This window comes from Parasphingorhabdus flavimaris, assembly GCF_013371215.1.
Classification (GTDB): domain Bacteria; phylum Pseudomonadota; class Alphaproteobacteria; order Sphingomonadales; family Sphingomonadaceae; genus Parasphingorhabdus; species Parasphingorhabdus flavimaris.
Window position 1 is genome coordinate 57,672 of sequence record NZ_JABWMH010000003.1, and the last position, 57,055, is coordinate 114,726.

General features: G+C 59.6%; 53 protein-coding genes (2 of these 53 only partly in view). 26 read left to right on the top strand and 27 right to left on the bottom strand.

Annotation, left to right across the window (positions count from 1 at the left end):
* From HUO14_RS09170 to HUO14_RS09180, 3 genes are all read right to left on the bottom strand, one after another.
* Positions 1-719, bottom strand: the 5' portion of a protein-coding gene (locus tag HUO14_RS09170; protein ID WP_176279612.1) for an acyl-CoA dehydrogenase family protein. 436 nt of this gene lie to the left of the window's left edge; only the first 719 of its 1,155 coding nucleotides appear in the window; it begins with the start codon at positions 717-719; its stop codon lies beyond the left edge, outside the window.
* 105 nt (positions 720-824) lie between these two features.
* Positions 825-2,786: an alkyl/aryl-sulfatase gene (locus HUO14_RS09175; RefSeq protein WP_176279613.1), complete on the bottom strand. Its 1,962-nt coding sequence runs from the start codon at positions 2,784-2,786 to the stop codon at positions 825-827.
* Between the two features lie 90 nt (positions 2,787-2,876).
* Entirely contained in the window at positions 2,877-3,674 is a 798-nt protein-coding gene (locus HUO14_RS09180) for an enoyl-CoA hydratase-related protein (protein ID WP_176279614.1), read from the bottom strand.
* A 102-nt stretch (positions 3,675-3,776) separates the two neighbouring features.
* Here HUO14_RS09180 and gspH point away from each other — a divergent pair, with 102 nt between their 5' ends.
* Entirely contained in the window at positions 3,777-4,256 is a 480-nt protein-coding gene (gspH, locus tag HUO14_RS09185; protein WP_176279615.1) for a type II secretion system minor pseudopilin GspH, read from the top strand.
* Positions 4,253-4,654, top strand: a complete 402-nt coding sequence (gene gspI, locus HUO14_RS09190; RefSeq protein ID WP_176279616.1) for a type II secretion system minor pseudopilin GspI — start codon at positions 4,253-4,255, stop codon at positions 4,652-4,654. The genes gspH and gspI overlap by 4 nt, the downstream gene beginning before the upstream one ends.
* 15 nt (positions 4,655-4,669) lie before the next feature.
* On the opposite strand, the gene purU is transcribed toward gspI, so the two are convergent.
* Positions 4,670-5,530 carry a formyltetrahydrofolate deformylase gene (purU, locus tag HUO14_RS09195; protein ID WP_176279617.1) on the bottom strand — a complete coding sequence of 287 codons (861 nt, stop codon included), beginning with the start codon at positions 5,528-5,530 and terminating at the stop codon, positions 4,670-4,672.
* A gap of 126 nt (positions 5,531-5,656) precedes the next feature.
* Here purU and HUO14_RS09200 point away from each other — a divergent pair, with 126 nt between their 5' ends.
* The 9 genes from HUO14_RS09200 to HUO14_RS09240 all read left to right on the top strand — a co-directional run bounded on the left by HUO14_RS09200 (position 5,657) and on the right by HUO14_RS09240 (position 15,682).
* A complete protein-coding gene (locus HUO14_RS09200; RefSeq protein WP_343046083.1) occupies positions 5,657-6,406 on the top strand; it encodes a 6-phosphogluconolactonase in 750 nt (249 codons plus the stop codon).
* Positions 6,407-6,534: 128 nt separating this feature from the next.
* The gene (locus HUO14_RS09205) at positions 6,535-8,064 is read left to right on the top strand and encodes an acyl-CoA synthetase (RefSeq protein WP_176279618.1); all 1,530 of its coding nucleotides are present in this window, start codon (positions 6,535-6,537) and stop codon (positions 8,062-8,064) included.
* 4 nt (positions 8,065-8,068) lie between these two features.
* Complete coding sequence (locus HUO14_RS09210) at positions 8,069-9,367, top strand: cytochrome P450 (protein WP_176279619.1); 1,299 nt, start codon at positions 8,069-8,071, stop codon at positions 9,365-9,367.
* A gap of 74 nt (positions 9,368-9,441) precedes the next feature.
* A complete protein-coding gene (locus tag HUO14_RS09215; RefSeq protein ID WP_176279620.1) occupies positions 9,442-10,872 on the top strand; it encodes an aldehyde dehydrogenase family protein in 1,431 nt (476 codons plus the stop codon).
* 136 nt (positions 10,873-11,008) lie between these two features.
* Positions 11,009-12,181, top strand: coding sequence for an acetyl-CoA C-acetyltransferase (locus HUO14_RS09220; protein WP_176279621.1), 1,173 nt, complete (start codon positions 11,009-11,011; stop codon positions 12,179-12,181).
* 114 nt (positions 12,182-12,295) lie between these two features.
* Complete coding sequence (locus tag HUO14_RS09225; RefSeq protein ID WP_176279622.1) at positions 12,296-13,078, top strand: SDR family NAD(P)-dependent oxidoreductase; 783 nt, start codon at positions 12,296-12,298, stop codon at positions 13,076-13,078.
* A 63-nt stretch (positions 13,079-13,141) separates the two neighbouring features.
* Positions 13,142-14,014: a crotonase/enoyl-CoA hydratase family protein gene (locus HUO14_RS09230; RefSeq protein WP_343046084.1), complete on the top strand. Its 873-nt coding sequence runs from the start codon at positions 13,142-13,144 to the stop codon at positions 14,012-14,014.
* 34 nt (positions 14,015-14,048) lie between these two features.
* Positions 14,049-14,678, top strand: coding sequence for a TetR-type transcription factor C-terminal domain-containing protein (locus tag HUO14_RS09235; RefSeq protein WP_176279624.1), 630 nt, complete (start codon positions 14,049-14,051; stop codon positions 14,676-14,678).
* Positions 14,679-14,704: 26 nt separating this feature from the next.
* The gene (locus HUO14_RS09240) at positions 14,705-15,682 is read left to right on the top strand and encodes an MBL fold metallo-hydrolase (protein ID WP_176279625.1); all 978 of its coding nucleotides are present in this window, start codon (positions 14,705-14,707) and stop codon (positions 15,680-15,682) included.
* 9 nt (positions 15,683-15,691) lie between these two features.
* Here HUO14_RS09240 and yghU read toward each other — a convergent pair whose 3' ends face one another.
* The 5 genes from yghU to HUO14_RS09265 all read right to left on the bottom strand — a co-directional run bounded on the left by yghU (position 15,692) and on the right by HUO14_RS09265 (position 20,695).
* Positions 15,692-16,582 (bottom strand): glutathione-dependent disulfide-bond oxidoreductase, encoded by an 891-nt coding sequence (gene yghU, locus HUO14_RS09245; RefSeq protein ID WP_176279626.1) that lies wholly within the window; start codon positions 16,580-16,582, stop codon positions 15,692-15,694.
* Between the two features lie 115 nt (positions 16,583-16,697).
* Entirely contained in the window at positions 16,698-17,012 is a 315-nt protein-coding gene (locus HUO14_RS09250; RefSeq protein ID WP_176279627.1) for a DUF1330 domain-containing protein, read from the bottom strand.
* 11 nt (positions 17,013-17,023) lie between these two features.
* Complete coding sequence (locus HUO14_RS09255) at positions 17,024-18,220, bottom strand: acyl-CoA dehydrogenase family protein (RefSeq protein ID WP_176279628.1); 1,197 nt, start codon at positions 18,218-18,220, stop codon at positions 17,024-17,026.
* A gap of 121 nt (positions 18,221-18,341) precedes the next feature.
* The gene (locus HUO14_RS09260; protein ID WP_176279629.1) at positions 18,342-19,454 is read right to left on the bottom strand and encodes an acyl-CoA dehydrogenase family protein; all 1,113 of its coding nucleotides are present in this window, start codon (positions 19,452-19,454) and stop codon (positions 18,342-18,344) included.
* Positions 19,455-19,483: 29 nt separating this feature from the next.
* On the bottom strand, positions 19,484-20,695 hold the full coding sequence (locus tag HUO14_RS09265) for a CaiB/BaiF CoA transferase family protein (RefSeq protein ID WP_176279630.1): 1,212 nt from the start codon (positions 20,693-20,695) through the stop codon (positions 19,484-19,486).
* Positions 20,696-20,787: 92 nt separating this feature from the next.
* On the opposite strand from HUO14_RS09265, the gene HUO14_RS09270 reads away from it, so the two are divergent.
* Positions 20,788-22,299 (top strand): hypothetical protein, encoded by a 1,512-nt coding sequence (locus HUO14_RS09270; protein ID WP_176279631.1) that lies wholly within the window; start codon positions 20,788-20,790, stop codon positions 22,297-22,299.
* Here HUO14_RS09270 and HUO14_RS09275 read toward each other — a convergent pair.
* Positions 22,289-23,326, bottom strand: a complete 1,038-nt coding sequence (locus tag HUO14_RS09275) for a PLP-dependent cysteine synthase family protein (RefSeq protein ID WP_176279632.1) — start codon at positions 23,324-23,326, stop codon at positions 22,289-22,291. The genes HUO14_RS09270 and HUO14_RS09275 overlap by 11 nt on opposite strands.
* 103 nt (positions 23,327-23,429) lie before the next feature.
* On the opposite strand from HUO14_RS09275, the gene HUO14_RS09280 reads away from it, so the two are divergent.
* Positions 23,430-23,900 carry an Lrp/AsnC family transcriptional regulator gene (locus tag HUO14_RS09280; protein WP_176279633.1) on the top strand — a complete coding sequence of 157 codons (471 nt, stop codon included), beginning with the start codon at positions 23,430-23,432 and terminating at the stop codon, positions 23,898-23,900.
* 31 nt (positions 23,901-23,931) lie between these two features.
* Here HUO14_RS09280 and HUO14_RS09285 read toward each other — a convergent pair whose 3' ends face one another.
* Both HUO14_RS09285 and HUO14_RS09290 read right to left on the bottom strand, forming a co-directional pair.
* The gene (locus tag HUO14_RS09285) at positions 23,932-24,642 is read right to left on the bottom strand and encodes a CPBP family intramembrane glutamic endopeptidase (protein WP_176279634.1); all 711 of its coding nucleotides are present in this window, start codon (positions 24,640-24,642) and stop codon (positions 23,932-23,934) included.
* 99 nt (positions 24,643-24,741) lie between these two features.
* Positions 24,742-25,173 (bottom strand): DUF6640 family protein, encoded by a 432-nt coding sequence (locus HUO14_RS09290; RefSeq protein WP_176279635.1) that lies wholly within the window; start codon positions 25,171-25,173, stop codon positions 24,742-24,744.
* A 145-nt stretch (positions 25,174-25,318) separates the two neighbouring features.
* On the opposite strand from HUO14_RS09290, the gene HUO14_RS09295 reads away from it, so the two are divergent.
* From HUO14_RS09295 to HUO14_RS09305, 3 genes are all read left to right on the top strand, one after another.
* Entirely contained in the window at positions 25,319-25,924 is a 606-nt protein-coding gene (locus HUO14_RS09295) for a TetR/AcrR family transcriptional regulator (RefSeq protein ID WP_176279636.1), read from the top strand.
* 10 nt (positions 25,925-25,934) lie between these two features.
* Complete coding sequence (locus tag HUO14_RS09300; protein ID WP_217907986.1) at positions 25,935-26,075, top strand: hypothetical protein; 141 nt, start codon at positions 25,935-25,937, stop codon at positions 26,073-26,075.
* A 178-nt stretch (positions 26,076-26,253) separates the two neighbouring features.
* Complete coding sequence (locus tag HUO14_RS09305) at positions 26,254-26,709, top strand: hypothetical protein (protein WP_176279637.1); 456 nt, start codon at positions 26,254-26,256, stop codon at positions 26,707-26,709.
* Positions 26,710-26,758: 49 nt separating this feature from the next.
* Here HUO14_RS09305 and HUO14_RS09310 read toward each other — a convergent pair whose 3' ends face one another.
* The 3 genes from HUO14_RS09310 to hppD form a co-directional block, all read right to left on the bottom strand.
* Positions 26,759-27,769: a fumarylacetoacetate hydrolase family protein gene (locus HUO14_RS09310; protein WP_176279638.1), complete on the bottom strand. Its 1,011-nt coding sequence runs from the start codon at positions 27,767-27,769 to the stop codon at positions 26,759-26,761.
* Positions 27,770-27,909: 140 nt separating this feature from the next.
* Positions 27,910-28,458 carry a VOC family protein gene (locus tag HUO14_RS09315; protein WP_176279639.1) on the bottom strand — a complete coding sequence of 183 codons (549 nt, stop codon included), beginning with the start codon at positions 28,456-28,458 and terminating at the stop codon, positions 27,910-27,912.
* A complete protein-coding gene (gene hppD, locus HUO14_RS09320) occupies positions 28,458-29,558 on the bottom strand; it encodes a 4-hydroxyphenylpyruvate dioxygenase (protein WP_176279640.1) in 1,101 nt (366 codons plus the stop codon). The genes HUO14_RS09315 and hppD overlap by 1 nt, the downstream gene beginning before the upstream one ends.
* 226 nt (positions 29,559-29,784) lie before the next feature.
* Between hppD and HUO14_RS09325 the strand changes: the two genes are divergently transcribed.
* Complete coding sequence (locus HUO14_RS09325) at positions 29,785-31,701, top strand: putative bifunctional diguanylate cyclase/phosphodiesterase (protein WP_176279641.1); 1,917 nt, start codon at positions 29,785-29,787, stop codon at positions 31,699-31,701.
* 43 nt (positions 31,702-31,744) lie between these two features.
* On the opposite strand, the gene dnaE is transcribed toward HUO14_RS09325, so the two are convergent.
* From dnaE to HUO14_RS09340, 3 genes are all read right to left on the bottom strand, one after another.
* A complete protein-coding gene (gene dnaE, locus HUO14_RS09330; protein WP_176279642.1) occupies positions 31,745-35,467 on the bottom strand; it encodes a DNA polymerase III subunit alpha in 3,723 nt (1,240 codons plus the stop codon).
* A gap of 142 nt (positions 35,468-35,609) precedes the next feature.
* Entirely contained in the window at positions 35,610-37,157 is a 1,548-nt protein-coding gene (locus HUO14_RS09335) for a DinB/UmuC family translesion DNA polymerase (protein WP_176279643.1), read from the bottom strand.
* Positions 37,054-37,962 carry an ImuA family protein gene (locus HUO14_RS09340; RefSeq protein ID WP_176279644.1) on the bottom strand — a complete coding sequence of 303 codons (909 nt, stop codon included), beginning with the start codon at positions 37,960-37,962 and terminating at the stop codon, positions 37,054-37,056. Before HUO14_RS09340 ends, HUO14_RS09335 begins: the two co-directional genes overlap by 104 nt.
* Before the next feature lie 138 nt (positions 37,963-38,100).
* Here HUO14_RS09340 and HUO14_RS09345 point away from each other — a divergent pair, with 138 nt between their 5' ends.
* Positions 38,101-38,901, top strand: coding sequence for a class I SAM-dependent methyltransferase (locus HUO14_RS09345; protein WP_176279645.1), 801 nt, complete (start codon positions 38,101-38,103; stop codon positions 38,899-38,901).
* Positions 38,902-38,976: 75 nt separating this feature from the next.
* Here HUO14_RS09345 and HUO14_RS16420 read toward each other — a convergent pair whose 3' ends face one another.
* Positions 38,977-39,099 carry a hypothetical protein gene (locus tag HUO14_RS16420; protein WP_281365393.1) on the bottom strand — a complete coding sequence of 41 codons (123 nt, stop codon included), beginning with the start codon at positions 39,097-39,099 and terminating at the stop codon, positions 38,977-38,979.
* 33 nt (positions 39,100-39,132) lie between these two features.
* On the bottom strand, positions 39,133-39,627 hold the full coding sequence (locus tag HUO14_RS09350) for a Dps family protein (RefSeq protein WP_176279646.1): 495 nt from the start codon (positions 39,625-39,627) through the stop codon (positions 39,133-39,135).
* Positions 39,628-39,813: 186 nt separating this feature from the next.
* On the opposite strand from HUO14_RS09350, the gene HUO14_RS09355 reads away from it, so the two are divergent.
* Both HUO14_RS09355 and HUO14_RS09360 read left to right on the top strand, forming a co-directional pair.
* A complete protein-coding gene (locus HUO14_RS09355) occupies positions 39,814-40,380 on the top strand; it encodes a type 1 glutamine amidotransferase domain-containing protein (protein ID WP_176279647.1) in 567 nt (188 codons plus the stop codon).
* Positions 40,381-40,605: 225 nt separating this feature from the next.
* Positions 40,606-41,124 carry a hypothetical protein gene (locus tag HUO14_RS09360; protein WP_176279648.1) on the top strand — a complete coding sequence of 173 codons (519 nt, stop codon included), beginning with the start codon at positions 40,606-40,608 and terminating at the stop codon, positions 41,122-41,124.
* Positions 41,125-41,177: 53 nt separating this feature from the next.
* On the opposite strand, the gene ribH is transcribed toward HUO14_RS09360, so the two are convergent.
* Together ribH and ribB are read right to left on the bottom strand one after the other, a co-directional pair.
* On the bottom strand, positions 41,178-41,600 hold the full coding sequence (gene ribH, locus HUO14_RS09365; RefSeq protein ID WP_176279649.1) for a 6,7-dimethyl-8-ribityllumazine synthase: 423 nt from the start codon (positions 41,598-41,600) through the stop codon (positions 41,178-41,180).
* Positions 41,601-41,691: 91 nt separating this feature from the next.
* Positions 41,692-43,008 carry a 3,4-dihydroxy-2-butanone-4-phosphate synthase gene (ribB, locus tag HUO14_RS09370; protein ID WP_176279650.1) on the bottom strand — a complete coding sequence of 439 codons (1,317 nt, stop codon included), beginning with the start codon at positions 43,006-43,008 and terminating at the stop codon, positions 41,692-41,694.
* 341 nt (positions 43,009-43,349) lie between these two features.
* Here ribB and HUO14_RS09375 point away from each other — a divergent pair, with 341 nt between their 5' ends.
* On the top strand, positions 43,350-44,351 hold the full coding sequence (locus tag HUO14_RS09375; RefSeq protein WP_176280158.1) for a ligase-associated DNA damage response exonuclease: 1,002 nt from the start codon (positions 43,350-43,352) through the stop codon (positions 44,349-44,351).
* Positions 44,351-45,922, top strand: a complete 1,572-nt coding sequence (locus HUO14_RS09380; RefSeq protein ID WP_176279651.1) for a cisplatin damage response ATP-dependent DNA ligase — start codon at positions 44,351-44,353, stop codon at positions 45,920-45,922. Before HUO14_RS09375 ends, HUO14_RS09380 begins: the two co-directional genes overlap by 1 nt.
* Before the next feature lie 632 nt (positions 45,923-46,554).
* Here HUO14_RS09380 and HUO14_RS09385 read toward each other — a convergent pair.
* Both HUO14_RS09385 and HUO14_RS09390 read right to left on the bottom strand, forming a co-directional pair.
* Positions 46,555-47,427, bottom strand: coding sequence for an alpha/beta fold hydrolase (locus HUO14_RS09385; protein WP_176279652.1), 873 nt, complete (start codon positions 47,425-47,427; stop codon positions 46,555-46,557).
* A gap of 122 nt (positions 47,428-47,549) precedes the next feature.
* Positions 47,550-48,452: an ATP-grasp fold amidoligase family protein gene (locus HUO14_RS09390; RefSeq protein ID WP_246255469.1), complete on the bottom strand. Its 903-nt coding sequence runs from the start codon at positions 48,450-48,452 to the stop codon at positions 47,550-47,552.
* 216 nt (positions 48,453-48,668) lie between these two features.
* Here HUO14_RS09390 and HUO14_RS09395 point away from each other — a divergent pair, with 216 nt between their 5' ends.
* From HUO14_RS09395 to HUO14_RS09405, 3 genes are all read left to right on the top strand, one after another.
* Positions 48,669-49,451 carry a nuclear transport factor 2 family protein gene (locus HUO14_RS09395; protein WP_176279653.1) on the top strand — a complete coding sequence of 261 codons (783 nt, stop codon included), beginning with the start codon at positions 48,669-48,671 and terminating at the stop codon, positions 49,449-49,451.
* 70 nt (positions 49,452-49,521) lie between these two features.
* Positions 49,522-49,932 carry a hypothetical protein gene (locus tag HUO14_RS09400; RefSeq protein ID WP_176279654.1) on the top strand — a complete coding sequence of 137 codons (411 nt, stop codon included), beginning with the start codon at positions 49,522-49,524 and terminating at the stop codon, positions 49,930-49,932.
* Positions 49,933-49,935: 3 nt separating this feature from the next.
* Positions 49,936-50,802 carry a FecR domain-containing protein gene (locus HUO14_RS09405; RefSeq protein ID WP_176279655.1) on the top strand — a complete coding sequence of 289 codons (867 nt, stop codon included), beginning with the start codon at positions 49,936-49,938 and terminating at the stop codon, positions 50,800-50,802.
* A gap of 22 nt (positions 50,803-50,824) precedes the next feature.
* On the opposite strand, the gene HUO14_RS09410 is transcribed toward HUO14_RS09405, so the two are convergent.
* Both HUO14_RS09410 and HUO14_RS09415 read right to left on the bottom strand, forming a co-directional pair.
* Positions 50,825-53,071 (bottom strand): CHASE2 domain-containing protein, encoded by a 2,247-nt coding sequence (locus tag HUO14_RS09410; protein WP_176279656.1) that lies wholly within the window; start codon positions 53,069-53,071, stop codon positions 50,825-50,827.
* Positions 53,072-53,230: 159 nt separating this feature from the next.
* Complete coding sequence (locus HUO14_RS09415; protein ID WP_176279657.1) at positions 53,231-55,558, bottom strand: CHASE domain-containing protein; 2,328 nt, start codon at positions 55,556-55,558, stop codon at positions 53,231-53,233.
* Between the two features lie 368 nt (positions 55,559-55,926).
* On the opposite strand from HUO14_RS09415, the gene HUO14_RS09420 reads away from it, so the two are divergent.
* Positions 55,927-56,433: a GAF domain-containing protein gene (locus HUO14_RS09420; RefSeq protein ID WP_176279658.1), complete on the top strand. Its 507-nt coding sequence runs from the start codon at positions 55,927-55,929 to the stop codon at positions 56,431-56,433.
* A 94-nt stretch (positions 56,434-56,527) separates the two neighbouring features.
* On the opposite strand, the gene HUO14_RS09425 is transcribed toward HUO14_RS09420, so the two are convergent.
* A protein-coding gene (locus HUO14_RS09425; protein WP_176279659.1) for a TauD/TfdA dioxygenase family protein crosses the window boundary here: on the bottom strand, positions 56,528-57,055 show its 3' portion. The gene runs 297 nt beyond the window's last position; the window shows 528 of its 825 coding nt (coding positions 298-825); its start codon lies off the right edge, out of view; the stop codon is at positions 56,528-56,530.

Genomic DNA, 57,055 nt, shown 5'->3' on the forward strand with positions numbered 1-57,055 from the left:
CCGCCGCCTTCCTCGCCGAGCAGGCAGTCGTCGGGGACGATCACATCCTCGAAATAGACTTCGTTGAAATGGGCGTCGCCCGACAGGTCGACAATCGGCTTGATGGTGACGCCGGGCAGGCTGAGGTCGATCATGATCTGCGACAGGCCGACATGGCGGTTGCGGCCATCGGCGGGCGAGGTACGCAGCAGGGCTACCATATAATGGCACATATGCGCGCCGGAGGACCAGATTTTCTGGCCGTTGATCTTCCAGCCTTCGGGCACTTTCTCGGCTTTGGTTTTGACATTGGCGAGATCGGAGCCCGCGCCCGGTTCGCTGAGACCGATGGCAAAATAACATTCGCCGGCGGCGATGCGCGGCAGGATATCGAGCTTCTGCTCTTCGGTGCCATGGGCGATCAGCATCGGTGCGTGCTGGCGGTCGGCGATCCAGTGGGCGGCGACGGGCGCGCCCGAACGAAGGGTCTCCTCGGTGACAATATAGCGTTCCAGCGCGCTTTTGTCGTGGCCGCCATATTGGCTCGACCAGGTCAGGCCGATCCAGCCGCGCTTGCCCATCTTCCTCGAAAATTCCGGATCGGCGGAGGCCATCCAGCATTCCGGTTCGGGCCGGAAATTGCCCGCCTCGCGCTCTTGCCTGAGAAAGGCCTGCAATTCGCTGCGCAAATCTTCGAGCGCCGGATCGGGCTGGACGACGGGGAAGTTAAATCTTTGCATGGATAATCCTTATTACAGCAGACCCGTTCGTGCTGAGCCTGTCGAAGCACCTTGGCAAGCGTCCTTCGACAGGCTCAGGACGAACGGTGCTTGGCGTAGACCCGGTCACGGCGTCACAATATCAAATTGCGGATTTACCTCATCCAGCGCGCCGAACATAGCTGCCATTAAGGCCGCATTGCCACTGATCAGCATTTCCTTGTTCTCGATCAGCGCCTGCGGGTTGGCCTGGCGCATCAGCAATTTGGTGAACAGGGCGCGGCTGATCGTGATCTGCGTGTCCGATCCGTCGGCGGTGACGGCATAATCCTCGCCGCGCGGGAACATCACGCTCTTGCCGAGATCGATGCTGACTGCCTCTTTGCGGTCCGGGAACCAGAAGCGGATGATGCCGCCATCGCCCTGCATCTTGGTCGGGTTGAATCGGGTCGCCATGGCGTCGAACAGATCGACAGCGGGAATGCCACTCAAGACTTTCTCATTGGCGGTGCTGATCGAGTCCTTGACATTGTTGCCCTCGCGCAGCTCTTTCGCGCCGACCAGATAGATATTGCGCCAGGTCCCGGCCTCGGTCTGGAAGCCGAGCTGTTCATAGGTCGAGGCCAGCCAGTTCTTGGCAGTCTGGTCGGCGGGATCGGCGAAGACCAGATGGTTGAAAACGGTTGCCGCCCAGCGATAGTCGCCAGCGGCAAAGGCTTTTTCACCGACCGCCAGCGCCTTGTCGGCGCCGCCCATCGCAGCGACATATTTTTGCGAGGCTTCGACCGGTGGCAGTTGGTGATAATGGGCGGGAACCGCGTCCCACCAGCCGAAATAGCGCTGGTAGACCGCCTTGCTGTTGTGATTGAGCGTGCCGTAATAGTCGCGCACGCCAAAGTCGCTCTGGGCGAAATCCGGCTCGCCGATATTTTCGGCAATTTCGTGCATCGTCGCGCCCTGATTGGCCTGTCTCATGGTCTGGTCATGGACATAGCGATAGATGCCGCGCTGGTTTTTCAGCGCCGCCTGGACATTGTCGCTGCCCCAGGTCGGCCAGTGATGCGAAGCCAGCATCAGCTCCGATTTTGCGCCATAGCGGGCGAGCATCTCGTCGATCACCTTGCTCCATTTCAGCGTGTCGCGGACCAGCGCGCCGCGCGGCGTCAGCACATTGTGGAAGGTGCGGGTCACAACCTCGGCGGTGTGCAGTGCCTTATATTGCGGCAGGTAGAAGACCAGCTCGGCCGGTGCCTCGGTCTCGCCGGCGTCCATGAAGTCGAAGCTGATCCCGTCGACCATCAGCGTCTCGCCATTCTTGCTGATCGACCGGGTCGGTGGCACCAGAGCGACATCGCCACTCGACAGTTTCTGGCCGAGGCCGCCGCCGACATGGCCGGTCTTGCCGACGGGCAGGGCGGTGCCGAACTGGAATTGCACCCGCCGGTTCATCGCGGTGCCGGCGATCACGCTCTCGCCGATCGACTCCGCCAGCCAGCCATGCGGGGCGATGACTTCGATCTTGCCGGACCGGATATCCTCTGGCGAAGCCACACCGGCGACACCGCCAAAATGGTCGCCATGGCTATGGGTGAAAATCACCGCGACGACCGGCCGGTCACCGAGCGTCTTGTTGGCCAGCGCCAGCCCGGCCTTTGCCGGCGCCGGAGTGGTCAGCGGATCGATGACGATCCAGCCGGTCTTGCCGGCGATCAAGGTCATCTGCGCCAGATCATAGCCGCGTATCTGGTAGATTCCGGGCACGACCTCGAACAGGCCGTGGATGCTGTTGAGCTTGCCCTGCCGCCAGAGCGAGGGATTGACGGTGTCGGGCGCGTCGCCCTGCAGAAATTCGAACTGGCGTGAATCCCATGCGACCGATCCGTCGGCGTTGAGGATCTGGTCCTCTTCGATACGGGCGAGAAAACCGCGATTGGCATTTTCAAAATCTGTCTGGTCGGCAATCGGCAGGCTGGCCGCGACTTTGGCATTGGCGGCCCTGGTGGCTTCGGTGGCGACGCCTTGCGGAGGAACGGCCTGAACCGGGACCGCCATCATCAGGGCAATCAGTGAAACAGCGGTCTTGTTCATTCTCTCTCTCCTTCAGATGCCCCTGTATATCAGAGGTCTATCTCCCGAAATTCCCGTCATGCGCCATGGGAAGAAGTATCTCCCGATCAATCACGCCCCCTTGAACACCGGTTTGCGTTTTTCCAAGATCGCGTCAATCGCCTCGCGGTGGTCATCGAGCTGCTGCAAGACACCCTGGAACAAGGCCGCCTGATCGAGATTTTCCTTCAGCGTCACGCTCTGCGCGGTGCGGACCAGTTCCTTGGTCTTGCGGATCGCCAGAGGTGGCAGGCCGACAACCATTTCGGCCAGTTCATAGGCGCGCTCGAGCAGCTTGTCGTTCGTCACCACTTCCGACACCAGACCATAATCCAGCGCCTTTGCGGCGTCGATAAATTCGCCGGTGAACAGCATCTGGTTGGCCCGCGCCTGCCCGATGATCCGCGGCAGCAACCACGCGCCGCCGTCTCCGGGAATGATTCCCACGCGCAGGAAGCTCTCGGCGAAGATCGCGTCTTCGCCGGCAATCCGGATGTCGCACATGGTGCTCAGGTCATTGCCCGCGCCGATCGCATGGCCGTTGACTGCAGCGATTACCGGAACGGAAATTTGCGAGAAGGCGAGCGGAATGCGTTGGATGCCGGTCTTGTACCAGTTCTCGATTTCCAGCGGCGTCATATTCTGCTCGGCGGTCATCGCCTTGATCTCGTGGAGGTTGCCGCCCGAGGAAAAGCTCTTGCCGTTGGCGGCGAGTACGACGCAGCTGACCCCGGCATCGGCATCGGCCTTGTTGATTGCGTCGACCAGCGCCTCGCACAGGTCCTTCGACAGGGCGTTGCGCGTTTCCGGCTTGTTCAATGTAATTGTAACGATGCGGTCATTTTTCTCGTAGAGAACGACGTCAGCCATCAAGATTTCCTTTTCCCAGCGTTTCTTTTCTATGCCTCCGTCATTGCAGGGGCCAAAGGATTCTGCAAGACTCGCTCCGATCAATTCGTTAAATGGACAATAATGATCCTGCAGAATGACCCTGACCCTAGCGATAATGTTGCGGGCTTCACCCTTGTGGAACTGATGGTCGTGCTGCTGATCATCGGCCTGATGGCATCGATCGTCGTCTTTTCCTTTCCGTCCGGCAACAGCAATCTGGAAGAGGATGCCCAGCGTTTTGCCGCGCGCGCCGCGGCGCTGCGCGACAATGCGATCCTGCAATCGCGGCCGATGGCGGTGCAGGTCACTCCCTCCGGCTACAGTTTTCTCGAACGGCGCAAGGGCAGCTGGTCGGCGATCGAGGACAAGCCGTTCGTGTCGACCGACTGGTCCAGCGGCGTCCGCGCGGCCACTGCTGAAAGCGGGTCGATGATGATCAGTTTCGAAAGCACCGGGCTGCCCAGCGATCAGGCGGAACTGGTGCTGCAGGGCGACGGGCAAAGCCGCAGCGTCCTGATTGCGCCGATGGGCGACGTGACGCTGGCCGGGGTGAGGCCATGAAGTGTTCCGGCGAGCGCGGCTTTACCCTGATCGAGATGCTGGTCGCGCTGTCGGTGTTCAGCCTCGCCGCGCTGGCGCTGATCCGGCTGCAGGCTTTTACAACAAATAATGCCGCCGAGCTGGAATTGCGCGTCGTCGCGCAATCGGTGGTCCGCAACCGGGCGGTCGAGCTGCTGACCGATCCGCGCCCGCCCAGCCTCGGTGATAGCAGCGGCGAGGAGCAGAATGGTGGTCTCGACTGGACCTGGACGCAAAGCGCGCGGCTGACCGACGAGGGGCAATTTGTGCAGGTCGATATCATCGCCCGGGAAAAGCTGAGCGGCGCGCCTGCGTCGCTGACCATATTGAGGCCGGCGGGGATGTTGCTCGAAGCCAACGCCCCATTGCCCGCGAACTAATATCCGCAAACGTCTCTAGCGGAACACCACTGTCCGGTTGCCGTTGAGCAATATCCGCCGCTCGCCTGCCCATTTTACCGCCTTGGCCAGAACCTGCGCCTCGATGTCGCGGCCGATCCGGATCATTTCCTCGACGCTGGCGCGATGGTCGACCCGTTCGACCGCCTGTTCGATGATCGGACCCTCGTCGAGGTCGGCGCTGACAAAATGGGCGGTCGCGCCGATCAGCTTGACGCCGCGCTCATGCGCCCGGTGATAGGGTTTTGCGCCCTTGAAGCCGGGGAGGAAGCTGTGATGGATGTTGATGCAGCGACCGGCCAGTTTCGCGCTGAGATCGTCGGACAATATCTGCATATAGCGGGCAAGGATCAGATAGTCGGCCTCTCCCGCGTCCATCACATTCAGGATAGCCTGTTCCTGTTCCGCGCGATTGCCGGCGGTTACCGGCAAATGGTGGAACGGCACGTCATGCCATTCGGTCAGGTCGCGTAGGCTCTCGTGATTGCTGACCACGCCGACAATATTGACCGGCAATCCGCCTGTCTTCCAGCGATGGAGCAGGTCGTTGAGGCAGTGGCTGCCCTTCGATACCGCGATCACGACATTGGGCTTTTCCGCCCCGCTGACCAGAGTCCATTCGAGCGCATATCGCTCTCCGACCAGCGAAAATCTCTCGCGAAGCGCATCGAGGCCGGCCGGAAATCTCTCGCCCGCGCCCTGGAACTCGACTCGCATGAAAAAACGGTCCTGCTCGAGATCGGCATATTGCTGGCTGTCGAGAATGAAGCCGTCATGCTCGGCCAGAAATCCGGCCACGGCGGCCACCAGGCCGACCCGGTCTTCTGCGGTGAAGGTAAGAATATAGTTTTCTGTCATATGGATATCGCCTTTTCGGCCCCCAATTGGCCCAAAGTGGAGAATTTTAAAAGCGGGATTTACCCTTGTGCTGAGGTCTGCAGCGATTAGAAGCGCGGAAGACTTGATAGAGATCTGGATATCGCGATGAGCAAACTCGAAGACGCATTGGAAAATTTTGACCTGGACGACCTGCCGGAAGACGAGGAATCGATGCTCGAATGGTGGGATTTCGATGACGCCGACGAGATGGTCGATGCGGTCGCCGGAGATATCCAGTTCATCATCGAGAGCGCGCTTGATGCGCGCGGCGACGCCTTGCTGGCCTTGCCCGCCAGCGAGGAAGCCTTGCCGGTCCTCGAGGCTCTGGCAGAAAAGCCGATCAAGTGGAAATATGTCACAATCATCCCGACCGACGATCTTCTGATTCCACTCGACGATCCGCGCAGCCATGCCAAGAAGCTGGCGCAATTGTTTCTGACGCGCGGCGCGCGGGTGCTGCCACTGGCGCCCGATCACGACGATTATCATATGGCCGGCGCCGCTGCCGATGCCCGGCTGCGCGACACAAAATGGCCGGCCGATCTCGTCTGGCTCGGCATGGGTGAGGGCGGCAGCACCGCCGGCATCATGGAAAGCGCCGATCTGGAAGAAGCGCTTGACGGCCCGCCGGAAAGACTGGCGGTTGGCCTGCTCCCCGAAGGTGGCGATACGCCGCTGGTTACGCTGACCAAGGCCGCCATCTGCGAAGCGCGGACGGTGATGGTCCTGCTCAAGGGCGCTGCCAACCAGACGCTGCTCGAGCAGGAAATCGAACAGGGCGCGACAAGCATGACCCCGATCGGCCGGATTTTCGCCGATCTGACCGTACCGGTGGATATTTACGTCGAAAATTAGAGGGTGTTGCCGATTTCTATCGCTGGTCGCTGTGACTATCGATTGATTTAACTGTTCGATTAAACCATGGTGCTGCAATTGCGAATCGCCAGAACAAGGCGATCGTCCAATTGGAGAGCGCCTGAACTATGCATCCTTATCTGCACGCACAGAAAAACCCCGACAAACCTGCCGTCATCATGGCTGGCTCCGGCGAAATCATCACTTATGGTAAGCTCGACAGCCGCTCCAACCAGGTTGCCCAGCTTTACCGCTCCCGCGGCCTGCAGATCGGCGATACCGTCGCGATTTGCATGGAAAACCACCCGGAATTTTTCCCCGTCACCTGGGGATCGCAGCGCTCCGGCCTGTTTCAGGTCGCGATTTCCAACCGGCTGACCGCCGAGGAAGTCGGCTATATCCTGAAGGACTCCGGGGCCAAGCTGCTGATCGGCAGCCAGCAGATGCTGCCGATACTCGATCAGGTGCGCACTTCGAATCCCGATGTCGCTCAGCTGGTATTTGGTGCCGGGGACGAGCGGAACATGGATGATGCGCTAGCATCGATGCCGTCTACGCCGATTGCCGATGAGCGCGCGGGTATCGACATGCTCTATTCGTCCGGTACCACCGGCCAGCCCAAGGGCGTCAAACTGCCTTTACCGGAAGACGAGGATATCGCAGGGCCGAACGGCGTCGCCGGACTCGCGCAGATGATTTTCGGCTTTCATGAAGATTGTGTCTATCTGTCTCCCGCGCCGCTCTATCATGCGGCCCCCTTGCGCTGGAATGTCGCGGTACAGGCGCTGGGCGGTACCAGCATCATCATGGAAAAATTTGATCCCGAGCGGGCGCTGCAACTGATCGAGCAGTATAAATGCGATGTCGGCCAGTTTGTGCCGACCCATTTTGTCCGGATGCTGAAGCTGCCCGAAGAAGTTCGCACCAAATATGATGTGTCGTCGATCAAGAGCGCGGTGCATGCCGCTGCCCCGGTACCGGTTCCGATCAAGGAAGCGATGATCAAATGGTGGGGGCCGGTGCTCAACGAATATTATGCCGGGACCGAAGGCAATGGCTTTGTCTTTTGCAACAGCGAAGGCTGGATGGGGCACAAGGGTACGGTCGGTCAGCCGATCAATTGCGTGGTCCATATATGTGATGAAAACGGGGAAGAGGTTCCGGTCGGTGAAGAAGGCCAGATCTATTTCGAGAGTGGCTCCAAATTCGAATATCATAATGATCCCGAGAAAACCAAGGCGGCGACCCACCCCAGGGGCTGGACCTCGCTCGGTGATGTCGGCAAACTGGACGAGGACGGTTTCCTCTATCTGACCGACCGCAAGAGCTTCATGATCATTTCCGGCGGGGTGAATATCTATCCGCAGGAAATCGAGAATCTGCTGGTCACCCATGACAAGGTCGCGGACGCAGCGGTTATCGGCGCGCCGGACGAGGATATGGGCGAGAAGGTGGTAGCCGTGGTGCAGCCGATGGATATGGCCGATGCCGGGCCGGAGCTTGCGCAGGAACTGGAAGCTTTCCTCCGCCAGTCGCTCTCCGGGGTCAAGATTCCGCGGCGGATCGACTTCCGCGCCGAACTGCCGCGTCACGCGACCGGCAAGCTCTACAAGCGGCTGTTGCGCGATGAATATTGGAATAAGCAGAAAGCGGGATAGTCTGATGGCTACACAAGCAGAACCGAGACTGACGGGTGAAGAGGCGCTGGCGATTGTCGACCCCGCCAATTATGTCGACTGGGACAGTCTGCTCGACCGCTTTGACGCGCTCCGTCGCAAAACGCCGGTGGTGCGGGTGGTCAATGACGAAGTCCACGATCCGTTCTGGCTGGTCACCAGCTATGACGACGTGATGCGGGTCAGCAAGGATAACAAGCTGTTCCTCAACAGTCCGCGCAGTATCACATTCAGTGACAAGAACAGCGGCGCTTTTGTCAAATCGATCACTGGCGGCGACCCGAATCTGGTGCGTTCGCTGGTCGCGCTTGATGCCCCGATCCATCCCCAGTATCGCCGGTTGACCCAAGACTGGTTCATGCCGAAAAACCTGCGCAAGATGGAAGACGAGATCAGGGCACTGGCCAAGGTCACGGTCGACCGGCTGGTCGACGCGGGCGGCGAGGCCGATTTCGTGCCATTGGTGTCCGCGCCCTATCCGCTGCACGTGGTGATGCAGATATTGGGTGTGCCGGAAGCCGACGAACAAAGGATGCTGTTTCTCACCCAGCAGATGTTCGGCGGACAGGACGAGGATCTCAACAAGTCCGGCATGGCCAATATGACGCCGGAGCAGGTCATGCAGCTGGTGGTCGGTGCCGTTGCCGACTTTGAGGCCTATTTTGCCAAGCTGACCCAGGAAAAGCGCGCCAATCCTACCGACGATGTCGCGAGCGTGATCGCCAATGCGAAAGTGGATGGCGCGCATCTCAGCGACCGCGACATGGCGGGCTATTATATCATTCTGGCCGCTGCCGGCCATGATACGACTTCGGCCTCCACCGCGGGCGCGATGCTGGCACTGGCCCGCGACCCCGAACAATTTGCCCGACTCAAGGCCGACCGCGACCTGTTGCCCGGCATTGTCGAGGAAGCGATCCGCTGGACCACACCGGTGCAGCATTTCATGCGCACCGCAGCCGAAGACACCGAACTGGGCGGCCAGAAGATCGCCAAGGACGACTGGCTGATGATCAGCTATATTGCGGCCAATCATGACGAGAGCATATTCCCCGAGCCGCGCAAGTTCGATGCGAGCCGCTCGCCCAACCGGCATCTGTCCTTCGGCGCGGGCGCGCACCAGTGCCTTGGCCTGCATCTGGCGAGACTGGAAATGAAGATATTGTTCAACGAGCTGCTCGACCGGATCGAGACGCTGGAACTGGCAGGCGAGCCGAAACGTGCAAAATCAACCTTTGTCGGCGGGCTGAAAACCCTGCCGATCCGCTTCAGCCTGTCAAAATGAATGAAGCGCGTGCCCTTGTAATAGCGTATAGACGACTCAAGTAGAAACGAACGGCAGTCCCAAAGGAGAGCGAAATGGTTACCCAATATAAAAATCTGATCAACGGCGAGATGGTCGGCACATCTGAAGTGCTGGACGTCATCAACCCGGCCAATGAGGAAGTCATCGGCCAGGTTCCCGCCTGCGGCGAAGCGGAGCTCAATAATGCGGTGTCTGCTGCGCGCGCTGCTTTCAAGACCTGGTCGAAAACACCGATCGAGGATCGCCGCAAAGTTGTGCAGGCCATCGCCGGCGTGATCAACGAGAATAATGACGAGCTGTTCCGCCTGCTCACCGCAGAGCAGGGCAAGCCCCATGCGCAGGCCCAGGGCGAGATTGCCGGTGCCGCCTATATGGCCGGTTCGCAGGCGACTCTCGACATGGACGACGAGATCAACGAGGATACGGAACAGCGGCTCAGCCGTACTCGCCGGGTGCCCGTCGGTGTCGTCGGCGGCATCGTGCCATGGAATTTTCCGGTGATGATGGCGGTGCAGAAAATCGCTCCGGCTCTCTTGTCCGGTTGCACGATCGTGCTCAAGCCGTCCCCGTTCACGCCGTTGACCACCCTGCGTCTGGCAGAACTGATCAAGGATGTCGCTCCGGCTGGTGTCGTCAACATCATTACCGGCGAAGACAGCCTCGGTCCGTTGATCACGTCACATCCCGATATCGACAAGATCACCTTCACCGGCTCGACCGCGACCGGCAAGAAGATCATGGAAGGCGCATCGAAGGATCTCAAGCGGATCACGCTGGAACTGGGCGGCAATGACGCCTCGATCGTCCTGCCCGACGCCAATGTGGAAAAGGTTGCCGAGCAATTGTTCTGGTCCAGCTTTACCAACGCCGGACAGATCTGTGTCGCGGCGAAGCGCATCTATATCCACGAGGATATTTATGACGAGCTCAGCGCTGCGATCGCCGCCTATGCCAAGAATGTAAAGGTCGGTGACGGCTCCCAGCAGGGTACCGCGGTTGGTCCGGTCCAGAACAAGAAGCAATATGAGCGGGTGCTCGAACTGGTGCAGGATGCCAAGGATAACGGCTATAAGTTTCTGGTCGGTGGCGATCAGAAAGAGGAAGGCATTCCTGGCTATTATGTGCCGATCACGATCCTCGACAACCCGCCGGAAGATGCGCGGATTGTCGCCGAGGAACAATTCGGCCCGGTCATGCCGCTGATGAAATTCAGCACCACCGACGAAGCGATCAGCCGCGCCAATGCCAGTGAATATGGTCTTGCCGGCGCTGTCTGGACCGCCAATCCCGACGAGGGTGTCCGGGTTGCCGAACAGCTCGAAACCGGCACCGTGTGGGTCAATGAATTTCTCCACCTGTCGCCGTTCGCTCCCTTTGGCGGCCATAAACAGTCCGGCTTCGGTGCCGAATATGGCAAGGAAGGCCTGCTCGAGTTCACCTATCCACAGGTGATCACGGTCAAGAAAGACAATGTGCCTGCCTGATCCGGCACACCACCAGAATTGAAAAAGCCGGTTATCACGATGGTGATGACCGGCTTTTTTCATTTGACGCTAAGCTCCCGGCGGTTTAATCGGTCAGTTAAATTATGGATTCTTACTTTGCTGAAGGAGCAATAAAATGGCAGTAGCTTATATCGTAGATGCGGTCCGTACCGCTGGAGGCCGTCGCGGTGGTCGTTTGGCCGGAATCCATGCAGTGGATCTGGGCGCTGCCACATTGAACGCGATTGCTGAGCGCAATGATTTCGACCCGAGCGCGATCGAAGACGTGATCACCGGCTGCGTCATGCAGGGCGGCGAGCAGGCCGGCGACGTTGGCCGCAATGCGGTTCTCGCGTCCAACCTCCCGGACAGCATTCCTTCGGTTTCGATCGATCGCCAGTGCGGTTCCTCGCAGCAGTCGATCCAGTTCGCGGCGCAGGGCGTCATGTCCGGCACCCAGGATATGGTCCTGGCACACGGTATCGAAAGCATGACCCGGGTCCCGATGGGATCGACGTTCAAATTGTTCAAGGACGCCGGACTCGGCTCGAACAAGTCGGAAGGCCTCGAGAAAGCCTATCCTGGCATCCAGTTCAGCCAGTTCATGGGCGCCGAAATGCTGGTCAAGAAGCACGGCTTCAACCGCGACGATCTCGACCAGTTCGCCCTGGAAAGCCATCAGAAGGCGATCAGGGCCACCGAAGCCGGCGCGTTTGACAACGAGATTGTCGGCGTGAAAATCCAGACACCGGAAGGCGACGACGTCCATAAGGTCGATGAAGGCATCCGCTTTGATGCAACCAAGGAAAGCATCGGCAGCGTGAAAGTGCTGCAGGAAGGCGGCGCGATTACCGCTGCCAATGCCAGCCAGATTTGCGACGGGTCGAGCGCGGTGCTGGTCTGTTCCGAACAGGCGCTGAAAGACCATGGCCTGACCCCGCGCGCGCGGATCGTGAACCTTACGGTTACCGCCGGTGATCCGGTGATCATGCTCGAAGAGCCCCTGTTCGCGACCGACCGCGCCCTGCAGCGCGCCGGCATGAATATCGGCGATATCGATCTCTACGAAGTGAACGAAGCTTTTGCACCGGTTCCACTTGCATGGCTCAAGCATGTCGGTGCCGACCGTGACAAGATCAACGTCAATGGCGGCGCGATCGCTCTTGGCCACCCGCTTGGTGCGTCCGGTACCAAATTGATGGCGACCCTGCTCAATGCCATGGAATCCCGCGGCAGCAAATACGGCTTGCAGACGATGTGCGAAGGCGGCGGGCAGGCGAACGTAACGATCATCGAGCGTCTCGGTTAAATTAAACATCTCGTCATCCTGAACTTGTTTCAGGATCTCGTGCCGCATGGCGCAGGCCCGCGAGGGGTCCTGAAACAAGTTCAGGATGACGAATAAAAGAAGAAAGACAAGAATATGGAACTCAACAGCAATATTTCAGCGGTCATCACCGGCGGCGCATCCGGCCTCGGCGCGGCAACCGCCCGCCGTCTCGCTGCCAAGGGCGTCAAGGTCGCCCTGTTCGACCTCAACGAGGAAAAGGGCGAAGCACTGGCATCCGAACTCGGCGGCGTTTTCTGCAAGGTCAATGTCACCGAGGACGAGAGCGTCGACGCCGGTTTTGAAAAGGCACGCGCCGCCAATGGCCAGGAACGCATCCTTGTGAACTGCGCCGGGATCGGCAACGCGATCAAGACCGTCAGCCGCTCCAAGGAAGACGGATCGATCAAGCATTTCCCGCTCGATGCCTTCAACTTCGTCATCCAGGTCAATCTGGTCGGCACCTTCCGTTGCATCGCCAAATCGGCGGCCGGCATGCTGACCCTCGACCCGCTTGCTGACGGTGATCGCGGCGCGATGGTCAACACCGCTTCGGTTGCGGCCGAAGACGGCCAGATCGGCCAGGCGGCCTATTCCGCTTCCAAGGGCGGCGTTGTCGGCATGACCCTGCCGATCGCACGCGACCTGTCCCGCGAAGGCATCCGTCTCAATACCATCCTGCCCGGCATTTTTGATACGCCGCTGCTCGCTGGTGCGCCGCAGAATGTCCGCGATGCGCTGGGCGCAATGGTCCCGCATCCGCCGCGCCTCGGCCAGCCGGACGAATATGCCGCACTCGCGATGTGCATGATCGAGACGCAATATTTCAACGGCGAAGATGTCCGTCTCGATGGCGCCATCCGGATGGCACCGCGCTAAAAAACCCAACCATCAAGGGCTGCGAGAAACTCGCGGCCCTTTTTGTATCTGATGGAGAAGCCCGTGACCGAATATACGCAGATCCTTTACGACGTCGCCGACAATATCGCGACGATCACGCTCAACCGGCCGGAAAAGATGAACGCCTTTACCGGCACGATGATGAAGGAAATGATCGACGCCTTCGACCGGATTGATGCCGACGATGATGTCCGCGCAGTGGTGGTCACCGGAGCCGGCGACCGCGCCTTTTGCGCCGGTGCCGATCTGACCCCCGAACATGGCGGCGGACCCTTTGCCAGCGCCGAACCGGTGAAAGATTATTCCGATCCGCGCGTGCGTGACGGTGGCGGGTTGCTGGTGCTGCGTATCTATCAGTGTCTGAAGCCGGTCATCGGCGCGATCAACGGTGTTGCTGTCGGGGTCGGTGCGACGATGCTGTTGCCGATGGATATGCGGCTGTCCAGCGAGGGAGCGCGGTTCGGTTTTGTCTTTGCTCGTCGCGGCATCGCGCCGGACGGCGCAGCCAGCTGGTTCCTGCCCAATCTGGTCGGTCGGGCGCAGGCGCTGGAATGGTGCATGACCGGTCGAGTGTTCGACGCGCAGGAAGCGCTGGACGGCGATCTTGTGCGTTCGCTCCACGAGCCGGAGGATGTGCTGCCCGCCGCTTATGCGCTGGCGCGCGAGATTGTCGACAATACGGCGCCGGTATCGATCGCGGTAACCCGCCAGATGCTCTGGCAATTGCCGGCTGCCGCCCATCCGATGGAAGCGCATAAAGTCGACAGCCGGATCATCTATAATCGGGCGAAATCAGCCGATGCAAAAGAGGGTATTGCAAGCTTTCTCGAGAAGCGCAGTCCGGACTATCCGGACAAAGTGTCGAGTGACTTGCCAGACAGCTTCCCTTGGTGGGAAGAACCTGTCTATAAGTGACAGAAATGTGAATTCGAATGGTTAGGGGAAGACTATGGGCGTCGACAAATTGGCGGCAAAGGCGAATGAGGCGGGGGCCCGCGACAAGCTGATCGAAACGGCCAGCCAGATCATGCGGCAGGGCGATACGATCGATATCTCGTTCAGCGAACTATCGGTCCTGTCCGGCCTCAACAGTGCGCTGGTGAAATATTATTTCGGCAACAAGGATGGCCTGCTCGAGGCGATTCTCGAACGGGATATGGACAATATTCTGGTGCAGGTCGGTCTGTTGATCAAAAAGGACATGCCGCCGGAGGACAAGCTTCGCCATCATATCGGCGCGGTGATCGATACCTATTATGAATTTCCCTATCTCAACCGGCTGACCATGCGCCTGATTCGCGAACTGCCGCCCGAAGGCGCGCGCAAGATTGCCGACAAATATCTCAAGCCGCTTTCCGAGGCCTACAAGACATTTGTAGGCGAAGGCATCAAGTCGGGCGTGTTTCGGGATGTCGATCCCGATCTCTTCTATTCCGCCGTTACCGGCGCGGCCGACCGCTTCTTTACCGGCAAGCTGGTCTGGAAATATTGCTATGGCCGGGATGATTTCGACACAAGGATGCGCGACGCCTATCGCGAGCAGACCGTCGACCTGATCATGGCGGGAATTTTGAAATAATCGGAAAAACGAAACGGGGAGTGCTTATGAAAAGGTCTTTGGCAAGTCTGGGACTGGCTCTCGCCGCAACGGTTGCATCACCTGCTTTCGCTCATGGCAGCGCGCCAGCGGAACACGCGGCGCATGGGCCGGTGATGAGCGCCGATCAAATCTATACGGCGTTCGGCTGGGACTTTGACAAGGCCGAGATCAAGACCGAGAAGGTGGCGGACGGCCTCTATGTCCTGTTCGGACTGGGCGGCAATATCGCGGTGTCGGTCGGCAAGGACGGCACGCTGATCGTCGATGACCAGTTCCCGCAGCTAATGCCCAAGATCAAGGCGGCGCTCAAGGACATCGGCAGCGACAAGGTTGATTTCGTGATCAACACCCACTGGCATTTCGACCATGCCGACGGCAATATCACGCTTGGCAAGGAGGGCAGCTGGATCGTCAGCCAGTCCAACAGCCGGGCGATGATGCTGGACGATCACATCGTCAATTTCGGTCCCTTTGCCGGCGAGCAGAAAGCCTATCCCGAACATGCGCTGTCCGACATCACCTTTGACCGGACCATGCAGTTTCACATCAATGGTGAGACAATCGAACTGCTGCATGTCGGTCCGGCGCACACCAATGGCGATGCGGCGGTTATCTTTCGCGGCGTCAACGCGGTCCATCTCGGCGATGTGTTCAACAACGCCGGCTATCCGTTCATCGACGCCGACAATGGTGGTGACCTGGCCGGCATGATCGCTTTCTGCCAGGCAGTCCACGACGCGATCGACGATGATACGAAAGTCATCCCCGGCCACGGACCGGTGACAGACCGCGCGAAGCTTGCCCGTTATATCGAGGTGCTGACGATCATCCAGGGGCGGGTGCAGGCGCTGATTGACGATGGCAAAAGCCTCGAGGAAATCATGGCCGCCAAACCGACGGCGGACTTCGACGCCGAATTTCAGGCTAATGAAATGATGCTGCCCAGCTTCCTCAGCCGCGTTTACGCGAGTTTGACGCGCTAGTAGCGGCCTCTACTCCGCCGCTTCGCCTTCCGGTTCGAGCTTGTCCTGGGTGCGCAGTTCGAAATCGCTGGCATCATGGCGTTCGCGCAGCTGGCCTTCGAGATCACCCCAGGCGCGGTTGACCATCTTTCCGCGCTGCACCGCAGGACGCTCGCCGATCATGTCTGTCCAGCGGTTCATATTCTTGTAGGATGCGGTGTCGAGAAATTCGGATGCTTCATAGACGATATTCTTGACCAGCGCGCCATACCAGGGCCAGATAGCCATATCGGCGATGCTATATTCGTCGCCCGCCATATATTCATTGTCCGCAAGATGGCGGTCGAGCACGTCGAGCTGGCGTTTCACCTCCATCGCGAAGCGGTCGATGCAATATTCGATCTTCACCGGCGCATAAGCATAGAAATGGCCAAAGCCGCCGCCGAGATAAGGCGCGCTGCCCATTTGCCAGAACAGCCAGTTCAGCGCTTCGGTGCGCTTGTTGTGATCGCTGGGGAGGAATGCACCGAATTTCTCGGCGAGATAAAGCAGCATCGAGCCGGATTCGAACAGGCGGGTCGGTGTCTCGGTGCTGTGATCCATCAGCGCCGGAATCTTGCTGTTCGGGTTGATGTCGACAAAGCCGCTGCCGAATTGGTCGCCTTCGCCGATATTGATGAAATAGGCGTCATATTCGGCGCCCTTGTGCCCGAGCGCAAGCAACTCCTCGAGCATCACGGTGACCTTCACGCCATTGGGCGTTGCCATTGAATAGAGCTGGAACGGATGCTTGCCGACCGGCAGTTCGACTTCCTTGGTCGGGCCGGCGATCGGGCGATTGATATTGGCAAAGCGGCCGCCATTGGCCTTGTCCCATTTCCAGACTTTCGGGGGCGTGTAATCGGGCAGATTGTCGGTCATGGGATCATTCCTTTTTGGATTGGCCGTTGTTGCTATGGGCAAGCGATAGCATCGGTAAGCGCACTGATCACGCAAGATTTTCTGCGTCCGCTCCAAGCGGATTTATGACCGCGGCTTAATTGCGCGGCGGAATGCTGTGCACCATGGTGATAAATTGCAGCGTCGTCCCGGCGCGGCGATGTTCGGACAGGGCCTGGTAATCGGGATCATTATACCAAGCGGTGGCCGCTGCCTCGTGCGGGAAGCGGAACATCACGACGCGGCCTTGCGGCGGGGCCGCGCCTTCAAAGGTGATGCTGCCGTCATCATAGGTGATGAACTCCCCGCCATGCCGTTTCAGGATCGGGAAAAATCCCTTTTCATATTCCCGATATTTCGCCGCGTCCTGCACGGTGAAATTGGCTACGACATGGACGGGTTGTTCGGTCATATTTCTGCTTCCTAGTTCATTTCCGCGAAGGTCTTGTCCTTGTCGACCCGCACATCCTGCGGCAGTCCCAAGACCCGTTCGGCGATTATATTTTTCAGGATTTCATCGGTACCGCCGGCGATCCTGAGGCCCGGTGCCCACATGAAGCTTTCCTGGAAAATCGCGTCCGAGGGCACTTCGTCCTTGTCGGCAATGATGCCGAAATGGTCCTGCATTTCGATCGCGCTGTTGCAGATATCCTGCAGATGGTTGGCGTTGATGATCTTGCCGATGGCATTTTCCGGACCGGGTGTTTCGCCGCGAGACAAGGCGGTCTGGGTGCGGAACTTGGTCAGTTTGTAGCCCTGCGCCGCGACATACCAGTCGGCCAGCTTGGCACGGAATGCCTGGTCGGACATGGTGCCGGCGGACCGCGCATAATCCATGATTTCCTTCCAGTCGGGACCCGGAGAGCCGCCGACCGCCAGCCGTTCGTTCATCAGGGTGACGAGCGCGACTTTCCAGCCCATGCCCGGTTCGCCGAGCCGGTCGCTGTCCGGAATGCGGACGTCGCTGAAATAGACTTCGTTAAATTCCTTGCCGCCGGAGGCCTGGTGGATCGGCCGGACATCGACGCCCTTCTGCTTCATGTCGACGATGAACATGGTCAGTCCCTTGTGCTTGGGCACATTGGGGTCGGTACGGACCAGAAGGATACCATAATCGGAATAATGTGCCCCGGAAGTCCACACTTTCTGGCCATTTATGACCCATTCGTCCCCATCCTTGACCGCTTTTGTCTTGAGACCGGCAACATCCGACCCGGCTGCCGGTTCGGAGAAGAGCTGGCACCAGATTTCCTCGCCCATCAGCGCTTTCTGGACATAGCGTTTCTTGTGCTCGTCCGATCCAAAGGCAATCACGGTTGGCACGCACATGCCGAGACCGATGGCAAAGGGGCCGGTCGGCGCGTCAAATTTGGCCTCTTCCTGTCCCCAGATGACCTGCTGCATCACGGTGCCGCCGCGGCCGCCCATTTCCTTGGGCCAGGTGATCTGCGCAAAGCCGCCTTGCGCCTTGGTCTTCTGCCACGCCTTGGCGCGCTCAAGAAAATCCTCGCGGCCACCGGAGCGCAGGGCGCCCGGCGTCTTGGGCTTGAGATGCTGCGACAGAAAGGCATGGGCCTCGGCGCGAAATTCTGCTTCTTCTGCTGTGTCGTTGAAATCCATAGTCTATTCCTTTGCTCTTTTGACCCACGCACCAACGCCCGTTCGTGCTGAGCTTGTCGAAGTACGAGTGCGCACGTCAGGCTGTCCAGGCTCAGGTCGAACGGCACTCATGGCTAGAAATTCAATCATTTTTTGCTTCGAGCGCGCTGACCAATTTCTCTTTCCAGACCGCCGGGCTACCCGCCTGCACGGCCAGCAATTTGGCGCGGCGGTAGAAGAGGTGGCAATCCACTTCCCAGGTGAAGCCCATGCCGCCGTGGGTCTGGATATTCTCTTTCGAGGCGAACCAGTAAGCTTCCGATGCCGCGACCCGCGCTGCGGCGGCCGCTTCGGGCAGTTCCGCGGCATTGCTCGATAGCGCCCAGGCACCATAATAAGCATTGGAACGGGCGACCTCGTTCTTGACATACATGTCCGCTAGCTTGTGCTTGATCGCCTGGTTGCCGCCGATGGCGCGACCGAAAGCGACGCGTTCCTTGGCATATTCATTGGCCATTTCGAGACAGCGCGAGGCGCCGCCCAATTGTTCGAAGGCGAGCAGAACCGCCGCCCGGTCGTTGATCTGGTCGAGCAGGGCCATGCCGTTGCCGGATTCACCGAGCAGTTCTGCCGCTGCGCCATCGAAGCTGATCGTTGCATGGCTGCGGGTCGGCTCGAGCGTCTTGATCGGTTCCCGCGATACGCCGCTCTGATTCAGATCGACGATGACGAGGCTTTCGCCGCTGCCGTCTTTTACCAGCACCACCGCATGGGTGGCGATATCGCCGTCGGTCACCGGGATCTTCTTGCCCGATATCGTGCCTCCGCCCAGCCGGGTGGCGACATTGCCGGCCTTGATCTCGCCCGGTCCTTCGCTGATCGCGATACAGCCGATCAGGCTGCCGTCGGCGACCTTGGGCAGCAGTTCCAGCTTCTGTTCTTCGCTACCCGCCAGCTTCAGCGCTTCGGCGAAGAAAAAGGCCGATGATCCGAATGGCACGGGCGCGAGAACGCGGCCCAGTTCTTCGGCAATCACGCAAAGCTCGAGCATGCCGAGGCCAAGCCCGCCATATTCTTCGGGAATGGCGGCGCCGAGCCAGCCCATTCCCACAATCTTTTTCCACACGCCGTCATTGTGGCTCATATTTTCATCATCGAGCACGGCTCGGACATGGGCGCTGGTGCATTGTGCCTCGAGAAACTTGCGTGCTTCGTCGCGGAGAAACTTCTGATCGTCAGAGAAATCAAAATTCATGGTTCAAACCTCGTCCTGTTTTATCATTATCATTCGTCGTTGGCGGGCATGCCGAGGGCACCCCGTATTTCGTCATTGTCCGCGCCGAGTGTCGGCGGGTCGGCATAGATATTGGCCGGGCTGGCAGAATAATGGACCGGATGTTTGATCGTCCGGTATTTGCCGATCTTCGGTCCCTCGCGTTCCTGCCAGAAACCGACCTGCTGGAGATGCGGATCGTCGAGGACATCGGCGATCTTGTTATAGCGCATGGCCGGGATATTATGCTCGTCGAGCAAGGGCAGCCACTCGTCGGTTGTCTTGGTGGCGGCGATTTCCTCGATCAGCGCATAGAGCGCGGTGATGTTCTTGGTGCGCTCGGTATAGGTTGCAAAGCGCGGTTCCTGAAACACGCCGGGCTTGCCGCCAAGCTCGAAGAATTTCTCCCATTGCGCGTCGCTATAGGGGACCAGGCCGATATAGCCGTCCTTGGTCGGATAGGGTTTGCGATTGGGGTTAATCGACCTTGTATAGGCCATCTTGCCGTTGCCCGGGATGAAGGTCTCTCCCCACAGATTTTCGACCATGTTGAACCAGGTAAAGGCTTCGAACATCGGCACCTGGACAAATTGCCCCTCGCCGGTCTTTTCCTTGTGATACATGGCCGCGAGCGTGGCGTTGACCGCGAACAGACCGATGGTCTTGTCGGCGACCAGCGACGGCATGTAGAGCGGGCGCCCGCTGTCGCCGCGCATTTCGAACAGGCTGGCAAAGCCGGAGGCGCACTGGATCAGGTCGTCATAGGCCTGGCGCTTTTCATATTCGCCGCCCTGGCCAAAACCGGCGCAGTGGACATAGACGATGCCCGGATTGATCGCCTTGACGCTTTCATAGTCGAGCCCGAGACGCGCCATGCCGGCGAGCCGCACATTGTGAAAGAAAACGTCGGCATGTTTGAGAAGTTCGAGGATGACCGCCTTGTCGTCATCATCCTTGCCGTTGAGCGTTACCGATTTCTTGTTGCGGTTGAGCGAGGAAAAGATCGGGCCGAGATCGCCGGTCGGACTGTCGCCGGCATGGCGCATCATGTCGCCGGCGAATTTGCCCTCGCCATTTTCCACCTTGATGACGTCTGCGCCCATGTCGGCAAAATTGACGGTCGCGAAAGGGCCAAGCACAACGGTCGACATATCGACGATCTTCAGCCCCTTGAGCGGACCGGTCGGTTCGGTATCCCATTGCAGCTCTGGCCATCCGCTCATTCGATCGTCCCCAATTTATTTAGGTGCATTGATTCCCCCGTCTGTTATCATGTTTAATCGATTGATGAACTGTTTATTTTTGGGGATTTTATATGGCTTTGGCAGATCCGAAGGCTCCGGTGTTGGTTGGTGTGGGGGAAGCGAGCGGCGGATCTCTGGGGCTGGAATGGCCCTCGACGGTTGATCTGGCGGCGGCTGCGGTCAAGGCGGCGCTGGATGACAGCGGCGCGGCAGAAAAGCTGGCAGCGTCGATCGATTGCCTGCTGTCGATTCGCCTGTTCCACGATAGCGGCTTGCCACATGAATTTGGTTCGCCGGAAAATCATCCCGAAGCGGTCGCCGCGGCTTCGGGCCTGAATCCCGAAACGCTTTTATATGGCGATGTCGGGGGCCAGAGCCCCCAGAAACATCTCAACAAGTTGGCGGCCCAGGTGCACAGCGGCGAATATAAGGCGGTGATGCTCTCCAGCGCTGAGAATATGGGAACCGTCAAGCGGGCGCGGCGGAGCGGTCACAAGCTTGACTGGAACCAGCCTGCGACCCGCGAGATGACCGATCTGATCACCAGCGAAGACAAGATGCTGACCGCATATGAATGGCGACAGGGGATCATCAGCATGCCGATGGCCTACGGCATCGTCGAGAACGCCCGGCGCGCCCGGCTGGGCATGAACCGTGTCAGCTACGCCAAGGAGATGGCCGAATTGTGGGAAGCCTTTGCTGGCGTATCTCTGACCCGCGACCATGCGCAATTCGCGCGCGACTGGACCGCAGAGGAATTGCTCGCCGATGATCACGGCAATTACCGGCTCAACGATCCCTATCGCCGCTGGATGGTGGCGCAGGATGCGGTCGAGCTGGGCGCGGCGGTCATCCTGACCACGGCGGGGTATGCCGCGGAACTGGGCATATCCGAAGACAAGATGATCTATCTGCACAGCGGCGCCGACGCGAGCGTGCCGCTGATGAGCCATCAGGACGACTTGTCGGTTTCGCCGGCGATGCAGGTCGCCTTTCCCAAGGCGCTGGAACTGGCGGAAGTGGAAGCCGCCGATCTCGGTCCGATGGATATCTACAGCTGTTTCCCGGTAGCGGTCTCGCTGGCGATGGACGCGCTGGGTTCGCCGGACCGCTCGCTGGCGTCCTATACGCTGACCGGCGGACTGAGCTTCTTTGGCGGGCCGGGCAACAGCTACAGCGCCCACGGGATGGTCGCTCTGGTCCAGGCGTTGCGCAAGGATGGCAGCAAGCCGGGCATGATCTCGGCCAATGGCGGGGTGATCAACAAGGAATCGGTGGGTATCTACGCAGCCCAGCCTGTTGCTGGCGGCTGGACCCCCGCCCGGATTGCAGAGCCGGTGCGCATCCCGAAGCCGGACCATGTCAAGGAAGAGCATTATTTCAACGGCAAGGCGGTGATCAGAAGCTATGTCATGCCTTATGGCAAGGCGAGCCGCGGCGCGGCGAGCCTGTGGCTGGAAGACGAGCAGGGATTGCCCGCAATCGGTGTCCTGCCCGATGCGCCGGAAGATACCGACCTGATCGGTCTTTCCGTCGATGTCACCGCCGCCGATGATCGCAATATCGCGAAGCTCAGCGAATAGTCTGCATATCCAGCAGTTCGATTTTCGGGGTCAGATAGCAGTCCCGGCATGGTTCTTCCTTCGCCAGGTCGGTCGAGAGATATTTGCTGTTGCTGTCCGGGAACACCGTGGCCACGGCGCGATATTTGCCGTCGGCGTCCGGTTCCTGCTGCAAGGCGCAGCGGATCGCGGCGATCAGATTGCCGCCGCTGGAAATGCCGACGCCCAGCCCGAACTGCTTGCACAGTTTCTGCGCCATCAGGATGGAATCGCCGTCATTCACCGCGATTATCGAATCGACCTGGTCGAGCTTGACGATTTCCGGGATGAATTCGTCCGAAACGCCCTGGATGCGATGGTGGCCGACCTTGTGGCCGGTTGACAGGGTCGGAGATTCGACCGGTTCGACCGGATGGACCGAAATGCTGGGGTCGCGTTCCTTCAGGAAGCGCCCGACGCCCATCACCGTGCCGCCGGTGCCGACACCGGCGACAAAGCCGCCGATCTGGCCACCGTCACCCGCGACCTGGCTCCAGATTTCCGGCGCGGTGCCCTGGCAATGGGCGTTGCAATTGTCATCGTTGGAGAATTGCCGCGGCAGGAACGCGCCTTCATTCTTGCCCAAGGCTTCGGCCATGGCGATCGAGCCGAGGAAGCCGCCTTCCTCCTTCGACACCAGCCGGATATCGGCGCCGTGGCTGGCGATGATGGCGCGCCGTTCGACGCTCATCCAGTCGGGCATGTAGATGGTAACCGGGTGGCCGAGCGCGGTGCCGAGCGCGGCCATCGCGATCCCGGCATTGCCGCTGGTCGCCTCGGCGATCCGCTGGCCGGGCTTCAGCGCGCCCGAGCGGGTGGCGTTGCGGATTATGTTGAGCGCCATCCGGTCCTTGATGCTGCCGGAGAAATTATACATTTCCGCCTTGGCATAGACGGTGATGTCCCGTCCCTCGCAGCGGGCATCGATCCGCAGCATCGGGGTGTTGCCGATCAGTCCGGAAAGGCAGTGAAATTTGTCGTCTGATGTGCGTCCGACCCGATCGAGCATATTGGTTCCCCCTTGAACAGGGGCCCGTTATGGATGGGCGGATGGCAAATATCTTTGCCAATAATCCTTTGATGGAGCAAAACATTGTGATAAAAATCTGATAATGACCTCAAAGATAAAAAATATTGATGATAATGACCGCAATATCCTGAAAGCCTTGCAGCGCGATGCCAGCCTGTCGCTGGAAAATCTCGCGGCGCAGCTCAGCCTGTCGACCAACGCCTGCTGGCGGCGGATCAAGCGGATGGAGGCGGACGGCATCATTGCCCGCCGGGTGGCGATCATCGATCCGGAAGCGGTGGGCCTGTCGATGACCGTCTTCGTCGCCGTGCGGACCAGCGACCACAGCGACCAATGGCTGACAAAATTCGCCGCTGCTGCCTCGTCTATCGAGGAGGTGGTCGAATTCTACCGGATGGCGGGGGAGGTCGACTATATGCTCAAACTGCTGGTCCGCGATGTCGCCGACTATGACCGGGTCTACAAGAAACTGATCAAGGCGGTGCCGCTATCCGATGTGTCGGCGAGCTTTGCGATGGAGCGGATCAAATATGAGACGGCGGTGCCGGTTTGAATATCCTAAGAAACCCGCCGCATCCCGATCATCAAATATCCCACTGCATGTACATCGCGGTGAACGAGAATGAGTTTATCGCCGCATGGGCCAGGGCCAGAGGCCAAATGTTGCGCTTGTAGAGGATGAACAGGATGCCAAGCGCCGCTGCGACACTGCCCGTTACGATCAATCCCCGAAGGCCTTGATAATATATATGGCCGACCCCGAAGAGAATGGCCGGAATTAGAATGCTGCAAACGGTCGCCCAGCGTGAACGGCCAAGTATCTCCCGCAACTGCCCGATCATGAAGCCCCTGAAGAAAAGCTCTTCGGCGGGACCGGCGAACCAGATGATGGCAAGCCAGGTCAGATAGGCCGACATATTTCCCGCCAGATCACCGAAGCGGTTTTCGGCCGCTGCCAGATCGGGTTCCATAAACGCCAGACCCAAGGCCGCGCCGCCAAAATTGATGCCGGCACCGACCGCCCCCATCACAATCATGGCGAGCAGAAATTGCGGGAGCAGGAGCAGCCAGTTTCCGGCGGACTTGAGCGGAACCAGCCCGATCCATGACAAGGGCCGTCCGCGCCAGCGAAGATAGAAGAAGGTCAGCACCAGAATTATCGCCAGCGAAACCGGTCCGCTATAGCGCCATATATAGGCATCAAGCGCAAATTTGAGCAGAAACCACAAGCCGACCAGAATGGTGAATTCGAGAAGAAGCCGCAGACGTCTGGGTGAAGGGGCGGTTTCGGTCATGGCGTCAGCTTATCCATCGGATTGTTTTCTTGTGTTTTCTGGCCATGCCGCGGCTTGCAGGCGGGGTGACGCTGGCTCCGGATCCGGACAGCAGAGCAATTACTGCGCTGTGGCCTGGTTTTGGGTTTCTGGTTCTGCCGGGCGGAACAGTGCCAGGCTCAGCAGCAGCAGAGAGGACATGATCAGGGCGACAAGCACCCCGAGATTCATGCCCCAGACGGCCAGTTGCGTGCCATCGGAGTGCAGCATCGAGCCGCCGTAAGTTGCGCTCGCGGCAAAGGCCAGCAGGAACGGGACACTGATTAGCAGGGACAATATGATCGCCAGGCGCGGCGCCCGGCCGGACCAGATGAGAAACACGGCGAGCGCCGACAGGGCAGAGTTGGTCATCAGCTGCCAGGCTTCATGAAGCCGCGCATGGGCAGGCCAGTCGGGATTGAAAAGATGGGTTTCGTTGAGTTCCAGAACGGGGATGACGATTCCCGATATCAGCGCGCTCAGGGTCACCACAATTGCTGCGAATCTGTACATTGAATTAGCACTCCACGATATTGACGCTGTCTACATACGGCCATAAATTGACAGTGTCAATTTTATTCCCCGGGTGGCATCCGCGAAATTGCCACACAGCATTTTGAGAATTTGACTTTGATGTTGGCGCCGCCAATATGAGCCCATGGCGAAAGCGAAACAATTTCATCACGGTGACCTTAAGCGCGCGCTGCTCGATGCCGCGCTGGAACTTCTGGATGAACAGGGCGATTCGGGCGTCGGCATACGGGCGGTCGCCCGCAAGGCCGGCGTATCCCATGCGGCGCCGGTCAATCATTTCAAGGATCGCCGCGCCTTGCTGACCGGTCTGGCCGTCACGCTGTTCGACGATATCCAGGCCCGTATATCAGAGCGGCTGGAACGCACGTCAGATGATCCCGTCTTGCGGATCGAAAGCGTGGTCCGGTGTTTTTTCGAATATGGCGCCAATCATCCCCATCGGTACGCCTTGCTCTGGCGCAACGATGTCGTCGACCATGAATGCGAGGCAATGCGCATCCGCGAGGACGCCGTCTATGACCATATCTGCGACGAGATCGACAGGCTGGTCGCCGGACGCAATGTCGATAAACATACGGTCGCCATCGGCCTCTGGTCGATGATGCATGGCTATATCGACCTGAAAATCGTCGGCATGTTCGAAGACCGGGCAGACAGCACCAGCGGCGAAGATCGCCCCGAAGCCCTCCTCAAGATGTTCCGCACCATATTTGACCATTATGGTCTGTGATCGATTTGATTTGGATCCGGAACGGATAGGTCGCGATGTCGCCGACTATGACCGGGTGTACAAGAAACTGATCAAGGCGGTGCCGCTGTCCGACGTGTCGGCGAGCTTCGCGATGGAGCGGATTAAATATGAGACGGCGGTGCCGGTTTGAGAGTGTGGTGCAGCACGTGTGGAGGTGAGGCTGCGCCACGCCAATGTCCGCTTCGGCGTAAAAGCGAACATTGGGTAATCTATAGAGAGCAGGACCATTGGTAGGAAACAATGTCGCTGCACGAAGGAGCAATTGATGTTATCCGCCAATCAGCATGGACATTTCGGACGGTTGATCAATGAACAGTGGAATCAATGAATGGAAACAGCGCGGCACACTTCACTTGTGGCGCTTCAAGCCAGACAAACGCGGACTAAAGGGCTGGCATTTTTTTGCTGATCATATCGGCTGCGAAAATATCGTTGAGCTTCTGGACCTTTTAAAACAAGCAAATTACCCGGTGAAGAGGACGATAAGGCTAGAAAAAACACCACAAGCGATAGCAAACAGGCCAGCCGCCTTGAACAAAAGTTACAAGGTCTTCACCCCTGAATCTCTTCGTTTTGTGAAAAACCCTGATACCGAACAAGACCAATGGTCATCGAAAATGAGCGGACAGTGTTTGGAAATAGAGTTGGGATATTATCGGATTGAGGAACTCGCTGATTCAATCCGGAAAGTAAGAAAGGGTGACTACGACTTTTCAATAGGTCCCAATGATGGTGAGCAGCCTCAGAATATTTGGTTTTGGTGATCGATTAGGGATAAAGCGGCCACCAAAGGCCACCCAACAACCAACCCCATCAAACCGCCACAACCTCCTGCCGGATGGCGCCGAAGATCGAGTGACCGTCCGCGTCCAGCATCTGGATTTTCACCGTATCGCCGGCGCTCATAAACGGGGTCTTGGCTTCGCCGGTGTTGATCGTCTCGATCATCCGGATTTCGGCGATGCAGCTGTAGCCGAGGCCGCCTTCTGACACGGGCTTGCCGGGGTCGCCGTCGGGGCCCTGGTTGGAGACGGTGCCGGAGCCGATGATCGTGCCGGCGCACAAGGGGCGCGTCTTGGCGGCGTGGGCGACCAGATCGGCGAGGCTGAAGGTGGCGTCCTTGCCGGCATTGGCGCGGCCGAACGGCTCGCGGTTATAGTCGACCTGCAGCGGCAGATGGATGACCGAGCCTTTCCACGCGTCGCCCAGTTCGTCGGGGGTGACGCAGACCGGGGAGAAAGCCGATGGCGGTTTCGACTGGAAGAAGCCGAAGCCCTTGGCCAGCTCGCCGGGGATCAGGCCGCGCAGGGAGACATCATTGCACAGCATGATCAGCTTGATATGGCCGGCGGCGTCGGCGGCGCTGGTGCCGGCGGGCACATCGTCGGTGATCACCGCAATTTCGCCTTCCATGTCGCAGCCCCATTTCGGGTCGCCGAGCGGGATATCGTCGCGCGGGCCGAGAAAGGCGTCGCTGCCGCCCTGATACATTAATGGATCGCTGTAGAAACTCTCCGGCACTTCCGCGCCGCGTGCTTTCCGGACCAGTTCGACATGGTTGATATAGGCGCTGCCATCGGCCCATTGATAGGCGCGGGGCAGGGGGGATTCGGCGAGCCGCTCGTGAAAGCGCTCGCACGGCACGGCCTCATGCTCGACATCGCGGTAGAGCGCTTCCAGTTTTGGCGCGCATTGCTCCCAGTCGTCGAGCGCCGCCTGCAGGGTCGGGGCGATATGGCTCGCTTCGCTGCAGCGGGTGAGATCCTTGGAGACCACGACCAGGCGGCCGTCGCGGGTGTCATTTTTCAGGGTGGCGAGTTTCATGTGCGTTCCTCGGTCTGTCTGCCGTTCGTCTCGAGCCCTTCGACAAGCTCAGGATTCGAGAGACCGGTGCGTGTGGGCTCAGTGTCTCGACTACGCTCGACACGAACGGTAATAAAGGAGCTTATGCGGCGCAAGGCAAGCTAATGCTCGTCGCGCGCCTTTTCGTGGAGCCAGGCGGCGTGCTGCGGCGCTTTCTTGGTGCGGCTCCATTCCTCGAGCATCTCCGGCGCGACGCGGCGCAATTCGGTCATCTCTTCTTCGGTGCCGATATCGCAGGCCAGTTCCAGCCGGTGGCCGTTGGGATCGAAGAAATAGATCGACTTGAAAATCCCGTGATGGGTGGGGCCGAGCACTTCCAGTCCTTCGGCCTCGGCATTGGCCTTGGCCGCCATCAGATCGTCGAGGGAGTCGACCTTGAAGGCGATATGCTGGACCCAGGCCGGGGTATTCTGGTCGCGGTCCATGTCCGGCTGCTCGGGCAACTCGAAAAAGGCGAGGACATTGCCGCCGCCGGCGTCGAGAAAGATATGCATATAGGGATCATGCTCGCCGGTCGACGGCACTTCATTCTCGGCAAAGGCGAGCTGGAAATCCATGCCCATCACGCGCTGGTAGAAATCGACCGTCTCTTTCGCATCCTTGCAGCGATAGGCGACATGGTGGATGCCGTTGATCTTTGGTGCGGTCATCAGGCAGGCTCCTCTACGTTGAGCACCCCGCGCGATACCTGGTCGCGTTCGATGCTTTCGAACAGGGCCTTGAAATTGCCCTCGCCAAAGCCGTCATCGCCCTTGCGCTGGATGAATTCAAAGAAAACCGGACCGACCTGCGCTTCGGCGAAAATCTGCAGGAGCAGACGCGGTTCGCCGCCGTCCGTGGTGCCGTCGAGCAAGATGCCGCGGGTCTGCAGCGCGTTCACATCCTCGCCATGGCCGGGCAGGCGGCCGTCGAGCATTTCGTAATAGGTGTTTGGCGGCGCGGTCATGAAGGGTACGCCGAGTTTCTTGAGCCGGTCCCAGCAGGCGATCAGGTCGTCACAGATCAATGCGATATGCTGGATGCCCTCGCCGTTGAACTCGCGCAGGAACTCCTCGATCTGGCCCTTGCCGCCTTCGCCTTCTTCATTCAGCGGAATCCGGATCTTGCCATCGGGTGCGGTCAGTGCCTTGGAGGTCAGGCCGGTATATTCGCCCTTGATGTCGAAGAAACGGATCTCGCGGAAATTGAACAAAGTCTCGTAATAGTCCGCCCAATATTTCATCCGGCCGCCATAGACATTGTGGGTCAGGTGATCGATGATCTGGAAACCCGCGCCCACCGGATGGCGGTCGATACCGGGCAGATATTCAAAGTCGATATCATAGATCGACAGATTTTCGCCACGCTCGCCGCCCTCGTAGCGGTCGACGAGATAGAGGATTGCGCCGCCGATGCCGCGAATCGCCGGGATCCGCAATTCCATCGGCCCGGTTTCCACGTTAACCGGCTCGGCGCCTTTTTCGAGCAGATAGGCATAGGCCTTGCGCGCGTCCTTTACGCGGAAGGCCATGCCGCAGGCCGAGGGGCCGTGCTCGCGGGCAAAATACCAGGCGGCGGATTTCGGTTCATAGTTGATGATCAGATTGATCCCGCCCTGCCGCCAGAGATGGACATCCTTGCTGCGATGCTGGGCGATCTCGGTAAAGCCCATGACCGCAAATACCGGTTCGAGCACGCCGCGCTCGGGCGCACAGAATTCGACAAATTCAAAGCCGTCCAGACCGACGGGATTTTCAAACAGATCAGCCACAAAAATTTCCTCGAGATAATGATGCGCGGAGACGCAATATAGTTACAACTGATACTATAGTGTGTTTCTGCCGGGTTTGCAAGTTCCGGATTCTTTGTGCCGCTGGTCCGAAAGCATGCATCATTCCCGGTCATTTGCACCTGCGAAGGGCATGTTAAGTATTTCGATATATGGCCGTAAATATTGTACAATATTGCTATTTGGAATGTCCTCGCCGCTGTAAATCATGATCATTGCACCCGCCTCGACCACTCCGGATACTGCTCCGTTCGTAGAACAGATTTACCGCCCCATGCTGAAAGGCTATTTCGGGCTCGCCGCCATCTATTATATGGTGTTGACGCTGGTGCATTTCGGCACGGAAAGTGGCACAAACTTGCTGGTAATCGCGACAGCATCGAGTGTCGCCAGCATGGTCTTTGCCGGCTCCTGGTGGGCGATCGGCAATGCTGTCGCCATTGCAAGGGTACCTGTTTTCATCACGATCGCCAATTTGCTCATGCTCGCAAATGTGATGCTGGCGATGGAAATCGGATTTGCCCAGGAAAATCTGATCTATTTCATCCTCATGGTCATGATATTCTCGCTGGCCTGCACCAGCATTAGGCAAGCGCTTGTCTCGACCGTGCCAGTGCTTGCCGGCTTATATTATGTGCTCCAGGAACATGCTCCCGAGGAGATGGTCCTCTACGGGTTCGTCACATTTGCTGCGGTGTTGGGCGCAATGTCGATCACCTTTTTCTTGCGCAGGGCGCTCGGCCTGACAGCCTTTGCCAAGCATGAAGCGGAAAACAGGCTTCAGGAAGCCCAGGATCTCGGTGAAAAAATGCGGCATCGCTCGCTGTCGGACAGTTTGACGGGGTTGCCGAACCGGCGCGCTTTTTTCGAAACGTTCAAAGAGAGCAAGACGGAAGCGGAATCGGGCGTCGATAGCTGGCTTGTCCTGCTCGATCTGGACGGATTCAAGGCGGTCAATGACGGGCACGGACATTCGATCGGTGACGAACTGTTGAGACAGGCCGCCACCCGCATGCGGGATTATTGTGGTGGCAAGGCGTATCTCAGCCGTATCGGTGGTGACGAATTCAATATCATACTTCCCGACATGTCGGAAGAAGCTGTTGTCGATGCCTGGTGTCAGGGGCTGCTGGAATATATCGCCCGCGTATATCTGATCGAAGACCGGCTGATCCAGATTTCCGCGTCTATGGGTTGCCAGCAGATCAACCCTGAAGAAAGCGACGCACAACTCATCCGAGATGCCGACTATGCGCTTTTGCATGCGAAAAAGAACGGTAAAAACAAAGTGGTCGTCTTTCGCGACGAGCATGCCAGGGTGGCCGCAGAACGGTACAAGATCGAACGGGCCCTGCGCGGCGCCAATTTCGCTGCCGAAATCGAGCTGCTCTTTCAGCCGCAATTTGACTTGGGACATGAGAGGATCGTCCGTGCTGAAGCGCTTGCTCGATGGACCAGCCCGACGCTTGGCGCTGTCATGCCGGGTCGTTTCATAGAGATTGCCGAGGAAAGCGGCCTGATTGCCAATATCACCCTTGTTGTGGTGGAAAAGGCGCTGGCCGCCCTCAAATCCTGGGACGACCCGATTCCGCTATCGGTAAATCTTTCGGGCAATGACCTGCTTTCCGATCATATCATCGCCCGGATCATTGACAAAGTCGAAGACAGCGGTCTGGATCCGGCGCTGCTCGAATTTGAAATCACCGAAACGGCGATGATGGCGGATACGGGCAAAGCGACCCGCAATATGCTTCGCCTGTCCGAACGTGGCCACCCGCTGGCGCTTGATGATTTTGGCACCGGCTATTCCAATTTCAACTATCTGCGCGAACTGCCGATCAGCAAGCTGAAAGTGGACCGGTCTTTCCTGACGGATGTCGGCGACCCCATGACCGAGAAAATTCTTCATTCACTGGTCGGTATGGCGCGAACCCTGGGCATCGATTGCCTGTTCGAAGGGGTGGAAGATGAAATCCAGCTGATCATTGCGAAACGGGCGGGCACGCATCTGGTTCAGGGATATCTGTTCGGAAAGCCGATGACCGGGATGCAACTGCTCTGCGCAGTTGACGAGCATAATAGGGTGCCTCTCAGACAGGCCGGGCGCAACGCGTTGGGCGGATGATCCGGCCAAGCGGTGCCTCGCAAGCCGTTGCAATCGGTCTCTGCTAGTGAAAATCCCGTGACTTTGGCAATATCCGGACGTTGCGCGGATGGCCGTGGCGGGGATAGGCGGGCTGCGGTCCTGTCGCCTGCTCTTCCTGCCGGGCTGCCCAGCGGTCCTCGTTGCGATAGATGGGCCGCTTCACCTCGTCGGCGCGGGATAGTGGCATGTCCGGCCGGTCGCGGTCGGAAATGTCGTCGAGCATGAAGCTATAATCCTCGACCCGCGTCGTCATCAAATGGGTCACGCCCTCGACGCTGCGCTGGACCTCGCCGGTGGCGAGCATCAGCCGCGCGGCCATTACCGGCCGACGCATTTTCTCGAAGCGGCTGGCCCAGAGCAGCAGGTTGGCGACGCCGCTTTCATCCTCCAGCGTGATGAACACCGCATTGCCCTTGCCCGGTCGCTGGCGGATCAGGACAACGCCGGCGACCTTCGCCTGCGAGCCGTTTTTGGCCTTGGCCAGTTCGGCGCAGCTGAGCACGCCCAGTTCCCGCAAGCGCTCGCGCAGAAATTCCATCGGATGGCCTTTCAGCGACAGGCGGACGCTTTGATAGTCCGCGACGACATGCTCGCCCTTGGTCATGGCCGGCAGATGTGCGTCTTGCTCCCGACCCAGTTCCTTCGCCTGTGCCGCCTCGAACAGCGGCAATGTATTGACCGGCGTCCGGCGCACTTCCCACAGCGCCTGCCGCCGGTCGAGCCCCAGCGACCGGCAGGCATCGGCATCGGCGAGCAGGCGCAGCGCGCGGGCGGGGAGGTCGGCCTTGTGGGCCAGTTCCTCGATCGTGCGGAAAGGCCGCGCGGCGCGGATCTGATCGGCCCAGGCTTCGCGAAACCCGTCGATCTGGCGCAGCCCGATGCGGAGAAAGTTTTCCTCCCCGCGCGAAGCGTGGGGAGGGGGACCATCCGAAGGATGGTGGAGGGGCCGCTGCGCAGAGGTTCTCCCGCCGCCGGCCCCTCCACCATCAGACGCCGCTGCGCTCTGGCTGACGGTCCCCCTCCCCGAAGCTGAAGCTTCGGGGAGGATGTTTTTCTCCACCCGGTTATCCCAGTCGCTGAAATTCACATCCGGTTCCCGCACCTCCACCCCGTGCTCGCGCGCGTCGCGGACCAGCTGGGCCGGCGCATAGAAACCCATTGGCTGCGAATTGAGCAAAGCCGCGGCGAACACCGCCGGGTGGTGGCATTTGATCCAGCTCGAGACATAGACCAGCCGGGCAAAGCTGATCGCGTGGCTCTCCGGAAAGCCATAGCTGCCAAAGCCCTGGATCTGCTTGTAGCAGCGCTCGGCGAAATCCCGTTCATAGCCCTTGGCGGTCATGCCGGTAATCATCTTTTCCTCGAAATGATGGATCGTCCCGACATTGCGAAAGGTCGCCATCGCCCGGCGCAGCTTGTTGGCATCGCCGGGGGAGAAATCGGCGGTGACGATCGCCAGCTTCATCGCCTGTTCCTGGAACAGGGGCACGCCAAAGGTCCGGCCGAGCACGGATTTCAGCTCGTCCGGATCATGCGGCGGGGCGGGCGAGGGCAGGGTCACCTTTTCCACGCCCGAACGCCGCCGCAGATAGGGATGGACCATCTCCCCCTCGATCGGCCCCGGCCGGACAATCGCCACCTGGATCACCAGATCATAAAATTCGCGCGGTTTCAGCCGCGGCAGCATGTTGATCTGGGCCCGGCTCTCGACCTGAAACACGCCGATACTGTCGCCCCTGCACAGCATGCGATAGGTCGCGGGGTCCTCGTGCGGGATATTCTGGAGAGTCCATTTTTCCTCCTCGTGCGCAGCATGGGGAGGGGGACCATCCGCAGGATGGTGGAGGGGCATCTCCAGTGCAGCGATCCCGGCGGCGGCCCCTCCACCATCAGCCGCCGCTGCGCTCTGGCTGACGGTCCCCCTCCCCGAAGCTGCCGCTTCGGGGAGGATGTTTAGGCTCTCCAGCATATCAAACGCCTTGCGGATGCAGGTCAGCATACCGAGCGCCAAAATATCGACCTTCATCAGGCCGAGCGTGTCGATGTCATTCTTGTCCCACTCGATGAAAGTGCGGTCGTCCATCGCCGCATTGTGGATCGGTACGGTCTCGTCGAGCCGGTCCTGGGTCAGCACGAAGCCGCCGACATGTTGCGACAGGTGGCGGGGAAATTGCAGGATCTGCTGGACCAGATCGCCGAGCCGCCGGATTTCCGGATTGTCGGGATCGAGGCCGGTTTCGGCAAAGCGCTTGTCGGGCTTTTTGCCGCCGTGGCTGCCCCAGACGGTGCTGGAGAGACGGCTGGTGATATCCTCCGACAGGCCGAGCGCCTTGCCGACCTCGCGGATCGCGCTGCGCGAGCGATAGTGGATCACGGTCGCGGCAATGCCGGCGCGGTGGCGGCCATAGCGGGCATAGATATATTGAATCACTTCCTCGCGCCGCTCATGTTCGAAATCGACGTCGATATCCGGTGGTTCGCGGCGCTCTTCGGAAATGAAGCGCGAGAAGAGCAGGTCATGCTCCATCGGATCGGCCGAGGTGATGCCGAGCAGGTAGCAGACCGCGCTGTTCGCCGCCGACCCGCGCCCCTGGCAGAGTATGCCCTGATCCTGGGCGAATTTGACGATGTCGTGGACGGTCAGGAAATAGGGCGCATATTTCATCTTTTCGATCAGCCGCAATTCCTCCTCGACCTTGGCGCGCAACCGTTCGGGCAGGGTCTCGCCATGGCGATCATGGGCGGCGGTCCAGGTCAGATGCGCAAGCCAGCCCTGCGGCGTCCAGCCTGCGGGCACCGGTTCGTCGGGATAATGGTAGCTGAGTTCATCGAGCGTGAAATCGACCATGCCGAGCAGTTTTTGCGTCTCGGCAATCGCTTCGGGATGATCGCGGAACAGGCGCGCCATTTCTGACGGGGGTTTGAGAAACCGCTCGGCATTGGCGGCGAGCAGGCGGCCCGCCTTGGGGATCGTCGTCTTCTCGGCGATGCAGGTGAGGATGTCGTGCAGCGGGCGCTGTTCGGGCGTTGCATAGAGCGGGTCGTTGGTGGCGATAAGCGGAATGCCGGTCGCCTGGGAGAGACCGTGCAATCTGGCGAGATAGCGCTTGTCCGGCCCCGAGCGCGGCATGGTCGCGCCAAGCCAGACACGGGGGGTGCGGGAACGAAGCCGCCCAAATATTTCCTCCCCGTGCGCAGCATGGGGAGGGGGACCATCCGCAGGATGGTGGAGGGGCCGCTCCGCAAAGACTCTCCCGCCGCCGGCCCCTCCACCATCAGCCGCCGCTGCGCTCTGGCTGACGGTCCCCCTCCCCGAAGCTGGCGCTTCGGGGAGGATGATCAGCGCCCAATCCTCGCTGCACCACTCCAGCAAGTCCGCCTCGTAGAGAAAGCAATCGCCCTTCTCCGCCCGCAAATTGCCGGTCGAGAGCAGCCGTGTCAGCCGCCCCCAGCCGCGCCGGTTCAGCGGATAGACAATCACTTCCGGCGTCTCGTCGGCAAAGACCAGCCGTGATCCGACGATCAGTTTGAAATCCGGCAGCAGCAGCCCTTCCTCCGCGGCATCCTCATGCGCCCGGCGCAGCGCGGCATGGGCGCGCACGACACCGGCGACGCTGTTGCGGTCGGCGATGCCGATACCGGTCATACCCAGCGCCATCGCCTGCAGCACCATGTCGGCGGGGGACGAGGCGCCGCGCAGGAAGCTGTAATGGGTGGAGGCGGCGAGTTCCGCGAAAACCGTCATTGCGAGGGGCCATATCCGTTCGTGTCGAGCGAAGTCGAGACACCGCTAACGGCCTCTCGCCTTCGGCAGGAACTGCCGAAGTTTATCCTGAGCCTGTCGAAGGGCTCGACACGAACGGATTCAGGGCAACAGATATTCTCCATCACGCAAACAGCCCATGCACATACCAGTCCGGGTTCGCTTTCTCTTCGCCGTAAAGCCCGTGCCGGAACAGCCAGTAGCGCCGGCCGCGGGCATCCTCGACGCGGTAATAGTCGCGGGTCAGGCCGCCCTTGCCCGGCTGTTGCCCGTCCTTGCGCTGCCACCATTCCGAGGCGATCCGCTCCGGCCCTTCATAGCGCATCACCTGATGGCTCTTGCGCCGCCAGGTGAAGCGATAGGGCGGGCCGTCGGGGACCTCGGCGATCACCTGCACCCGTTGCGGCGGGTCGAACATGTGCAAGGGGCGCATCGGCGGATTGTCGGGAGACTGCCGCTTCCACGGCACCGGCGGCGGAGCGTTGAGCGCGGGCAGCGCGAGCAGGCCCTGTTCCGGGATATGGCTGTCGGCGGGGGCAAATTTCTGCACCCGGTCGCGGCCCAGCCTTGTGCTGAGCTGGCTGACCAGAGCAACCTCATCGCCGCGCCGGTCCTCGCCGCCCTCGAGCCGCAATTGTTGCGGTGCCAGCACCTCCGAAGCGACAATGCTCAGCCGGATCAGATCATAGCCGAAGCCCGGATTGAGTTCGTCGTTGAGCGCGGCGATCCGTTCGCGCAGCAGGCGCTGGAACAGGGGCGCATCGCGGGTTGGCGCGCCGGTTTCCAGACCGAGCCGCGCGACATCGCCATCGCAGCGGAACAGCATCATCCGGATCATCCGCGCGCCCTGGCCGCGCTCGTTGAGCCGTTCGGCGGCCTCGGCAAACAGTTCCGACAGGCAGGCAAGCGCGGCATCAATATGGGTCAGCGGCTCGGCAAAGCGGCGCTCGGTGACGATATTGCCGATCCGGCGCAGCGGATCGATCGGCCGGTCCTCCAGTCCCAATATCCGGTCCAGCCGCAAGGTGAGCTCCATCCCGAAGCGCGCCGCCAGATTGGCGCGCGGCCGCTCGGCCAGATCGCCGATCCTGTACAGCCCCGCCCGTTCCAGCGACTGGTGGGTCTTTGCGTCCATCGCCAGCGCGGCGACCGGCAGTTGCGCCTCCGCGCCTTCCTTCAGGCCATGCCGGGCCAGCGCCAGCGCCGCATCGGCGGTTCCGGCCAGAGCCCAGCGGGCGTTATAACCCGCGGCATCAAGCCGGTCCTCGGCATCCTGCGCCAGCCTTTCCTCATCACCGTGGAGATGCGCCGCGCCGGTGATATCGAGGATCAGCGCATGAGGCGGCTCGACCGCGACCATTGGCGTGTAGCGCTCGCAGGCCTCGGCCAGCCGCGACAGCAGGTCGGCGTCGGCCAGCGGCTGATGGTCGAAGGCGAGCAGGTCGGGCACCCGCGCCCGCGCGTCGGCGAGCTTCATGCCCGTGCCCAGACCGAGAGACACGGCCTGCCGGTCCGCCGCCATGATCACCATCGCGCCGCGGATTTTCTCGGTCAGTACGAAGGGATGGTCAGGCGGCCCGTGTGCCCTGATGATCCGTTCGGACGGCAGCCAGGGCAGGGACAGCGCCAGTATCCGGCGCGCCTTGCTGCTCGCGGAAGACTTGATCGTCACGGTTCCACTCCAGTCGGGCGTTCAGCCCGTAAAGACCGCTGCGATGGCGCAGCAGATTGATGTCGAAAGCAGGATGGCCCGGAGCGTTGGCCTCGAGCGCGAGCGACGGCGCCGCAGCCACTGACCAGCGGCTGAAGGCGGCGGTCGGCAGAGGATTGTCCGGATCGCTGCCGGAGCGCAGGATCAGGCTGAGGGTGCCGGACTTCTGCGCCGACAGCGACAGGCGGCGGGTGGCGGTCAGGTCGAGGCCCTTGGGCTTCTTGCCCGCCAGTTCGATGATCACCGCCGCCATCGCCGAGGACCGCACCCCATCGGCGGCCGCGCGCAGCGCCGCGATAGCATCCGGCGCATCGACATGGAGGATGCTGTCCGGATCGATGCCCAGTTCCGCCAGTCCCGGCGGATAGAGCCGGCCCTGCCGTCTCGCTTCGCCGCTTTCGCTGATCCACAGGACGGGGCGCGCTTCCTGATCCAGGTTCCGGCAACGCTGCGCCATCAGCAGCGCCATCGCCGCGGCACTGGTCCGGTCATCCCTGTTCTCTGCATGCAGTTCGTGCAGCGCCGCGCGCGGCAGACCATCGGCTTTCGCATTGCCACGCAAGGCGGCGTCGATCCGTTCGACCCCGAAACCGAAATGCGACGGCGCGCCGTCATCCTCCGATGTTCTCACACCGGACGCCGCCAATATTCTCGCAAGCCGCGCCCGCAAGACAGAGGGTTTGGCTGGTATCGCCGGAGGCACAGCAGAGGGGTTGTCCGGTGAAGGCTCAAGAGCCTGACCCGAATCCGAATCGATATTGTTCATGATTTGTTCTAAAATATAGAACGGACGGATTTGGTCAAGCCTGTTCACGATTTGCGAGATCAGGCGCAACAGGCTTTATCGCATAATGCTTGACCGGAGGCGAGGGGAAGATGAACATGGTCCAACAGGAGGAATGCTATGAAAACCACTTTGCTGAAACTGTCTGTCCTTGGCCTTGCGACCACGGCCCTTGCGCCCTTGCCATTGCTGGCCAAGCATCATGAAGCCGCTGAAACGGAGACAATGGGGACTATCGACGTGGCCGCGACCCAGGCTGCGCTGACCGCTGCACAAGGCCGGTCGGACGAAGACAAGACCCGTGATGCCAGCCGAAAGCCGGCGGAAGTATTGGCCTTTCTCGGCTTGGAAAAAGGCGATGTCGTGCTCGACCTGATCGCATCCGGCGGCTGGTATAGCGTAGCGGCGGCGATTGCGACCGGGCCGGAAGGCAAGGTCTATGCGCAGAATCCGGCGGAGGCGCTGAAAATACGTGACGGCGCCTATGAAACGGAAATAGCGGCCAGACTCGCGGCTAATGACTTGCCGCAGATCGAACGGCTGAACCGCGAAATCACCGATCTTGGCGTCGCCAACGATAGTGTCGACGTGGCGATCACCGCGCTCAATTTTCATGATGTCTACAATAGTTACGGGGCCACAGCGGCAACCGGCATGTTGCTTGCGGTGAAGGCCAAGCTGAAACCGGGCGGGAGTTTCGGGCTGATCGATCATGTCGGCGATCCCGATGGTGACAATAAGGCCCATCACCGGATTGATCCGGCTTTAGCGGTGGCTGTCGCGGAGGCGGCGGGCTTCATCGTCGAACGCGATGAAAATCTGCTCGCGGGTGATGGCGATGATCATGGCAAGAATGTCTTTGATCCTGCCGTACGCGGAAAGACCGACCGGTTCATATTGAAGCTGACCAAGCCGGAGTAAAAACGGCCATCCCATAAAAAACCGCTCCTGCGCGAGGCAGGAGCGGTAGGAGGCACTTGGGACTCTGAAACCGGTTCAGACAAAACCCGTCACAACCGCTAGCGCAACGATCGCAAGCAGCGTCGATACACCAAGGACAATAGTCATATGGCGGGTGGTAAAGCCCTGACGGGCGCTGGTTTTATCTAGTTTTTTCATAGAATATTCCTGTCATTCTTGTGAGGGGATTGATTACAGGTTGGCAGAGAGCATCCACGACGCTTCTTCCAGCGCACCAATCCGCGCGGTGAGGAGGTCGGCGGTGAACACGTCATCGGCTTCCTCCGCAATTTTGACGAACTCGCGCATCTGGTCGGCGACGGCGAGATTATCGCTCGTCAGCTGTTTGAGCATGTCTTCGACGTCGCCCCATTCGGTCAGGTCATCAATGACGCTGTTTTTCACATAGGTTGAAAGGCCAACCGGCGTTTTTGCGCCCAGAGCCCGAATCCGCTCGGCGATCTCGTCAATCGATGCGGCAAGGTCTTCATACTGGCCTTCGGTCAGCTGGTGAACAGTGCCGAACAGGGGGCCGGTCACGTTCCAGTGAACCGATTGCGTCTTGTAATAGAGTACGACGGTCGAGGCCAGGGCATCCCCAAGCTTCGCGGCCATCTCGGCGCGATCGGCTTTCTTGATGTCGGTTTTCATCTCGCGAAGTTCTGCTGATTTGATCGTGGTGGTCATGAAATTATCTTCCTTCCGTTATGAAGCGCTCGACGAACTGGCGGAGCGCGTTATCTGCTAAAATTACGCGTCCCCTGTCATTTGGTTCCCAGACTGTGGGAGAAACATCCTGTCCGGATTGCGGGGGAACCAATTCTCTTTCCGCTGCGTAGACCTGTTGTAACCTCTAACGAAAGGACAGCAGAAATGACGAACATTTCAAACGCAAAAATAGCAATCCTGGCGACGGACGGTTTTGAGAAATCGGAGCTTTTTGAGCCACGGAAACAACTCGTGGACGCAGGAGCGGACGTAACCATCGTGTCGCTTGAATCCGGTTCGATAAAGAGCTGGGACAAGAAGGACTGGGGCGAAAGCGTCGACGTCGACATGACTCTGGATGATGCCAGCGAAGATGATTTTGACGCGCTGGTTCTGCCGGGCGGACAGATCAACCCGGACCTGTTGCGGGTCGAAGACAAGGCGGTCGATTTTGTGAAGGCCTTTTTCAGTGCCGGCAAACCGGTCGCGGCAATCTGTCACGCACCCTGGCTGCTGATCGAGGCCGATCTGGTGAAGGGCCGCAAGGTCACCGGCTATCCTTCGATCAAGACCGATCTGATCAACGCCGGCGGATTATTCGAGGATAGCGAAGTGGTGGTCGACAACGGCCTGATCACGTCGCGCGACCCCGGTGATCTCGACGCCTTCAGCGCCAAGATTATCGAGGAAGTCAAGGAAGGCATCCACAAGCGGATGCAGAAAGCGGCATAGTCGAGGCCAGTCGCACAAACCGGGGCCGGCTCAAAAAGAGCCGGCCTCGCAGTAGCGTAAATCCCCCCGATGGCTGCGCGCAACGGCATGTTCGCGACGCAACCACCTTTCATCCCACGCATGGCTCGGCTTGCCTCAATCGCCTTAACAAATCCGGCCATCGTTTTTTAGCGCGGGGTTCTGTGGCGGATTACCGCCATTTTTTTTAATATTAAGGAATGATATATGAAGAACTTTCTAACCCTGTTGACCGGTGCTGCGTTGCTTGCTGCAACCCCGGCTCTGGCTCAAGATACCGCTCCGACTGTCGAAGCAAAGGTGGGTATGAAAGTTGTCGGTCCCAATGGCGCTGATGTCGGTACCGTCGATTTCGTAGACGCTGGCGTGGTGGTCGTGGACACCGGCAAGAACAAGGCCGCGCTCGCGCCCGACGCCTTTGCCAAGGAAGACAACGGACTGTCGATCATGATGACCAAGGTCGATCTTGATGCTGCGGTCGAAAAAGCCGCTGCCGACGCCAAAGCCAAATTGCTCGCCAGCCTGACCCCCGGCACCGAAGTCAAATCGGTCACCGGCGCTGCGGTCATCGGCACCATCAAGGAAAGCGATGCCAAATTTGTCACCGTCGAACATAATGGTCAGCCGGTGCAACTGCCGGTTGCTGCCTTCATGACCAATGCCGACGGTGTTGCGATCTCGATGACCGAAGAGCAGTTCGAAGCCGCGCTCGCCGGTACTCAATAAGCCAAGACTCTGGCGGCGGCGGGCCCAGGCCTGCCGCCGCCGACTTTCTGCCTTCAGGTGGTGAACTTCATCGCCAGTTCGTGCATCGCAATCGCTGCCTGGGCCGCTTCGCCGCCCTTGTTCTTGCGGCTCTTGTCCGCACGCGCCAGCGCCTGATCCTCATTCTCGACCGTCAATATGCCGTTGCCGATGGCCGCGCCGTCCATGGTCAGCGCCATGATACCGCGCGCGCTTTCGCCGGCGACGATTTCGAAATGATAGGTCTCGCCGCGGATCACCACGCCGATCGCGACAAAACCGTCATAGAGATCGCTATCGATCGCCAACGAGATGGCGCTGGGAATTTCGAGCGCGCCGGGAACGGTGATGACCTCATATTCGTGCCCCGCCGCCTTGAGCGCATCGGTCGCGCCCTCGATCAGCATGTCGTTGAGCTTGTCATAGAAACGCGCTTCGACGATCAGGAATTTTGCCATTTTTGTCTCTTTCAATTTCAATATCCTGAACGTTTTTCAGGACAGGGTGGATGTTCGCTGGAAGTCCTGAACATTCAGGATGTCGAGCCGGTCAGGCGTTTTCCAGCTCTCGATCTGCAGCTGTGCTGCCGCTGGGAGGGACCTCGCGCTGTGCGACAATCCGCAACCCGTAGGCATCGAGCCCGACCAGATCATGGCTGGTGTTGGTCAGCAATTCCATGTCATGGACGCCAAGCTCGCTGAGGATCTGGGCGCCGACGCCATAGTCGCGCTGCTGATCCATCGGTGGCGGCTTGACCCCCGCCAGGCTGCGGACCTGCTGCGAGAAGAAATCGGGCTGGCGCGGATTGATGAAGACGATCACGCCGGCCCCTTCCTCGCCGATGATTTTCATCGATTCCTCGATCATGCTGGGCCGGCCGTTGTCCTGCGCGAACAGGTCGGGGAACATGGTGGTCGCGTGCATCCGCACCAGCGTCGGCCGTTCGGGGTCGACATGGCCCTTCTGCAATACGATCTGCTCGCTTTCGGTGGCCATGTTATAATAGGTGATCGCATTCCATTCGCCACCCCAGCGGCTGGTGAAGCGGGCCTCTGCGCGCCGTTCGGTCAGATGGTCGTGGCGCAGGCGATAGGCGATCAGGTCGCGGATCGTGCCGATTTTCATGCCGTGATGCTGGGCAAATTCGATCAGGTCATCGAGCCGCGCCATTTCACCGTCATCCTTCATGATCTCGCAGATCACGCCGGAGGGGTTGAGACCGGCCAGCCGCGAGACATCGACCGCGGCTTCGGTATGGCCGGCGCGAACGAGCACGCCGCCATTGCGCGCCTGCAGCGGGAAGACATGGCCGGGGGTGACTATCTCTTCCTTGCCCTTGGTCCGGTCGATCGCCACCGCCACGGTGCGCGCGCGGTCGGCGGCGCTGATCCCGGTGGTGACGCCGTCGCGCGCCTCGATCGAGATGGTGAAGGCGGTTTCATAGGCGCCGCGGTTGTTCTGGCTCATCATGTCGAGGCCCAGTTCCTCGACCCGGTCGCGCGTCATCGCCAGACAGATCAGGCCGCGACCATATTTGGCCATGAAGTTGATCGCGTCGGGGGTCGCCATTTGCGCCGGGATGATCAGATCACCCTCATTCTCACGGTCCTCGTCATCGACGAGGATATACATGCGCCCGTTGCGCGCCTCGTTGATAATCTCTTCCGCCGACGCCATGACCCCGCTGCCGCCGCGCGCAAGATAGGTCTCCAGCTTGCCGAGCGTTTCCGCCGTCGGGTTCCAGTCCTCCTGCCCCAGGCTGCGCAGGCTGTTGGCGTGGAGCCCGGCGGCGCGCGCCAGGCCGGCACGGGTTTCCTCGCCGGATTCGATCAGGGCGACCAGTTTTTCGATCAGGATCTTGCTCATGGACTCGGCCTTTCAATGTGATGTTGGGAATCGGATATCACATTGGAGTGTGATTGGTCTAGGGGGAATATCACATTGGGTTCACATGATGTGTTGCGCTCTCGTCATCCTGAAAGCGCATTTAAGCCCCTCCTTTTAAAGGAGGGGTTGGGGTGGTTTCGCTCGTCGGAAAAGGGTCCTTCGATTTCAAAGTTATTTCTATCGGTACTTTCGTCGTTCGCTGGCGCGAGCGATTCTTGCGCATCGCCACCACCCCAACCCCTCCTCTAAAGAGGAGGGGCTGAGTGAAAGCCCCCCCGCCCTTGACCGGAACCTTTCCCCCGCCAATACGCTATTACACAATGGCAAAAGCGAAACACTGGATCGAGCCGCATCCGCAGGGCATTTACGTGCGACCTGCCGACGTCTGGATCGATCCGTCCGTCCCTAAGGAAAACGCGGTCGTGACCCATGGCCACGCCGATCATGCGCGTGGCGGTCATGGCGATGTCTGGGCGACGCCGGAGACGCTGGCGATCATGGGTTTGCGCTATGGGACCGAGGCGGGGACGCCGATCGGCTATGGCGAGGGCTTCGAGCGCGGCGGGGTGCGGTTCAGCCTGCATTCGGCGGGCCATGTGCTGGGCTCGGCGCAGGTGCTGATGGAATATCAGGGCGAGCGGGTGGTCGTCACCGGCGACTACAAGCGCCGCCCCGATCCGACCTGCGCCCCGTTCGCGCTGGTGCCCTGCGATATTTTCATCACCGAGGCGACCTTCGGCCTGCCGGTGTTTCAGCACCCGCCGATCGCGGGCGAGATCGCAAAAATCTTTGCCCGGCTGGAAGCCGAACCGGACAGCAGCATTCTCGTCGGCGCCTATGCGCTGGGCAAGGCGCAGCGGGTGATTGCCGAGCTGCGCCGCGCCGGCTGGGACCAGCCGATCTATCTGCACGGGGCTCAGGTCCGGATGTGCGAATTATACGAAGAGCTCGGCGTTTCGCTGGGCGAATTGCGGTTGGTGATGGACACGCCGAAGGAAGATATGCGCGGCCAGATCATCATCGCGCCGCCCTCGGCATTGACCGACAAATGGAGCCGGAGGCTGCCCAATCCGGTGACCGCCATGGCCTCGGGCTGGATGCGGGTGCGCGGACGGGCGCGGCAGCGTGGGGTCGAGATCCCGCTGGTCATTTCCGACCATGCCGACTGGGACGAGCTGACCGCCACGATCCGCGAACTGGCGCCAAAGGAAACCTGGATCACCCATGGCAGCGAGGATGGCCTGCTGCGCTGGTGCGAGCTGCACCAGATCAAGGCGCGGGCGCTGGCGATGGTCGGGCGCGAAGACGGGGATGACGGCTGATGCGCCGCTTTGCCGCCCTGATCGACAGTCTGGTCTATACCAGATCGCGCAACGCCAAGCTGGCGGCGATATCCGCATATTTGCGCGCAACGCCCGATCCCGATCGCGGCTGGGCGCTGGCGGCGCTGACCGACAGTCTCGATTTTCCAGCGGTCAAGTCCGCCACCATCCGCAATCTCGCGGGCACAAGAATCGATCCCGAACTGTTCCGCCTGTCGCGCCATCATGTCGGCGACACCGCCGAGACCGTGGCTTTGGTCTGGCCGGAAGCGGAGGGACGGGAACAGAGCGACCCGAACATCGACGAGGTCGTGCAGGCGCTGTCCGCCGCCAATCGTGCGACCGCTCCCGACATTGTTGCCTCCCTGCTCGACAGTCTGGATTCGAACAGCCGCTATGCGATGCTCAAGCTGGCGGTCGGCGGGATGCGGGTCGGTGTCTCGGCGCGGCTGGCCAAGACCGCCTTCGCGCAGGCCTTTGATGTGGCGCTTGATGATGTCGAGGAGCTCTGGCACGCGCTTGACCCGCCCTATGAAGCCTTGTTTCAATGGGCGGAGAAGGGCGGCGAGCGTCCCGACCTTTCGGCAACGCCCTTCTTCCGGCCGTTCATGCTGTCGCATCCATTCGAGGGCGACCATCTCGATCTCGACCAATATGCGGTCGAGTGGAAATGGGACGGCATCCGGGTGCAGGCGGTGCATCTTGGCGGCGAGACCCGGCTCTACAGCCGCGGCGGCGATGATATCAGCGCGTCCTTCCCCGATATTGTCGAGGCGTTCGACCGCGACGGCGTAATCGACGGCGAATTGCTGGTGCGCGGCACCGACCAGGGTGGCGAGGCAGCGAGTTTCAACGCGCTGCAGAAACGGCTCGGTCGCAAGACGGTTTCCAAGAAAATGCGGCAGGAATTTCCGGCCTTCGTCCGGGTCTATGACCTGCTGATGGACGGAGAGGATGATCTGCGCCTGTCGCCCTGGCACGAAAGGCGGCAGCGGCTCGAAAGCTTTGTCCCCACACTCAATGCCGACCATTTTGACCTGTCGGCGGTGGTCGATGTCGATGATTTTGCCGCGCTGGAAGTGATGCGCGCCGGTGCCCGCGATGCGGCGATCGAAGGGGTGATGCTGAAGCGGCGCGAAAGCCCCTATCTGGCGGGTCGGGTGACCGGCCACTGGTATAAATGGAAGCGCGACCCGCTGAATGCCGACTGCGTGATGATGTATGCCCAGCGCGGCAACGGGCGGCGCGCCTCCTTCTATTCCGACTATACATTCGGCTGCTGGACCCAGGATGGCGAGCTGCTGCCGGTCGGCAAGGCCTATTCCGGCTTCACCGACGAAGAGCTGAAATGGCTCGACCGCTTTGTCCGACAGAACACGCTGAACCGTTTCGGGCCGGTGCGCGAGGTGAAGAAGTCGCTGGTGCTGGAAGTGGCGTTCGATTCGATCCACAAGAGCAAGCGGCATAAATCCGGTCTCGCGATGCGGTTCCCGCGCATCCACCGCATCCGCAAGGACAAGCCGGCAGAGGAAGCCGACCGGATTGCGACCTTGCAGGCGATGATTGGCTGATTTTAGTAGGTCAGGAATTGCTGCGGGAGAGCCATCCCTAGTGCGATTTTTAGCCCCTCCTTTTCAAAGGAGGGGTTGGGGTGGTTTCTCTCGTCGGATCATTGCCTTTTGGTATTCGTACCATTGAAGCCTAAACCATCCTCTTCGCTGACGCGAGCGATGCTGGCGCATCGCCACCACCCCTTGATCCCCTCCTCTGAAGAGGAGGGGCGAAATGTCTCCCCATCACCTCTTGGCAATACATTCCACTTCCACCCGCGCCCAGCGCGAGGCCGCTGGCAGCAAAAGCGCTGCGGGCGGGGTAGTTGCCGTCAAAATAGTCACCGAAATCATATTAAATGGGATAGGATCCGATTGATTGAACGCTCGGTCAATGGGTTCGACGATTCTGCAATCCCCTTCAATAGCAGTTGGTCGATCAACTGATCATCGCTCGCCAATACTCTAAGATAACCACTAAGACGATAAATTGCTTCATTCCCCAATCGAATTTTTGATAACCCATCGGCTTCATCATAATGGTGCCGATTATACACGGTTAGCTCATGGATTGCGCCGATCAAGAATTTCCCTAAATTCTCTCTGGAAATGCTTGCGAGTTTTGCTTGGAGAGATTTGTTGTCTATCGTTTTTTACAAAAACTCCCTCAGCGTCCCGACAAATTCATCAAACTGGTCATGGTGCAGCCAGTGGCCGGCATCGGCAAATTCCTTCACCGACACATTGTCGCCGAAATATTGCATCCGGCCGTCCCCCTCCGGATTGCTCGCCCAGCTGTCGGCACCGTAATGCAGCTGGGTCGGGCAGCTGATATTGCCCCACAGCTCGTGGATCGCGTCCTGCGACAGGTCGATGCTGTCCCAGTGCTGCACATAGGGATCGAATTTCCAGCTGTAGCTGCCGTCCTCGTTGCGGATCACCGCGTGGGTGGTGAGATGCCGGGCCTGCTCGTCGGAAAGATGCTGGTTCGCGTCCTGCATCCGGTTCAGCGCGTCGTCGAATGTCGGATAGCGTTTGACCTGTCGGCCAGCGGACCGGCGCTTTTCCTCGATACTGTCGCGCACCCGTTGCAGCTCCCCGATCTTGTTGCGTTCGGCGAGCATGTCCGGACTCGGTCCCAGCCCCTCGATCGCGACCAGCTTGCGCACCGTGTCCGGATAGAGGCCGGTGTAGCGCAGCGCGATATTGCCGCCCATGCTGTGCGCGACAATGGTGACTGGCGACAGGTCGAGCTGGTGGATCAGCTGGGCCAGATCGGTCACCATCGGCATGATCGCGTAATTGCCGTCGGTGCTCCACTGGCTGTCGCCATGGCCGCGGACATCGGGGGCGATGATGTGCCAGTCTTCGCGCAATTCCTGCGCCACCCAGTCCCAGTTGCGGCAATGATCCCGGCCCCCGTGGAGCAGGATCAGCGGCGGTTTGTCCTCATTGCCCCAGTCGGCATAATGCAGCTTGAGCCGCTGGGAGAAATAGCTGTGCGAGGCGGGGCCGTTGAGGGTCATTTGGGGGTTCCGATGATGGTGATATTGTCGAACCGGGACCCTAGAATGATCGGCGGGGTTCGACAAGCGTCCGGGTGAAGGCATCGCATCTGATGACCGGAAATGTGCGGACATCGGGCAGCTCAGGCTGTCTGGGGCTCCCACTGTCGATTTGGACATTGGCTTTTCGGGCCGGAAATAGAGCCGGCCAGCCAGCGTGCGCCGATCGCAAGATCAAGCTCCGGCGGATCAAACGGATCGAGACCCGACCCGGGATAGAAGGTGACCTCGCCAAATTTGGGCTCTCCGGCGATTTCGTAAAAGTCGATCCGGGCAAAATCGAAACGGGGCGCAATTTTCTCTGCGCTATCCAGCATCTTCGCCAGACTTTCAGGGGCTGGCGGAAGATCAACATCGTTGAGCCGGGAAAGCTGGTTCCATTGGGGATCGAACAATATCCACCGGTGGTCGGACTGGCGGTCGAGATGAACCTGGATCAAGGCTGCCTTGCCGGAAAATACGTAAATCTTGTAATCCACCGGCAGGGCCGACGCGGTGCCGAGATAGGGTTCTACGATATAGCCGCGCGGGATATCGCGATAGGCCCATTCGTCGAGCCAGAGGCCGTACGGCGCGTCGATCCATCTGATCGCCCGCCGCCGCGCACTCTCCCAGTCAGCCGGATCGCGGCAGATGATATTCTGGTTGCAGCCATGGCTCGCCTTGAGGATGAACGGATAGGGCCAGGACGGCTGCTCGGGCAGAGTCGGACCGCTCCAGCAGGTCGGGATGGTCCATTCGTCGCCCAACAGGCGTGCAACATGTTTTTTCGCGGCAATCTTGTCGGCGAGAAAAGGCATCATCGGGTCGTGGTCGTGGAGTTTGCGCCACTGGACAAGCTCGGAAAACCGTTTTGGCTTGATCAGGTCCGGCCAGCGACGATGCCGCCACAAATAGATGATATATATTCGCAAGATTGCCGAGGGGACGAGCCAGTGCGGCAGGGAGGGCAGACGCCGCAGGTTCATGCTCATCTTACGCATCATGGGGTTTCCGGTTCCCTCCGCCTGACTTTTCCGGTTCGACAGGCCCGCCGGATCGGGAGAGCCCACGCCCCGTCCGTTCCTGATCGGCCCGGGCACATTACCGGAAGCACCGATCCGCCATATTCCGCACCATAGGTGGCGATGTGACCGGGATCATAGTCAGGAGATCAGAAAATGCTAGGTCATGTCCGGATTAAACAGAATGGGGATGGGAAAATGGCGGGACGTAAATTGAAAATCGGTATCATATTCGCAATGGCAGCGGTCGCGGGGATGCCGGCAGCGGCTTCTGCCTGCGACATATCCCACGGGGTGCGGGCCAAGATTGACTCGGGCAGCTATCGCGCCACCCTGAACGGGGTCTTGCTGAAGGACACAGGCGTCAAAGTCTCTTCCGGCACCGAGCCGGTGAGCCAGCCGTCCACCGAATATATACTCTCCGAATGGCTGGTTCCCGGCAAGAATATCGTGAACATCGATTATAAGGGAAGCGCCGCGGCGTTCGAAATTTTTGCGCGGTGCAAGGGGGAATATGATGATCATGATATCGTCGACAGCGTGCGCTTCACGTCATCATCTTCCGGGCAACTCAGCTTCGAACATGAGGGGCCGCTCGATTATAACTATCTCAAGGCCGACATCGCCGGTGACGAAGGTTTGCAGGATGCGGTAAAGAAGCTGCAGGACGCGGCGCGCTCGGGCGATGTCGAAACGGTTGTGCGGATGCACGAACCGATGATCGAGGAATTTGGAAAATATATCGGAGGCGCGGACCGGTTCAGAACCTATCTGCGGACGATATTGTCGAGCCATCCGGCAGTAATAGCGGAAACATATACCGTAACACCGGTGATGGGCGGACGCGTCTATGAAATATTCGGTCCGGACAATCAGCCGCTTATTTCGGTGTCGGGCAAAATGGACGGGGGAAGCTTCTCCTGGCCGGGCGGCGTCTATTGGGCACGGTTCGGCGACGAATGGGCGGTTGTTTCCAATTAGGACATAGCGGGGTTTTTTCCCGATATTCCGACATTCTCGTGCGGCTGACGATAGGAAACCGCTGGTCTCTATGCTAGAAACCGGATTGAAAGAGGAGGCACGGGTCTTGCAACACGAATATATCAAGGGCTTGGCCGCTGCGCTCTTCATCGTCGCGCAGCCGGTCACCGCGGTTTATGCCGAAACGCTCCCCGAACTGGATGCGATGGCGGAAGTCGTCGTCGAGGAGGAGAAAGGCATTGCCTTCGCCCAGCAACAATCGGAGCGCGGCGAATATCTCGAGGCGATTGCCACGCTCGAACGGGTATTGGCGCTCCACCCCAAGTCGGACAGCGCGCGGCTGCTGCACGCGGTAAACCTCTGCAAGATCGACGATCAGCTGGGCGGCGCGGTGGAGCTCGGCAAATTGAAGCAAAAGAATTTCGCCCCCGAGCTTTGGGCCGATGTCATGAAATTATGCCCGTTGGCGGACAAGGATTAAGTCATGATATCCTTTCAATCCTTGTCGATCAAAACCGCCTTGTTGGCCCCGGCCCTGTTATTCCTCGCTCTGACCCCGGCTGCCTCCGCGCCGGTACAGGTCGGGATTGCCGCGACCGTTGTCGGTGATGTGCGGATGAGCAATGCGACGATCAAGAAAGCGGTCAAGATACCGCGCCGCCAGCGGCTGGCCTGGGGCGATGCGCTGAGCACCAGGAAAAAGAGCAAGTTGCAGATATTGCTGCTCGACCGGTCGAGCCTGACCATCGGGTCCAACGCCCAATTGACAATCAACCGCTTCGTCTATGACCCGGGCAAGGAACGCTCGCTAACCGCAACGGTGAGCAAGGGTGCCTTCCGTTTCATGTCGGGGCGCAAGTCGAAGAAATCCTCCGCCTCGGTCAGCAGTTCGGTCGGTACCATCGGTATCCGCGGAACCGCGCTCGACGGCGTGGTCGGCAAGGATGCGGTGGAGATAGCCAGGAAGGAACCGTTTCTCGACGGCGTGAAAAGCGACAAGGACAGCGCGATGCTGGTCGTGCTGCGCGGCCCGGGTGCCAATCGCAGCGGCGACCTCGATGTCGGTCTGGCCGAGGTCAGCGCAGCGGGCAAGACGGTGACGCTGGATCAGCCGATCCTGGCGGCCTATATTCCCCGGCCGGGCGCGCAACCCATTGGTCCGTTCAGGCTTTCATCCGGCGGCCTGTCGAAACTGCAGGACCAGCTCGCGCCGAAAGTGGCCGGGGCCGGAAAAAGCGGTTTGCTGAAAGCCTTGATACCCGCCGCGATCATCGGTGTCGGCGTGGGCCTGTTGCTGCCCGGCGGCGATGAAGCTTGCACCAACGCAACCGTCGGCGGACCCAATTGCTAGAGCCAAAAGCCTGACGGACGGTCTATTTGCGGGTTGCCTCGAAGACGCCGTCCCAGTCGTCCTCGACCGGACCCTTTGACAGCAGCTCGATCCGCCCGCGGTAAACCGAGAGCAGCACCGAGAGCCCGGCATCGCTATATGCCGCTTCATGCTCTTCCAGCAAATGGCTGGCTGCGGTCCAGTTCTGCGCCCGATAGAGGGTCAGGAATTCATCATGCCAGCTTTGCAGGATCCCGAAAGCCGGATCCCGGTTGAGCGTCTCGTCGCCGAGCAGCGCGTAGACCGTGTCCGACGCATCGCGGCCGACGACCTTGACCCGGTCCAGTTCAAGCAGGGCAAATCCCTCCAATTGCTTGGCGAGGGCGCTGCCGATCAGGATTTGCACGCCATATTGCTTGGTCAGGCCTTCGAAGCGGGACGCGATATTCACCGTGTCGCCGATCAACGTATAGGACAGTCGCTGCTCCGATCCCATATTGCCGACGCAGCACAGGCCGGCGTTCATCCCGATCCCGATTTTCACATCCGGCGGCCAGACCTGTCCCGGCTTTTGCGGCAGCTCGCGGTTGAGCCGTTCGAGACTTTCGACCATTTGCAGCGCGGCGCGCGCGCCGTTGCGGAACTGGTCCGGATCGTCGAGCGGCGCGTTCCAGAAGGCGAGAATGGCGTCGCCGATAAATTTATCGACCGTGGCCTTTCTCTCCAGCAAGATATTGCACATCGGGGTCAGGAAGCCGGTCAGGAAGTTGATCACCTGCTTCGGGTCATATTGTTCGGAAATCCTCGAAAAACCGCGGATATCGCAGAACAGCACCGTCATCTCGCGCTCTTCGCCGCCGAGCTGCAACCGTTCGGGATTGGCGGCAATCTGCCGGACCATCTCGGGCGACAAATAGCGGTCAAAGGCGGTGTGGATGTAGGCCCGTTGCTGTTCTTCCTGGCGGAAACTCAGCAGGGTCTGGACCGCGTAAACCAGGATCAGCGCGATGACCGGCCATGTCGGATCGAGCAGATAGTGCAGCTGGTCAAAGGCCAGCCAGCTGCCAGCGGTTACCGCGGCCGTCGCAGCGAGGCCGATCGCTGCACCGATCGTGGCTCCAGCGCCGGGCAGCAAGAGCGCCAGCCCGCCGCCGAGCAGCAGGATCAGGAAAAACTCCAGGCCCGGTGCCCAGTCGGGGCGGATCAGAAATTCGCCGAGGATCATCTGCTCGGCGGCTTGGGCGTGGACGGTGACGCCCGGCTCGTTCTCGGCCAGAGGTGTCGAGATCAAATCGCGCAAGCCGGTTGCGCTGGCGCCGACGAAGACGATCTGTCCCTCGACCGCTGTGGCTATCTCGTCTGCGGACATATCGCCCGACAGCAGCCGCCAGGCCGCGATCGTGCGTTCGGGCGCCGGCTCGCTGAAATGCATCCACAATTCGCCAGCGGCGGTGGTCGGCACCTCGAAATCGCCGACCCTTAGATTGACGATGGCTCCGGGCGCGCCCGCTGTCTCGCCGCTGCCGTCGCTGGTCTTGACCAGAATCGAGCCCGCTTGCTGCGCCACCCGCAAGGCTTCGAGCGAAAGCGACGGCACCAGCTTGTCCTTGTAGAGAAATACCAGCGGCGCTCGGCGCAATATCCCGTCGGCATCGCCGACGATGCTCAGCGATCCGAGACCGGCTGACGCCTGTTGCAATTGTGGCAGCGATTGCACCGTCCCCCGATATTGTTCGACCTGTCCGTCTGGTGAGGACCCGAGTATCGCCATGCCGGTCGGCAGTTCGATTGGCCCCCCGCGATCCTCGTGCAACAGAAAGAATCCGCCGACCACCGGCGCAAGAGCGAAACTGTCGGCCAATATGTCGTCATTGTCGGGCAGATCCGACAGCGAGCGCAGCAGATTTTCATTGCCCTCCGCTCGCGGCAATCGCGCGGCAATCTGGCCGGGCGATGTCCGGTCGGGCTCGGAAAAGACGATATCGAAGGCAATCGCCGCCGCGCCGGCATCGGACAGCTTTTGCGTCAGCCTCGCGATCTCGGTCCGCGACCATGGCCATTGCCCCAGCCGTTCGACCGATTCCTCGTCAATGTCGATGATCCGCACGCCCGCATCCTGATAGGCGCGCGGTGCGGCGTTCTGATAGCTGTCAAAGACCATCAGGCCCAGCCGGTCAAATCCCGGGATGGCGGAAAATTGCAGCGCCGCTATGGCCAGCACCACCAGCAACCCGGCGATGATTGGACCGGTTTTCAGCAACCCCAGCCAGCGGCCGGCGCTCTCCCCCAAATTCCTGATCCCCAATCCCATATCACGCTGATTGCCCCACTCGCGTCGAAACTGCAAGCCGGCGGGATCAGGAAGGTGACAGGACTAGCGCCGGTCACTCGAACGGGTGCGGGTGGCCCGTGAAAATTTCTCGGTTCACACAAGCATTGCGCTGCCGGATCATGCCGCCTTCGCGCTGTCACTGGCATCCAGCCAGCTCGCGATCAGGTCCTGCAGATCTTCGATTGAAAAAGGTTTGGCCAGATGCTCCTGCATGCCTGCAGCCAGACAGTTTTCGATATCCTGGGCATAAGCATTTGCGGTAAGTGCGATAATTGGCAGTTGCTCGGGTGATATCCCGTCATTCCTGATGATTTCTGTGGCCGTAATCCCGTCAATATAGGGCATCTGGATATCCATCAACACAAGGTCGAACTGGTTTTTGTCCTGTTCGGCTTGACCGATGATGGCAACGGCATCGACGCCATTTTCAGCTATTTCGAAATCGTAGCCAAGCTTTGTCAGCATCTCCGACAAGAGCATCTGATTGATATCATGATCTTCCGCGACCAGAATTCTTGTTCTTCGTACGGGCTCGGTCGATGGGCGTCCCGGTTCCTCAGATTGCCGGATGTCACCGTCCGCATTCTCGCCAGCAACCGCATCGCAACCTTCTACCGGGATTGTGATTGTGAAGCTCGAGCCCTTGAGGACTTTGCTTTCCAGCAGCATTTTGCCGCCCATGAGGTGCACCAGTTGCCTGCTGATCGACAAACCCAATCCGGTGCCGCCATATTTTCGCGCGGTGGAACCATCTGCTTGTTGAAACGGTTCGAATATCATCGCTTGACGGTCGGGCGCAATGCCAATGCCGGTGTCGGATACGCAAATTGATATTTCGGACCGCCGGCCCCGATTGCTTCCGTCGGGGTCAAATGTTCGGTAGGCCGCCTCCAGTTGCACATGCCCCTTGTTGGTGAACTTTACGGCATTTGCCAGCAAGTTGAGTATTACCTGGCGCAATCTCAGGCCATCGCCGTTGACGAGTTCGGGCAGCAACGGATCAATGTCCAGGACCAGCTCGATCTGTTTCGTTTCCGCTGTCGGTGAAACCAGTTTCATGCAGCTTGTCAAAATATTGCGGACGTCGATCGGGCTGGTGTTAATTTTCATCAGTCCGGCGTCTACCTTTGATATGTCCAGGATGTCGTTCAGCAAGTTCATCATCACTGCACCGGATTCCGATATCATCTGGACATATCGTTGCTGGTCATTGTCCAGCCTGCCGTCGTCGAGCAATTGGGTAAAACCGATAACCCCGTTCATCGGCGTGCGAATTTCATGGCTCATATTGGCAAGAAATGTCGACTTGGCGGCGGTGGCGGCTTCGGCGTCAGCAAGAGCCTGACTAACTTCGCGTTCTTTCTGCACCAGCTCGCCGGTTTTGATTTCCACTACGTGTTTAACATAGGCTTCGCGTCGGGCATAAATGAACATCTGAATGACGACGGCAAAAGACAAAATCATGCCGCCCAGCAAAACCAGAAAGGGTTCCTTGGTGCTGATGCTGGCTTCCAGTTCCGGGGTACTCTTCCATACAACCGTCCAGGTCTGTCCCATCACCGGAAAGCTCCGGGTGACGGAAAAGAGCGGCTCCCGCTTAGCCCCTTCGCCGCTATTGCTTGCGAATATCAAGTTGGCTGCACGCGACTCCTTGTCGTCATATACTTCTATGTCAAAGTCCTTGTCCTGACTTTTTGTGAGGCCAGCCATGAAGCGCGAAGCGATAAACGGAGCATATATCCATCCGCGAAAAGCAGCCCGGCGCATCTCGGTGGTTTCCGGTGTTCGGCCTCGTTGATACATTGGCCGCAACAGCAAGAAACCGCTGCTTTTGCTGTTGTCCTGCACGAGAGTGATCCGCCGCGTGATCGTCGGTTCGCCTGTGTCTCTTGCATGATAGGCTGCTTCGCGGCGATTTTCCTCGAACCCGATGTCCAGACCCACAGCTTCCCTGTTCATGCTCACCGGTTCGATATAGGTGATGGGCAAGAGTTCAGAGGAGTCGGTGACGGGGTGGATGGTGATGTTCCCGACACCCCTGTTGCGTCCGAGTTCCAGATATTCTTCCATCTTGGATCGCGGAACAGGCATGATGAAGCCAATGCCATTGATGCCGGGAAGCGTTTTTTCGATATCCAGAACATCTACATAGGATCTCCATTCCTCAAGCGAAACAACGTCCGTCGCTTCGAACAAGGCCGCACCGCCATCGAGGCTCTGCCGGTATAGGTCTATCCGGCCACGCATGGCATGTTCATTGTCCTGGGTTAAGGTATCGAAAATTGCCAGTTGGCGCTCATATTCCGTGACCGTGGTTATTTTCCACATCCAGATCGTAATTCCAAACAGCACCAGCAATCCGGCCAGCGCGAGGAAAGTGACGGTCAGATTCTCCTGTGCATATTTCCACACCGCTTTGCGTTGAGAATGGCGGTCCATCATCATGTTCCCGTCCGGATTGATCGCGCGCCTGAATTGCTGTTCATATCATATGTCCGTTCAGGCAGGCTCCTGGCCATCCCTGTCCGATCGATGCGTCGCCGTTCGCTATCGCTGCTTGTGCCACCGGACATTCCCTTTCCTGGCCTGGCAAAACAAGATTACCGACCAGCATCATTGCAAAAGTTGATCTGCGCCAAAAAGGCGCGCCCAGTTTGATACGGCATTTGCGGGCCAGACTTAACGCGGGCGGCTATTCCTCTGCTCGATCCAGCCGATGGCGATCGCCCGCGATTTCGTTCCGGAATCTTAACATTGTCGCAGAATGCCCGTCATTAGACACAGACTGAACTGCAACCATGGGAAGCCGGCCAATGAGCCTAGTCACAATACTCGACGACGAGGTGGGAAGGATAGCCGCCTTAAACCGCTACAATATTCTCGACACAGGGCACGAGGAACGATTTGACCGTATAACAAAGGTGGTCGAAATGGCGCTCAATTGCCCGATAACCGCCATCTCGCTGGTCGATGTCGAACGGCAATGGTTCAAGTCCCAACGGGGTCTCGATGTAAACGAAACGCCGAGGGACATGGCCTTTTGCGCCCATACCATTCAGGACAGCAAGCCAATGATCGTTGAGGATGCGCGTCAAGATCCCCGTTTCAGTGATAATCCGCTCGTTTTAGGCGATCCCAATATAGGAAGCTATCTTGGCGTGCCGCTCTTGTCCCCCGAGGGATATAATATCGGCACATTATGCGCGATCGATACCGCACCGCGGAAATTCGATGACAAGGCGGTCGAGCTATTGAGCCAGTTGGCTCAGCTGGTAATCCACGAACTGGAATTGCGGCAGCGATCCGACAAGGATGAATGACCCGGATATTCTTGCCTGTCAGGCTGCGGCCAACCAGCTGGTCACGGGAAGCTGAAATATCATGTGCAACGGGCCTGCGCACGTTCGCATCATGCTAGGCCAGAGCCACGCCCTCGATCGTGATCCGGTTGAGATAACGCCGGTGACCCTGATAATCGTTCAGCGCATAATGCCAGGTCGACCGGTTGTCCCACATCGCCAGATCGCCGGCGCTCCATTTGTGGCGATAGTGAAAGCGGTCCTGCTGTATATGCTCATAGAGTTGTCGCAGCAGCGCCACGCTTTCCTCCGGCGCCATATCGACGATTTCCAGCGTGAACCCGGGATTGACATAGAGGCCCTTCACACCGCTTTCCGGATGGGTCAGCACCACCGGGTGGATCGCCGTCTGCCCGGCCTGATCGGCATTGGTATAGCGGTCGCCGATTGCCTTGCGATATTCGCTCTCCTCGCCAAACACATGGGCATTGCCGTGGCGCGCCTGCAAATTTTCAACCCGCGCCTTCATTTCATCATCGAGCGCTGCATAGGCGGCGGCCATGCCGGCAAATAATGTATCACCCCCGCTCGGCGGGATTTCCAGTGCGTAGAGGATCGACCCCATGGCGGGCGCTTCGTCATA

Coding starts and splice junctions, on each gene's coding strand:
- purU (WP_176279617.1), bottom strand. CDS start 5,530: ATGACAGAAAACTATATTCTTACCTTCACCGCAGAAGACCGGGTCGGC.
- HUO14_RS09395 (WP_176279653.1), top strand. CDS start 48,669: ATGGCGGGACGTAAATTGAAAATCGGTATCATATTCGCAATGGCAGCG.
- gspI (WP_176279616.1), top strand. CDS start 4,253: ATGAAGTGTTCCGGCGAGCGCGGCTTTACCCTGATCGAGATGCTGGTC.
- HUO14_RS09285 (WP_176279634.1), bottom strand. CDS start 24,642: ATGACCGAAACCGCCCCTTCACCCAGACGTCTGCGGCTTCTTCTCGAA.
- HUO14_RS09210 (WP_176279619.1), top strand. CDS start 8,069: ATGGCTACACAAGCAGAACCGAGACTGACGGGTGAAGAGGCGCTGGCG.
- HUO14_RS09270 (WP_176279631.1), top strand. CDS start 20,788: ATGGCTTTGGCAGATCCGAAGGCTCCGGTGTTGGTTGGTGTGGGGGAA.
- dnaE (WP_176279642.1), bottom strand. CDS start 35,467: ATGACGGTTTTCGCGGAACTCGCCGCCTCCACCCATTACAGCTTCCTG.
- HUO14_RS09255 (WP_176279628.1), bottom strand. CDS start 18,220: ATGGATTTCAACGACACAGCAGAAGAAGCAGAATTTCGCGCCGAGGCC.
- HUO14_RS09415 (WP_176279657.1), bottom strand. CDS start 55,558: ATGATGATGGACCGCCATTCTCAACGCAAAGCGGTGTGGAAATATGCA.
- HUO14_RS09265 (WP_176279630.1), bottom strand. CDS start 20,695: ATGAGCGGATGGCCAGAGCTGCAATGGGATACCGAACCGACCGGTCCG.
- HUO14_RS09400 (WP_176279654.1), top strand. CDS start 49,522: ATGCTAGAAACCGGATTGAAAGAGGAGGCACGGGTCTTGCAACACGAA.
- HUO14_RS09385 (WP_176279652.1), bottom strand. CDS start 47,427: ATGACCCTCAACGGCCCCGCCTCGCACAGCTATTTCTCCCAGCGGCTC.
- HUO14_RS09350 (WP_176279646.1), bottom strand. CDS start 39,627: ATGACCACCACGATCAAATCAGCAGAACTTCGCGAGATGAAAACCGAC.
- HUO14_RS09390 (WP_246255469.1), bottom strand. CDS start 48,452: ATGATGCGTAAGATGAGCATGAACCTGCGGCGTCTGCCCTCCCTGCCG.
- HUO14_RS09235 (WP_176279624.1), top strand. CDS start 14,049: ATGGGCGTCGACAAATTGGCGGCAAAGGCGAATGAGGCGGGGGCCCGC.
- HUO14_RS09345 (WP_176279645.1), top strand. CDS start 38,101: ATGAAAACCACTTTGCTGAAACTGTCTGTCCTTGGCCTTGCGACCACG.
- HUO14_RS09175 (WP_176279613.1), bottom strand. CDS start 2,786: ATGAACAAGACCGCTGTTTCACTGATTGCCCTGATGATGGCGGTCCCG.
- ribB (WP_176279650.1), bottom strand. CDS start 43,008: ATGAGCAAGATCCTGATCGAAAAACTGGTCGCCCTGATCGAATCCGGC.
- yghU (WP_176279626.1), bottom strand. CDS start 16,582: ATGACCGACAATCTGCCCGATTACACGCCCCCGAAAGTCTGGAAATGG.
- gspH (WP_176279615.1), top strand. CDS start 3,777: ATGATCCTGCAGAATGACCCTGACCCTAGCGATAATGTTGCGGGCTTC.
- HUO14_RS09200 (WP_343046083.1), top strand. CDS start 5,657: ATGAGCAAACTCGAAGACGCATTGGAAAATTTTGACCTGGACGACCTG.
- HUO14_RS09380 (WP_176279651.1), top strand. CDS start 44,351: ATGCGCCGCTTTGCCGCCCTGATCGACAGTCTGGTCTATACCAGATCG.
- HUO14_RS09315 (WP_176279639.1), bottom strand. CDS start 28,458: ATGACCGCACCAAAGATCAACGGCATCCACCATGTCGCCTATCGCTGC.
- HUO14_RS09260 (WP_176279629.1), bottom strand. CDS start 19,454: ATGAATTTTGATTTCTCTGACGATCAGAAGTTTCTCCGCGACGAAGCA.
- HUO14_RS09325 (WP_176279641.1), top strand. CDS start 29,785: ATGATCATTGCACCCGCCTCGACCACTCCGGATACTGCTCCGTTCGTA.
- HUO14_RS09225 (WP_176279622.1), top strand. CDS start 12,296: ATGGAACTCAACAGCAATATTTCAGCGGTCATCACCGGCGGCGCATCC.
- HUO14_RS09275 (WP_176279632.1), bottom strand. CDS start 23,326: ATGCTCGATCGGGTCGGACGCACATCAGACGACAAATTTCACTGCCTT.
- HUO14_RS09250 (WP_176279627.1), bottom strand. CDS start 17,012: ATGACCGAACAACCCGTCCATGTCGTAGCCAATTTCACCGTGCAGGAC.
- HUO14_RS09280 (WP_176279633.1), top strand. CDS start 23,430: ATGACCTCAAAGATAAAAAATATTGATGATAATGACCGCAATATCCTG.
- HUO14_RS09305 (WP_176279637.1), top strand. CDS start 26,254: ATGAACAGTGGAATCAATGAATGGAAACAGCGCGGCACACTTCACTTG.
- HUO14_RS09295 (WP_176279636.1), top strand. CDS start 25,319: ATGGCGAAAGCGAAACAATTTCATCACGGTGACCTTAAGCGCGCGCTG.
- HUO14_RS09310 (WP_176279638.1), bottom strand. CDS start 27,769: ATGAAACTCGCCACCCTGAAAAATGACACCCGCGACGGCCGCCTGGTC.
- HUO14_RS16420 (WP_281365393.1), bottom strand. CDS start 39,099: ATGAAAAAACTAGATAAAACCAGCGCCCGTCAGGGCTTTACCACCCGC.
- HUO14_RS09360 (WP_176279648.1), top strand. CDS start 40,606: ATGAAGAACTTTCTAACCCTGTTGACCGGTGCTGCGTTGCTTGCTGCA.
- HUO14_RS09405 (WP_176279655.1), top strand. CDS start 49,936: ATGATATCCTTTCAATCCTTGTCGATCAAAACCGCCTTGTTGGCCCCG.
- HUO14_RS09420 (WP_176279658.1), top strand. CDS start 55,927: ATGAGCCTAGTCACAATACTCGACGACGAGGTGGGAAGGATAGCCGCC.
- HUO14_RS09220 (WP_176279621.1), top strand. CDS start 11,009: ATGGCAGTAGCTTATATCGTAGATGCGGTCCGTACCGCTGGAGGCCGT.
- HUO14_RS09240 (WP_176279625.1), top strand. CDS start 14,705: ATGAAAAGGTCTTTGGCAAGTCTGGGACTGGCTCTCGCCGCAACGGTT.
- ribH (WP_176279649.1), bottom strand. CDS start 41,600: ATGGCAAAATTCCTGATCGTCGAAGCGCGTTTCTATGACAAGCTCAAC.
- HUO14_RS09375 (WP_176280158.1), top strand. CDS start 43,350: ATGGCAAAAGCGAAACACTGGATCGAGCCGCATCCGCAGGGCATTTAC.
- HUO14_RS09355 (WP_176279647.1), top strand. CDS start 39,814: ATGACGAACATTTCAAACGCAAAAATAGCAATCCTGGCGACGGACGGT.
- HUO14_RS09180 (WP_176279614.1), bottom strand. CDS start 3,674: ATGGCTGACGTCGTTCTCTACGAGAAAAATGACCGCATCGTTACAATT.
- HUO14_RS09290 (WP_176279635.1), bottom strand. CDS start 25,173: ATGTACAGATTCGCAGCAATTGTGGTGACCCTGAGCGCGCTGATATCG.
- HUO14_RS09340 (WP_176279644.1), bottom strand. CDS start 37,962: ATGAACAATATCGATTCGGATTCGGGTCAGGCTCTTGAGCCTTCACCG.
- HUO14_RS09215 (WP_176279620.1), top strand. CDS start 9,442: ATGGTTACCCAATATAAAAATCTGATCAACGGCGAGATGGTCGGCACA.
- HUO14_RS09205 (WP_176279618.1), top strand. CDS start 6,535: ATGCATCCTTATCTGCACGCACAGAAAAACCCCGACAAACCTGCCGTC.